Genomic DNA, 53500 nt, shown 5'->3' with positions numbered 1-53500 from the left:
TGTCCTGCAAGAGCTTGCGGACGCGGTCGCGGCTCACGTCCGCCAGATGCTCCGGCGGGACCTCGACCGTGTCCTTGAGTCGTACCCGTTTGTACATGCTATGGTTCTGTTATCGCGAGTGTGTTCGCGCCCCTTAAACCGATTACGCGTACGCCCCGAGCGAGGAGGCGCTCGCGCAGGGGGCGGTCGTTCGTGACGACGTAGCCGTCGAAGCCCGTGTCGGCGTCGGCGCCGTGACCGGCGCCGCCCGCCGCGAGTTCGACGACCGCGTCGTCGGCGTACTGCTCCGCCGTTTCGGCGATCCGACACCGCTCGGCGAGGTCGCGGCCGACCGACGCGGCGGCGGCCTCCTCGCCGGCGCCCGTCGCGAGCTTCTCCAGCTCGGCGACGACCGCCTGGGGGGTGACGAGGTCGGGGTCGTCGACCAGTCGGTCGAGCTCCTCGAACACGCGAACGCCGCACTCGACCGGCATCATGAGCGCGTTCGTGTCGAGGACGACCATCGTCACCGGCCCCGTTACTCCGTGAGGGTTCCGACGCCGATGAGGCGCCAGCGGGCGCCCATCCGGCGGTTGATCGCGATCTTCGCGCCCTCCTCGGCGCAGACGGGACGCTTGAGGTTGACCTCGCACTCGCCCGTCCGGGCGCTCGTCACCGCGCCGACCGTGGTCGCGGTGCCGACGGTGAGCATCAGCGGCTCGCCGGTGGAGATCTCCTCGACCTCGCCCTCGCCGACGACGCGGTCGAGCAGTTCGACCTCCATCTCGAACCCGTTCCGAGTCGGCGGCAGCGTGCCGGGCTCGCCGGCGACCTGCCCCGCGAGCGCGTCGCCCTTCGTCAGGCTGGGGTCCAGCCCCGTGCCGACGCCGAGCAGGCCGCCCGGTCCGACCTCGTCCTGCGGGTGACCGCCCGCCTGCAGCGAGCGCACGGAGGTCTCGATCGAGTGGTACTCCGAGGAGCCGCCCTCCTCGACCTCGCGGCCGGGGCGGAGTTCGATCTCGTCGCCCTCGGTGAGCGTGCCCTGTGCGAGCGACCCGCCGATGACGCCGCCCAGCAGGTCCTTCGCCTTCGTCCCGGGGCGGTTGATGTCGAACGACCGCGCGGTGTACATCCTCGCCGGAAGCGTCTCGTCGCGATCGGGCGTCGGGATCCGGTCCTCCAGCGCCTGAATGACGAGGTCGACGTTGACCTCCTGTTGGGCGCTGACGGGCACGATCGGCGCGTCCTCGGCGACGGTGCCCTCGACGAACTCCCGGATCTGCTCGTAGTTCTCCCGGGCGCGCTCGTCGTCGACGAGGTCGATCTTGTTCTGGGCGATGACGATGTTCTCGATGCCGATGATGTCCAACGCCATCAGGTGCTCCTCCGTCTGCGCCTGCGGGACGTCCTCGGTGGCGCTCACGACGAGCACCGCGCCGTCCATGATCGAGGCTCCGGAGAGCATCGTCGCCATCAGCGTCTCGTGGCCCGGGGCGTCGACGAACGAGACCGTCCGCAGGGTCTCGGTGTCGACGCCGTGCTCCGGGCACGTCTCCTCGACGGTGTAACACTCGGGCTCGGCACAGTCCGGGCACCGACGCAGCGTCGCGTCGGCGTAGCCCAGACGGATGGAGATCCCGCGCTTCATCTCCTCGCTGTGCTGGTCGGTCCAGTCGCCCGACAACGCTTGCACTAGCGTCGTCTTTCCGTGGTCGACGTGACCGACGAGTCCGATGTTCACCTCCGGTTGTGTTTGCTCCGTCACCATGGGCCTCCGAGAGTAATCTCGTTGGAACTTCGCCGCGTGCGACTGATAAAGGTGCTGTTCCGACGATGGCGGCTTCACGTGCGTGTCTCTCTGTTTCAACCGCTCCATGCGGGCGTCGTTTCCGGTGGAACCGCCCCCGGTCGCGGCCGGTCGCCCGCGGGCACGCTCGCGATCTCCGCGTCGCGCTCGGCCGTCGCGCCGCCACGTCGTCCCGTCCGACCGCAACCGTGCCTCCGGCGAACACACCCGAGAGCGTGCGAAACCCGAACGAACGGGCTTATACGCCGTCGTCGTCAACTCCCGACAACTGACTATGACATTCGAAGACCTCCCCACCACCCCCCGCGCGGAGGAACTCCTCGACAAGGCGTTCTCCCGCGCGTCCCGGACCGGCCGCGCCAAGGACGGCTGGGACGCCCAGGAGTCGATGCTGATCACCGCCGCGAACATCCTCTCGGACAACCTCGCCAACGTCTCCACCTCCTGGCCCGACTTCGAGTTCGAGGTCGAGCCGTTCTACTACGAGCTCGCCGACGCGGTCGTGAACGTCGACGAACTTCGGCAGGCGCTCTCGGAGGTCAACTGGGCCTCCCGGCGGATCGACGAGCTCCGCTCGGAGTATCAGGCGAAGATGCGCAAGTCGGGCGTCGAGACCGCCCGCAAGCACCGCAAGCAGGCGTTCGCCCGCATGGCCGACATCGTCGAGGAGATCGAGGACGACCTCCTCACCGTGGGGGAGGCCCGCGACGCGCTCAAGACGCTGCCGGACATCCGCCCCGACGAGCCCGCGATCGTCGTCGCCGGCTACCCCAACGTCGGCAAGTCGTCGTTCGTCAACCACGTCACCCGCGCGTCCAACGAGATCGCCTCCTACCCGTTCACGACGAAGGCCGTCCAGATCGGCCACTTCGAGCGCGACCGCATCCGCTATCAGATCATCGACACCCCCGGCCTGCTCGACCGCCCGGAGGAGGACCGCAACGGCATCGAGCGGCAGGCCGTTTCCGCGCTCACCCACCTCGCGGACGCCGTCCTCTTCGTCGTCGACGCCTCCGGGGACTGCGGCTACCCCCTGGAGTCGCAACTGGAACTGCTCGCGGAGGTCGAGGAGCGGTTCGACGCGCCGGTGCTCGTCGTCTGCAACAAAAGCGACCGGTCGAGGGACGTGGAGGCGGACGCGTACATGAGCGTTACCGAGAACGACAACGTCGACGCCGTCCTCGACATGGCCGTCGAGGCGGTCGGATTCGAGCCGGACCTGCCCTCGCGCGGCGAGAACTGAGCCGCGCGGCGACACCGAAGCCACACGGCCCCCGTCACGCCACACGGCCCCCGTCACTCCGGCTCGCGCTCACGGGTCGCCGTCCCGGTCGCGTCCGCGTCGAGTCGGCTGTCGGCGTCGAGCAGTCGGTCGAGCCGGCGCTCGAACTCCTCGTCGGACACCTCGCCCTCGGCGTAGCGGCGCTTCAGGCGCTCGACGGGGTCGTCCTCGGCGTCGGTGTCTGTCCCGGCGTTCTCGGTGGCGTCGGTCCCGCGTGTCCGGCGCAGGCGATTCCATCGGACAGCGATCCACAGCAGGAACGCCGACAGGACCGCGACCGAGATCCGGCCGGCCGTCGGGCCGGGGATCGAGCCGACGTACCACAGCACGGCGACGATCAGGATCGTGTCCACGCCGAACGCGAGGAACAGCCCCAACATCGTGCCGGTGACGAGGCGCTCGGAGTCGCTCACGGATCGATGTCGGCGAGACGATCACTTGGCGGTTCCGCCCCGGCGGACACGACCGTCCGGGATCCCCGTTTCCGGTCGCGCTACTCCAACTCGTAGGTCACCGTCACCGAGGCCGACACCGTCACCGGCCCGGGATCGAACGACGTGGAGGCGCCGGCGTCGGCGGTCTCGTAGACGACTCGCGAGTCGTACGGCGAGACGGCCGACGAGCCGACCCGCATCGACAGCTCGGTTCCGACCGAGCGGTCGGCGGCACCGGCGGTCGTCTCCGCGGTCGCGCGGGCGTCGCCCACGGCGGCCGCGAGCGCCTCCTCGCGGAGCTCGGCGCGGCGTTCGTCGCTCAGCGTGAAGCGGACGTCCTGCACGGCGGTCGCGCCGTTGTCGACGGCGAGGTCGACGGCGCTGCCGGCGTCGTCGGGGCTCGTCTCGAACGCGAGCGCGTGGTACGCGCGGTAGCCGACGAGCTCGCGCTCGTCGCGGGAGTGGTCGTACTCGGGCGACAGCCGGAAGTCGACCGTGCGCACCTCGTAGCCGGCGTCGGTCAGCGCCTCGCGGAGCCGTTCGATGTCGGCGGCGACCTGCGAGCGGGCCGCGCTGGCGTTGTCGGCGGTCGACTCGACGGCGACGGTGATCTCCGCGAGGTCGGGCGAGGCGCTCACGGTCGCGGTGCCGTCGGCGGTGATGCTGTTCACGTCCGTCGCGTTCGCGCCCGTCGCGGCCGCGTCGGTGGCGCTCGATCCGGTCGTCCCGGCGCAGCCCGCGAGCACGAGCATGGCCGCGACGAGCAGCGCTGGAAGGGTCCTTGTTCGGTTCACGCGTGTACCGACGCCCGCGACGACCGTTAAGCTATCTTACACACAAATGCCCGTTTGTGTCACGCCGGATCCTCGCCGGCGTGGGACTCCTCGACGGGGATGTACCGAACCGACACCTCGACGGTCGCGCCCTCGCCGATCCCGAACGGCGCAGTGGTCTCGTCCGCCAGGCGTGTCGCGAGCGCGTCGCCGATCTGTGGCGGCGGGGCCCCCGGCGGGTGGCCGACCGTCACCGTCACGGCGGTCGGCTGTCGGAAGGGGAACCCGCCGTACGTCACCGCCACGTCGAGGACGCGCGCGTCGCCCTCGAGGAGGGCGTTCGCCTCCTCCTGAGCGGCCGTTTCGAACTGCGCGCTCTCGTAGGAGGCGATCGTCACCCCTCCCAGTACGGCCGTCGAGAGCAGGATGGCGACGCCCAACACCCCGACCCGCCGGATCGTCGTCGCGCGCGCCTCGTCGAGGCGCCAGAACGACTCCGGGCGGTACCCTTTGTACCACAGCGTCGCCAGCGCGGCGAAGTTGATCGCCACGAAGTTGACGACGACCAGCAGCGCCGCGCCCGCGACGGTCCCCGGACGCCCCCACGCGATGCCGATGCCGACGACGGCCGTCGGCGGGACCAGGGCCGCCGCGATCATGACGCCGACGAGCGCGGTCGAGACGCCCGACGACAGCGACAGCGCGCCGGCGACGCCCGACCCCAACGCGATCGGCAGCGAGAGCACGTCGGGTGCGAGTCGTTCCCGGACCTCCGCGATCGAGAACACCTCCTCGACGCCGAAGGGGACGACCCGCCCGTATCGAAGTATCGCCGCGAACACGGCCGCGCTCGCCACCGCGAGGACGGCCCCGAGGGTCTGGAGTTTCACTCCCCGGGCGAACAGTTCGTCGTCGTCGACGACGGTGCCGACGCTGGCGGCCATCGCCGGGCCGATGAGGGGCGCGATCACCATCGAGCCGACGACGACCGCCGCCGAGTCGAGCAGCAGCCCCGCCGTCGCGACGACGGCGCTGATGACCGTCATCGTCACGAACGCGCCCAGTCGCGGCGACATGTCGATCGCCCGCGCCTCCAACTCCTCGCGGGCGATCCGGTCGCCGTTGCCGTCCTCGTCCTCGGCGTACCGCTCCTCCAGCTCCTCGAAGCGCCGGGAGATCACCGTCTCGGCGTCGAGGACCACCGTGTACGCGTCGCGTTCGAGACCTGCTTCGCGGAGTTCCGCGAGGACGGGCTCGACGGCCTCCGTCGGCAGCGGGAACGAGACGACCGCCGTGTACTCGCGGCCGCTCGTCTCGTCGGAGAGCACGTAGTCGATCCCCTCCTCGTCGAGCACCGCGAGGACCGTCTCCCGCTTGCCCGCCGGCACCATCACCTGAAGCAGTCGCACGGGCGAAACTCACAGACCGGACAGTTATACGCACCGGGGTCGGCTCGCCGTCGACCGTCGCCTCGGCGGCGCTACCTGCCCCTTCGCTCCGGCGTGTCGAACACCGCTGATACGCCGTTCACTCCGGTCGAAGCCGCCGCAACACCGGGATCGACTCCAGCTTCTCGGCGGGAAGCGCGTCCCAGTCGACGCCGTCGGGTCGCGCGGGGACGGCGTCGCCGCCACGGTCCCCCTCGCCGTCGTCGGTCTTGCCGGGCCGGATCGTCCGTTCGGGGGTACAGATCAGGTCCAGCGGCACGTCGTGGGCGTCGAGGGCCACCTCGTCGTCGACCACCTGGCGCTCGTGGACGGTCGTCGCCACCGCGGTCCCGGCGTCGACGGCACCCAACTCCGACAACACGGCGAACTCCAGGTCCGCGAACCCCTCGCCCTTTCCGACCCGCCCCCCGGCCTCGGTGACGGCGACGCTTCCCGAGACGATCAGGTCGACGTGTGGAACCTCGTCGGGGCCGACGGGGACGCCGTGCGTCGAGGAGCCGGAGACGGTGGTCGCCTCGTCGATATCGGGCACCTCCTCGGGCGCCAGCCGGAGGAACGGCTCCTCCTCCCGAAGCCGAGGGACGGCCATGTAGACGGTCTTGCCTGCGCGGAGGGCGGCGCGACGAACCGGGAGCTGGGGGGCGTCGGGGTTCGCCTTGAGGACGTCCGCCGACTCCCACTCCGGCGTGTCGGTCAGGCGGTCGCACGCCCCGTCGGCCCCGGCGAAGTTCGGGATGCGGCCGTGCGGCGGAAACGGAAAGCGAGCCTCGCCCGACTCCTCCAAGTCGTCCCAGACGCGCTCGCGGAGGGGCTGTTTGTCCATGTCCGTGGCTCGGAAGCCGGGGACTTGGGCGCGTCGCTCGGCGGTCGCCGGCGGACCCGACCGAGTCGCTGGCCCTCGCTTGTCGGACTCCCGGCCGCTCGACCCGCGCCCCTTAACCCGCCGCTCGTCCAAGCCGACGCCATGACCTTCGAGGGGCGACCGAACCGGGACGCCGAGGTGGTGCTCGTCGGGCGCTCGAACGTCGGCAAGTCGACGCTGATGCGCGAGCTGACCGGCCACGACGTGTCCACGGGCAAGAAGCCGGGCGTCACACGAAAGCCGAACCACTTCGACTGGGCGCCCCAGTCGTTCATGTTCACGGACCTCCCCGGATTCGGGTTCATGTCCGGCGTCGAGGAGGACAAACGCGAGGCGATCAAGACGGACGTGGTTCGCTACGTCGAGGAAAACGCGGACTCCATCGTCGCGGGCGTGCTCGTCGTCGACGGGAAGGCCGTGGTCGACATCATCGACCGCCACAGCGATGAGGACGAGATCCCCCACGACGTGGAGCTGTTCCAGTTCCTGCAGGACGTGGACGTGGCGCCGGTGGTCGCGGTGAACAAGATGGACAAGGTGGACGACCGCGACGAGCGGCTGAACGAGCTGTGCGAGCGGCTGGGGCTGTACCCGCCGTGGCAGCAGTGGTCCGGCGAGGGCGGAACGATCGCGCCGATCACCGCCAAGAAGGGGTCCATCGAGCCGCTGAAGGAGGCCCTGCGCGGTCACTTCCGGGAGGCGAAGCGGGACGACCTGCTGCAGTTCGTGAAGTAGCGCCGCCCTTCCGGTCTCGGTCATCCCGTTCTCGACGTGCGCGCTCACGGAGTACGAGCGTTTATGCCCGAGAACGCCCCACCCTCTCACAGCAATGTCGAGCGCGGACGCCGACGAAACGCGGTCGGAACCCGACGAAAGCGACGGCTTCCCCGTCCCCGAACTCCGCGAGCGCGCCGAGACCTGCGCCGGCCGGCTACGCGAGGCCGGCGAGTTCCTCCTGTGTTCGCACATCGACGCCGACGGCCTCACCAGCGCCGCGGTCGCGACGGCGGCGTTCGAGCGCGCGGGCTTCGACTTCGAGACGGCCTTCTTCAAGCAGCTCGACGCCGACGCCGTCGCCTCGATCGCCGCGACCGACTACGACGTGGTCTGTTTCACCGACTTCGGCAGCGGCCAGCTCGACGTGATCGCTCCCCACGAGGAAGCCGGCGACTTCGTTCCCGTGATCGCGGACCACCACCAGCCGGCGGACGCGGAGACGGAGTTCCACCTCAATCCCCTCCTCGAGGGGCTCGACGGCGCCAGCGAGCTCTCGGGTGCGGGCGCCTCGTATCTTCTCGCACGCGCACTGGGCGACGCGACCGAGACGGACAACCGCGATCTCGCGGCCCTCGCGGTCGTCGGCGCTGTCGGCGACATGCAGGACGGCGACGGCGGGCTCTCGGGCGCCAACGAGGGGCTCGTCGCCGACGCGGTCGCCGCCGGCGCGCTGGAGGAGGTGACCGACCTGGCGCTGTACGGTCGACAGACCCGTCCGCTCCCGAAGCTGCTGGAGTACGCCAGCGAGGCTCGGATCCCGGGTATCTCGAACGATCAGGCCGGCGCGATCGAGTTCCTTTCCGACCTCGACGTGCCGATGAAGGACGGTGACGGCGAGTGGCGCCGGTGGGTCGACCTCGGGGCGGACGAGCGCCGCACGGTCGCCAGCGCGCTCATCCGCCGTGCGGTCTCCTCTGGCGTCCCCAGCGAGCGCGTGGACTCGCTCGTCGGCACCACCTACGTGCTCGCCGACGAGGAGCCCGGAACCGAGCTTCGCGACGTGAGCGAGTTCTCGACGCTGCTCAACGCGACCGCGCGCTACGAACGCGCGGACGTGGGGCTCGCGGTCTGTCTCGGCGACCGCGGGGAGGCGCTCGAGCGCGCCCGAACCCTCCTTCGGAACCACCGTCGGAACCTCTCGGAGGGGCTCGAGTGGGTCACGAACGAGGGCGTCGAGCGCGAGGACAACGTCCAGTGGTTCGACGCGGGCACCAGGATCCGCGAGACCATCGTCGGCATCGTGGCGGGGATGGCCGTCGGCGCCGACGGCGTCTCCGCCCGCAAGCCGATCGTCGCGTTCGCGGACAAGGGCGAGGGGGAGACGAAGGTCTCGGCCAGGGGGAGCGGGCGTCTCGTCGGCGAGGGGCTCGATCTCTCGGCCGTGATGCGGGAGGCGAGCCGCGCGGTCGGCGGCGACGGCGGCGGACACGACGTCGCGGCGGGCGCGACGATCCCCGCGGACGAACGCGAGGCGTTCCTCGCGGCGGTCGACGGGCTCGTCGGCGAGCAGTTGAACGGCGAGTGACTGCGAGTTCGCCCCGAGGGGCGGAGAACGATCCGACGATCAGGCCGACTCGGACGTGGACGACGGACCGAGGTCGCGGAACAGCATCCGGTAGTCGTCCGGCGAGAACGCCGACGCGAGGTCGTCCATCTCCGACTGCAGCGAGTCGATGGTGTCGACCAGCTCCTCGTACTCCGGCGACGAGCGGAGTTCCGCCGGAGTTCGCTCGGCCTCGAGTACCGCCCGTTTCGTGACGAGCGAGGCGGTCCGCTGGAGCGTGTCGTCGTACTGCGCGCGCGTTCCGAGTCGCTCGACGGCGGACTGGATGTCGTCTCGGGTCGCGGGCTTGACGAGGTACAGGTCGAACCCCATCTCGACGATGTCGACGTCCGGTTCGACGGCGGTCACCATCGCCACCCGACAGTCGAGGCCCCGATCGCGGATCGCCGCGAGCACCTCCGATCCGGAGGTGTCCGGAAGCCGCCGGTCGAGGAGCACGGCGTCGATCGTGTCGTCGACGAGGTCGAGCGCCTCGGCGCCCGTGTTCGCGACCGTGACGTCGTAGGTCCCCGAGAGGTATCCGCGGTACAGATCGGCGACCTCGGGTTCGTCCTCGACGATGAGCACGCGCCGCGTCACCGTGACTGCCCTCCGACGAGCCCGATCCCACGGTCAATCATGTTCGTGAACCGGACGTGTTCGTGCTTAAAACTATCGCACACAGATCCTGCCGTAGAAAGCTATTACCGAGGAGGTATGTGGAATTAGACATGTCGAACAGCCCTCGGCCCGGTCGCGTTCGCGCCGTCGGTACACGGCGGAACCGTTTTCATTTGTGGGGACGGCGGATACCAATATGGTAGCCACTGTTCCGACCGGAATCGATGGGCTCGACTCCATCCTCAATGGCGGTCTCGTCGAGAACGCGACGGTGCTCGTGAGCGGAAACCCCGGGACCGGGAAGTCGTTGTTCGGGATCCAGTACCTCTACGACGGCGTCACGACGCACGACGAGCACGGCATCTACATCTCCTTCGAGGAGAACGAGGAGGACATCCGGCAGGCGGCCGAGTCGATCGGCTTCGACCGCTGGGGCGATCTCGTCGACGAGGGAGCGATCAAGGTGTACGACAAACAGCATATGCTTCGGGAGGGCGACTTCTCGTCGGCGCTGGACACGCTGATGGAGGACTTCGCGAACACCTCCTACGACCGGCTGGTGCTCGACTCCCTGACGATGTTCTCGCTGTTCTTCGAGGACGAGAAGGAGAAACGCACGTACCTGCTGAAGTTCTCGGACATCCTGAAGCAGAACGGACTCACCTCGTTGCTCATCAACGAGCAGGGGGCGGTGTTCCCGGAGACGGAGATCGGCCTCGAGAACTTCCTCACCGACGGGAACATCTACTTCATCCAGACGCCGACCGACTCCGGCGTCAACCGCTACGTCTGGGTGGCGAAGATGCGTAAGCAGGACATCGACACCGACATCTTCCCGATGGAGATCGCAGAGGGCGGGATCAAGGTGTACGAGCGCGCGGGCGGCTTCTCGATGATGGGCCGCGACGGTCCCGACGCCGGGTTCTGAACGGGATCCGTTCGGGCCCGGCGAACGCGACGGTCGTTCGACCCCCGATCAGCCGTCGGTCATCGTCCGCCACACGTCGTCGAGCTTGTTCTTCACCTCCGAGCGCTCCTCGAGTTCGACGGTCAGCCCGTCGCGGAACCGCACGTTCACGCCGTCGACACACCGCCGGTACACCTTGATTCGACGGTGTTCGTCGGAGAGCGGGCGGTCGTGTAGCTCCAACAGCTCGGTGTCCTCCAGTTCGTTGATCCGGCGGTAACAGGTGGCGATCGGCACGCCGAGCTGATCGGACAGCTCCTGTGCCGACTTCGGTTCGCCCGCCGCGTCGAGGATCTCGGGGTTATATTTGTTCCCCAGCACCTCGATGATCTCCTCGTCGTCCGCGGACATGACTCTCAGTACTGATTGTGAGTGTGATAAGCGTGCCGTCTTCAATCGAGCTCGATCCCTCGAATTCGGCCGCCCCGATCGAGAGATATCGATCCCGATAGCCCACGATCTGGTTATCTAATCTGATATGCAGCGCCGCAGATTTATTAGGCGATTCCGAGTCGTCGGCGTCACCGCCCGGCCCACGTCGGGTTCGGGACCGAGAGAACCATACAATGTTCGAATTCATCACCGAGGAGGAGGAGCGCGGGCAGGTGGGGATCGGGACGCTCATCGTGTTCATCGCGATGGTGCTGGTGGCGGCGATCGCCGCCGGCGTCCTCATCAATACCGCCGGCTTCCTCCAGAGCAAGTCACAGGAAACGGGTCAACAGAGCAGTAAACAGGTCAGCGACCGCGTGCAGGAGGTCGCCACCGTCGGCAACGTCAGCGGCAGCCAGATCGATATCGTCAACGTGACGGTGACGCAGGCGCCCGGCGCCGGCGAGATCGACATCCAGAACGCCACCGTCACCTGGATCGGTCCCAGCGGGACCTACCAGCTGACGTCGACCACCGAGAACTACTCGCAGACCAACCCGAGCGGAGAGCAGTTCTCCTACCTCTCGGTGAAGGACTCCGACGGCTCCGACAACGTCCTCAACGACGCGGACGACCGGCTCAACCTCGTGTTCGATGTCGACCAGTACGCCAGTAACCTCAACGAGGGCGACGAGGTCACCATCAAGATCAACACGATGGCCGGCGCGACCACCAGTATCCGCTTCACCGTGCCCGAATCGCTCGGGAACAAGCAGGCCGTCGAACTGTAACCATGTTCGAGTTCATCACGGACGATGAAGAGCGCGGGCAGGTGGGGATCGGGACGCTCATCGTGTTCATCGCGATGGTGCTGGTGGCGGCGATCGCCGCCGGCGTCCTCATCAACACCGCCGGCTTCCTCCAGAGCAAGTCACAGGAGACCGGACAACAGAGCAGTAAACAGGTCAGCGACCGCCTGCAGGAGGTCGTCACCACCGGAACGGTCGACCAGACGAACAACACCGTCACCGCGGTGAACGTGACGGTGACGCAGGCGCCCGGCGCCGGCGAGATCGACCTGGAGAACGTGACGATCACCTGGGTCGGTCCGGACGGCACGTTCATCCTCAACCACGAGAACGCGAGCACGTCGGTCGACGACGTGTTCACCACGTCGGTCGTGAAGAACGCGCAGGGTTCGCCGACCGTGCTCAACGACCCGGACGACCGGTTCGCCATCAACTTCGACCTCTCGCGGGACAGCGACAAGCCGAACCTCCTCACCGAGGGCGACGAGGTAACCATTAAGATCAACACGATGGCCGGCGCGACGACGACGATCCGCTTCACGGTGCCCGAGTCGCTCGGGCAGAAGCAGGGGATCGAACTGTAGACCGGTCCGTCCGATCGCGACTACACTTTTTACCGCCCGGCACGGAACACCGATCCATGAGCGACGACGCGCCGCGCGGGAACCCCGGCGTCGACCCGGACGACCTCGACATCTCGAAGAGCGAGTACGTCCGCGAACTGGGCGACGACCGGTACGTCGTCTCGCCCGACCGTCGTCAGCCACAGCGGCCGCCGGCGGAGGACCCCTCGGATGCGCCCGAGTCGGAGCACGCGCCGGACGATCCGGCCGCGACGACGGACACCGCCGCGAACGAGCCCGGGGGTCCCGATGTCGCCTCGACCGCCGAGTCCGTCCGGGAGGGACTCTCGCCCGCGGACGGGCCCGGAGCCGCCGGTACGGGGGCGAACGCGGCGTCGTCGTCGCCGCCGAAGACGTCGTCCTCGCCACCGACGTCGTCCTCGTCGACCGAGCGGACGACCTCCAACGCACGCGGATCCGGCGGCGACGTCGACGGCTCCTCACGGACGCCGCAGTCGCCGGACGTCGGCACCGACGATGGGCTCCCGGAGGACCCGACGAGCGGCGACGGGCGGGACGCCGACGTGGAGGCGGCCGCGTCCGAACGCCCCGCCTCGCACGTACGACGGGGCGCGCCGCGGGGCGAGGCGGCCGCTTCGCCCTCGGACCTCGACGCCGGTGCGGTCGGCGAGTGGCTCGCCGCCTCGCTCGCCGACACCGAGTTCGCCTACGGCTTCGACGCGACGCTGTCGCTCGACGGGCGCACGGCACGCCATCGAATGGCGTCCGACGACGTCGGGGAGACCTTCGAGACGCTCGTGACCTGGTTCGCGGACGCCGCCGGCGGCGACACCGAGGCGGAGGACGCGCTCGGGATCCTCCTGGCGGGAATGGACACCGCCCCGCGACTCCCGGCGAACGCCGTCCGATCGGCGCTCGCGGGACTCGGCGTCTCCCGTGACGACACCGTCGAGGACGTGCTCGCCGCACTCGACGAGGCGGGCGGGCTCCGGCTGAAGTGAACCGCCCGTCCGGCGACGCGTCGCGGCTCTGATCGGGTTTTCATACCTGATATCCGCGGGGATGCGTTTATCATCGCCGCCGAGGCCATTTCGGCTATATGCCGACCAGCGTGCTGATCGCGGACGACTCGGAATTCATGCGGAACCTCCTCCGGGAGATCCTCGAGGGCGAGTTCGAGATCGTCGGAGAGGCGGAGAACGGCGTGGAGGCGGTGGATCTCTACGGCGAACACGCCCCCGACATCGTGATGATGGACATCGTCATGCCGATCCGTAACGGGATCGAGGCGACCACCGAGATCACCGAGGAACACCCCGACGCGAGCGTCATCATGTGCACGAGCGTCGGGCAGGAGGAGAAGATGAAGGCCGCGATCAAGGCGGGCGCCGAGGGGTACATCACGAAACCGTTCCAGAAGCCGAACGTGCTCGAAGCCATCAACGACGTCGTCCCCGCGTAGGGATGTACGTCGACATCCAGTCGCTGGGGGAGTTCTCCGATCTGGCGAGCCAGGGTGCCGACCGAGCCGCCGACGCGCTCGGACAGCTCGCCGACGCGAACGTGTACGTCGACGTGACCGACGTGACGCTGATGGCCGCGGGCGACCTGCGGGAGTCGTTCGCCGGCCGGGAGTTCGTGGGCGTTGAGATCGGGCTGCAGGGCGGGATCACCGGGCAGACCGTGATGGCCTTCGAGCTGGACGCCGCCGAGAGCCTCGTCGATCGGCTGATGCCCGGCGGCGGCGACGGCGAGTTCGTTAGGAGCGGCGTCACCGAGGCGGGCAACATCATGACCTCGGGGTTCATCGACGGCTGGGCCGACCACCTCGGCGTCGCCATCGACATGACGCCGCCCGCGTACGTCCGTGCGACGGGAACCGACATCCTCCCGGACGGCGCGTTCGACGACGACAGACAGGGCGTGTTCATGTTCGAGTCGCAGGTCTCCTCGATGGACGAGGAGCTCGAGTTCGCGATCTACATGCTGCCCGAGTACGCCGGCCTCACCGACATGCTCGGCCACGAGGGGCCCGTCGGCGAGGCGGGCGACGCGGTCCCGGTGAACAAACTCCCGACGTTCAACCGGATGACCGAACAGGGGGCCGCCTCCGCCGCCGACAACATCACCATGATGACGGGCACGGAGACCGACGTGGACGTGTCGCGGCTCCGCTTCGTCCCGGTGCAGGACGTGCCCGCCGAACTCGGAAACGAGACCGTGGCCGGGACGGTGTTCGAGCTCCATGGCGACCCGAGCGGCTATCTCGCCATCCTGTTCGACGAGGACTCCGCCGAGGAGGTCGCGGGCGGAATGATCCCCACCGAGACCGAGCCGGGGATCGGCGACATGGAGAAGGGGGCGCTCCGGGAACTGGGGAACATCATGACCTCGGGGTTCATCGACGGCTGGGCGAACGTGCTCGGCACGAGCATCGAGCACACCCCGCCACAGTTCGTCCACGACATGGGCTCGGCGGTGATGAGTCCGCTCGTGAGCCGGCTCGGGCAGACCCAGGACCACGCGTTCATCATCGACTCGACGGTCCGAACCCCGGACGGCAACGTGCGATGCGACATCTACGCGCTCCCCGACCAGCGCGAGTTGGCGGCGGCGTTGGACCGCATCGAACCGGCGGCGACCGACGGCGGGCTCCCCCGGTGAGGCGACCGTGAGCCCGATCGACTCCTCGAGCGCGGGTGCGCCGTCGGCGTCGCCGGCGTCCGATCAGTCCGCGTCGCGACTGAAGGTCGGGCTCTCGGAGGCAGCGGTCGCAGATGACGGCGCGGTGCTCGTCACAAGCGGACTCGGCTCGTGTCTGGGCGTCGCGCTCCGGGACCCGAGCTCGGGCGTCGGCGGACTGTTACACGCGATGCTTCCCGTCGCGGACGGACGTCCCGGCGTCCCCGAGAAGTTCGTCGTCGACGGCGTCGACGCGACGATCGACGCGATGGCGGAGGCCGGGGCCGCTCCCGGAGAGGTCCGCGCGAAGATCGCCGGCGCGGCCGAGATGATCGAGTTCAACGCCGGCGGCGACGACGGCTCGGTCGGCGACCGCAACGTCGCCGCCGCGGAGGCGATCCTCCGCGAGCGGGGCGTCCCCGTCGACGGGGCCGACACCGGCGGCAACCGCGGCCGATCGCTTCGGTTCGACACCGGCACGGGCGCGCTCCACGTCTCCTACGCCGGCGGCGAGACGATCGTGTTGTAGGGGAGATCCGCGGCGACGGTCGTCCGACACGCTCTCCGGCGGTCGTCGGCACGCTCTCACGTTCTCCGACCGACGGATACTCGATATCGGGCGTGAGATCCGACGTACGTCCGTTATCGGGGGCGATAATCCGCGGGATGGGTTTAAGTTTCGTTCGGAGGTGTTCAGGCGTAATGGGTCTCCTCACCGCGCTATCGGGAGCAGGGGTCGGCGGGATCCCAGGGGCCGACGCGACACTCCTCGTCTCGTTGGGACTCCTGGGGGCCAGCCTGCTCGATCGCTTCCGCGACGGCGACGACGGGCCCGGGGACGTCGACGACGACGGCGACGATCTGCTCGGCGGCGACGACGGCGCCTTCGGCGGCGGAGGCGGCGACGGCGGCGGCGACGACGACCTCGGCGACCTCGGCGGCATGGACGACTGGGACGACGACGACCCCTTCGGCGGGGAAGAGGGCGGCGGCGGCGACGACGGCGTCGCCGAGCTCGAGAAGCGCGTCGACGACCTCGAGAACGAGGTCGCGAGCCTCTCCTCGACCGTCAACACGGTCCGCTCGGAGAACGAGGAGATCTCCGGGAAGGTCGAGGACATGGGGGAGGACGTTCGCAGCCTGCTCGACATCTACGAGATGGTGACGCGGGGGATCAACCCCTTCGTCGACGACGTGCAGGGTGGGGGCGGCGGCGACTTCGGCGGCGAGGGCGGCTTCGGGCTGTTCGACGACGCCGACGGCGAGGAGGAGAGCGAGGAGGACCTCGACGAGGACCTCGCGAGCGCCGACGCCGAGGGGTTCTTCGACGAGGACCTCGCGGACGACGGGATGGACGACCTCGACGAGGCGGACGAGGGCGACGACCTCGACGACGGCCTCGACGAGATGGAGGACGACGAGTTCGACGACGACCTCGACGGAATGGACGAGGGGGACAGCTTCGACGACGACCTCGACGGCTTCGGGGACGACAACGCGGATGACACCGATTCAGATACCATGGCGACCGACAACGGCGGCGGAAAGAGTTTCAGCGAACTGAAAGATGAGTACGAGTCGGGCGACGCCGACTGGGACGAGGACGGCGCCGAGGCCGCCGAACCCGACGGGGCCGACGGGGGCGCGGACCCGCTCGACGCGCTCGACGCCGAGCCGGAGTCCAACGGCCACGACGAGGCCGGCGATCTCGGGATGGGTGGCGGGGCCGAGCCGGAACCCGAGCCCGATCCCGACCCGACGCCCCAGTCGACGGCGGGGCCGACGGATCCGAGTCGCCGCGGCGCCGGCGTCGACGACGACGGCGGCTTCGAGTTCGTCGAGGAGGACGATCTCTCGGACGAGCCGGACAAGCCGTACCTCACCAGTCTGCCGGGCGATTACGTCGGCGACCTGATGGTGATGGAGTGGCTGGAGTTCCTCGTCGAGGAGTCGTCCACGACCGACGCGGTGCGCGCGGTCAACTACTACGAGCGCGTCGACTGGATCGACGAGGAGGTCGCCGACCAGCTCAAGGGGTTCCTCTCGGGCTTCGGCGACATCGACCGCAACCTCATGGACCGCCCCGGGACCGACCACCTCGATCTGGACCACCACACGCGCTCGCTCAAGTACATCATGCAGCTGACCGACGCCACGGCCGAGTCGGTCGTCATCGACCGGTGGCCGCAGCTCTCGGGGGGCATGAATGGGCTTCAGCGTTAGCGCCTCCGCCGGCGTCGTCTTCCTCGGCGTGTTCCTCGCGGCCGGCATCGTGTACCCCGCCGCGGCCAACGGTTTCGAACAGGTGAGCGACGCGCGCCACGACGCCGCCGACCGCGCGCTCGCGCAGGCGAACACGGACGTCACCGTGACGAACGCGACGTACAACACGTCCACCGAGACGCTCGTCGTCAACGCCACCAACGACGGCACCACGAGCCTCGACGTCGGCGACGCGACGCTGCTCGTCGACAACGAGATCCCGGCGCCCGCGAACACCACCGTCGCCGTCGAGGGCGACGTCGACACCGGCGTGTGGCTGCCGGGCGAGACCGCGCGCTTCGAGGTCGACCTCGCGAGCGCGCCGAACCGCACGCAGGTCGTCGTCGACCACGGGGTCCGCGACGCGAGCGACGTGGTCGAGGTGAACTGAGATGGCGGGCGGGAGCGCCGCCGAACTCATCCTGTTCATCGCGGCCATCGTCGTCGCGGCGTCGGTCGCCGGCACCCTGACGAGCGAGGTCGACCGCGTCAGCGACGCCATCTCGGCGAAGTCGCTGGACGTGGCCGGCGAGATCCGCGCCGACGCGGAGATCGTCTCCGACGCCGGCGCGCAGGTGTACAACCGCTCGGGCAACGAGAACGTCACCGTCCACGTCCGTAACACGGGTGCATCGGATCTCCCGGCGGAGCCCGGGACGGTCGACGTCCTCCTCGACGGCGAGTACCAGACGGAAGTGAACATCTCGGTCGTCGGCGGGGGCGACACCTGGCACCGCGGCGACGTGGTCCGCGTGGAGTTCTCCGCGGCGGACCTGCCCGCCGGCGACCACCGGCTGAAGCTGGTCGTCAGCGGCGACGAGGAAGTGTTCCGCTTCAGAACCTGATCCGCACCACACCACTCACCCACTAATGTCACGAGCACAACAGAATTCGCTGCTATCGATCGGCCTGCCGGAGCGCGACCAACTGAACAAGGAACTCGGCGGGGGGATCCCCCGCGGTTCGATCGTCCTCATGGAGGGCGACTACGGCGCCGGGAAGTCCGCGCTGTCCCAACGGTTCGCCTACGGTCTCGTCGACGAGGGCGCGACCGTGACGCTGTTGTCGACGGAGTTGACCGTCTCGGGGTTCATCGACCAGATGTACTCGCTGCGGTACGACGTGACGAAACCGCTGCTGAACGAGGAGCTGCTGTTTCTCGCCGCCGACTTCGACTCGGGCGGGAACTTCTCCGACACCGACGCCGACCGGAAGGAACTGCTCAAGCTCCTGATGGAGGCGGAGACGATGTGGAACTCCGACGTGATCATCCTCGACACGTTCGACTCCATCCTCCGCAACGACCCGACGTTCGAGGCGCTCGTCCGCAACAACGACGAGCGACAGGCGGCACTCGAGATCATCTCCTTCTTCCGCGACATGATCTCCTCGGGCAAGGTGATCGTCCTCACCGTCGACCCCTCGGCGGTCGGCGACGACGCCATCGGGCCGTTCCGGTCCATCGCCGACGTGTTCCTCGAACTCCAGATGGTCGAGGTCGGATCCGACGTGCGCCGAAACATCGCGGTGAAGCGCTTCGCCGGGATGGGCAGTCAGGTCGGCGACTCGATCGGGTTCTCGGTCCGCTCGGGGACCGGGATCGTCATCGAGTCGCGCAGCGTCGCCTGACCGGCCGCTGCCCGGGCGCCGCCGTCGGACCGGTCGTCGTTCACGTGGCTGTCGGCCGATCGGCCGTCGCCGCCCGCGGACGTGTTCTCAGGCTATCGCGTACGGCACACATTGTTATCGGAGGTGATAGCTCGCGGGGAGGCTTTAAGACTCGTTCGCGGGTGGATCGTCGTAATGAGCATCACCCTCGTCGGGAGCCGGGGGCGCGGTGCCGTCACGTCCGACGACGATCGCCGCTCGTCGCCGGAACGGAGGTGTCCACGATGACAGACCAAGGACAGGCGAACCCCTCGAGCGAACTGAAACAGCTGGCGATGAAGCGGCCGCACCTGCGGGAGCACCTGCAGAAGTTCAAGCAGATCACCGGCGAGTTCCCGATGTTCGTCGACGAGATCGAGGGGGAGCACGAGGCCCGTCGCCCGAACGTGCTGTACCCGGTCGGCGGTCCCATCTTCTGTCACGTGTACGGCGACTTCGGGCAGGACACGAAGTACTACACCGTCGAGCCGACGCTGTCGGGCGCCGAGGAGGAAGTGCTGGACACCGTCAAGTCGAAGCTGCTACGCCAGAGCGGCCACAAGCCCGCGCCGGAGGGCGAGTCGGGATACGACGACCTGATCGAGGAACTGCTGGAGGACGTCACCGCCGTCACCGAGGAGCAGGGTCGGCGCAACGTCCTCTCGTCGATCAAGAACTTCGGCCGCGTCGAGGTGTCCAAGCAGACCTACGACAACATCCGCTACCGGCTCAACCGGGACATCGTCGGCTTCGGGCCGCTGGAGCCGGTCATGCGCGACCCGGAGAACGAGGACATCCACGTCATCGGCCCCAAGGAGTGTCACGTCGATCACGGGGTCTTCGGCATGATGGAGACGACCGTCGACTTCGGGACGCCGACGGAGTTCGACAACTGGCTGCGCAACATGGGCGAGCGGATGGGTGACCCCGTCTCCGACTCCAACCCCATCATCGACTCGACGCTGCCGGACGGGTCGCGTATCAACATCATCTACTCCGACGACGTGTCGATCAAGGGGTCCTCGCTCACTATCCGCCAGGGCGAGGAGACGCCCCTCTCGATCAACCAGATCACGAAGTGGGGAACGCTCAGTCCCGAACTCGCGGCGTACCTCTGGCTGTGCCTGGAGAACGAGCAGACCGTCTTCGTCGTCGGGGAGACGGCGTCGGGGAAGACGACGACGCTCAACGCCATCCTCAGCTACATCCCCCGCGACTCGAAGATCTATACCGCGGAGGACACCGCCGAGGTCGTGCCGCCGCACAGCACCTGGCAGCAACTGCTCACCCGCGAGGGCGACGGCGGCGACTCCAACGACGTCGACATGTTCGACCTCGTCGCCGCGGCGCTTCGCTCGCGTCCCGACTACATCATCGTGGGGGAGGTCCGTGGTGCGGAGGGTCGCATGGCGTTCCAGGCGGCCCAGACGGGCCACCCGGTGATGCTGACGTTCCACGCCTCCGACATCGTCTCGATGATCCAGCGGTTCACCTCCGAGCCGATCAACGTCCCGGAGACGTTCATGGACGTGGCGGACGTGGCGCTGTTCCAGAACCGCGTCAAGCAGGGCGACGACGTGCTCCGCCGGGTCACCTCGGTACAGGAGATCGAGGGGTACTCCAAGGAGATGGACGGCGTCGTCACCCGGCAGGTGTTCGACTGGGACCCCGTGGAGGACGAGATCGTCTTCCGCGGGCGAAACAACTCCTACGTGCTCGAAGAGCAGATCGCGACGCTGCTGGGGTACGCCGACACCCGCGACATCTACGACGACCTGAGCTTCCGTGCGGAGCTCATCGAGCGGATGATCCAGGAGGGCATCCTCGGCTACCACGAGGTGAACGAGGCGATCACCTCCTTCCAGCGCGACGGCGTCGACGGGCTTCCCTTCGACATGCACCGCACGACCTGAGCGCCGCGTATGAGCACGAACAGCGCGTCCGCGTCCGACTTCTTCCCCGACTCCGCAGCGGAGCTTGCGGCGGATCTCGCGTCGTCGTACGACGCGCTGGACATGTCCAAGCGGAAGTACGTCGGCTACATCCTCGCCCCCTCGGGGGCGTTCTTCCTGCTCACGATCGTCGGCGCGTTCCTGCTGCCGCTCCCGCTGACGGTCCGCCTGCCGATCCCGGCGCTCGGGATCCTGGTGTTCGTCGCGGCGGTGTTCTACCCGAAGCTGTACCTCAACGGGCGACAGGTGGCGATCGAGAACCAGCTCCACCTGGTGATGACGCACATGACGGTGCTGTCGACGACGAACATCGACCGGATGGAGGTGTTCCGGACGCTCGCGACCGAGGAGGAGTACGGCGCCGCGGCCGACGAGCTCGGGCGGGTCGTCCACCTCGTCGACACGTGGAACCAGTCGCTCGACGACGCGCTGCGCCGCCGGGCGAAGGAGGTCCCTTCGGACGTGTTCTCGGACTTCTTCGACCGACTCGGCTACACGATCGGCGCCGGCCAGACGCTCGACGAGTTCCTGCTGTCCGAGCAGGACGCGGTCATCCAGAACTACATCACGGTGTACGAGGGCGCGCTGGCGAACCTGGAGGTCATGAAGGACCTCTACATGTCGATGATCCTCTCGATGACGTTCGCGCTGGTGTTCGCCATCGTGCTCCCGATCCTCACCGGCGACAACCCGACGCTCACCGTCTCCGCGGTCATCGTCCTGTTCATGCTGGTGCAGCTGGGCTTCTACGTCGTCATCCGAGCGATGGCCCCGCACGATCCCGTCTGGTTCCACTCCGAGGAGGGGGCGCCCTCGGACTTCCGGCTGTGGGCCAGTTTCGCGGTCGGCGTGTTCGGGACGGTCGCGCTCGTCGTCTTCGTCGGCGCGGGGCTGTTCAACGTCGGCCCGGGGCTACGCGGACTCCTCTTCTTCCTCGAGGACATCCCGCTCGCGCTGTACATCTGCGTCCCGATCACGCCGATGGCGATCACCGGGGTGATGCTCCGGTTCGAGGAGCGGAACATCGAGGAGCGTGACGGGGAGTTCCCCTCGTTCATCCGCGCGCTCGGCGCCGCAGAGTCGGCCAAGCAGTCGACGACCGGCGACGTGCTCGCGACGCTCCACCAGAAGGACTTCGGCGCGCTCTCGCCCGCGATCGTTCGCCTGTACCGACGACTCAACATCCGGATCAGCTCCGAGCAGGCGTGGTACACCTTCGCGACCGACACGCGCTCGTACCTCATCCAGAAGTTCTCCGACATGTACCTCGAGGGTCGGTCGATGGGGGGTCGGCCGAAGCTGCTGGGGGAGCTCATCTCACAGAACATGAACACGGTCATGCAACTGCGCGAGCAGCGCCGGCAGGCGACGGTGACGATGATCGGACTGCTGTACGGGATCACCTCCGCCTCCGCGTTCGCGTTCTTCATCGGCCTGCAGGTCGTGAACATCCTCGCCGACCTGTCCCAACAGTTCGACATCACCAACGCCGGCGGGGTCGGCAAGATCATCTACGCCGGCGTGTACGACATCGCGCTCATCGAGTTCCTGCTCCTGCTCGTCATCCTGTTCAACGCCGTGCTCTCGTCGGTGATGATCCGTACCATCGACGGCGGCAACAAGGCGAACGCCTACCTCCACTTCGTGCTCATGACGTGGCTCGGCTCGGGCGTGGCCGTCTTCACGAAGCACCTCGTCAGCGCGATCCTCACGATCTGAGGCTCCGAGGCCGACCGGAATTCGGATACGGACCGTGGGGGGAGCCCCGCTCGTCGCTGCGGATCTCCTCGGTGATACTCCGCGCGGAACGGTTATACCGTCGTGACATCGACGTACTGTCAGCGGCGGTCACGGGGCTACGGGAGTCGACCGCCGTCGGGTCGCGGCGAAGCCATGGGTAGGGACCTGGCGTTCGACGCGTGGACCCGACCGGACGCCTCGCCTTGGAGGCGCTCCGGACGTTCCGTATTCGAGATCTCGGCGAGCGCGTGCTCTCCCAAGCCGCCGGCATCACCTCTAACTCGGGCCACCGGTGCGTCGACGGCGCGGCCGCTGGCCGTCGAGCGCGTCGAAAAAACGAGATCGACCGTCGGGACGGACGGCCGTTCAGTCGTCGGCCTGGCCCCCGTCGGTGGCGACCGCGCCGCCCGTGTCCCTGCGGGCGTCCTGGATGTTGTCGTACCCTATCTTCACCAGGGACAGCCCCAGGTACAGCAGGGTGAACGCGAGGACGATCTGGACGACCGCCGAGAGCATCGCGAAGGCTCCGGCGTCGGCCATCCACGCGTCGTTGAGGAACTTCGCGTAGATGTTGTCGTGCAGCGCGAGCCACAGCAGGGCCAGCGAGGTGATCGTCACCATGACCACCATCGGGCCGCCCGTGGAGATGAGTTGCTTCGAGTCGCTCCAGTTGGCCAGCCACACCGTCGCGGTGAGCAGTGCCAGCGCCGCGAGCAGCTGGTTCGCGCTGCCGAACAGCTGCCACAGCGTCAGCCACGAGCCGCTCGTGATGAGGACGTACGCCGGTAGCGCCTGCACGACTGCGTTGCCGTAGCGGTCGGCCGCGAACGACTCGACCGACGACTCGGGCGTTCCGACGATCTCCTCCATCATGTACCGACCCAGGCGGACGGCGGTGTCGGTCGACGTGAGCAGGAAGCTCACGAGCACCAGCGCCATGAACGGGCCGCCGAAGGAGGTCGGGATGCCGAAGCTCGTCAGGACGATCGCGCCGCCGCTCGCGAACGTCGGCAGCGCGAGACCGATGCCGCCGCCGACCTCGGGCGCGACGAGCGCGACGGTGATCAGCGCGACGGTGGCGAGCAGGCCCTCGCCGAGCATCCCGCCGTAGCCGATGGCGCGCGCGTCGGTCTCCTTGTCGAGCTGCTTCGAGGTGGTCCCCGACGACACCAGCGAGTGGAACCCGGAGATGGTCCCACACGCGATGGTGATGAACAGCAGCGGGAACAGCGGCGCACCGGAGCGACCGATGAACCCGTAGAACGGTTCGAGCTGCGTCACGAGCGGCTGGCTCGGCGTGATCGCGCCGATGCCGAGCGCGCCGCCGATCGTGCCGACGATGATCGCCAGCAGGGCCCCGCCGACCCCAGAGTACAGGAGGAACGACGAGAGGTAGTCACGCGGCTGCAGCAGCACCCACACCGGGAGCGCGCTCGCGAGCGCCCCGTACACGAGGATGACCGGCACCCACGCGGCGGTGTTGGCGCCCAGGGACCCCGCGCCGGGGAGCCACGAGCCGCCGCTGCCGAGCAGCACGAACGTCTCGGCGGGTGCGCGCGCCGCCGGCTCGAACAGCGCGACCGGGAACAGCGTCCCCACGTACACGCCCACGAACATCGCGGCGACGAACGCGATCGTTCCCGGGATGAACGAGAGGTTCAGCTGATACAGGTACACGCCGAACAGCACCGCGAGCCCGATGTAGATCAGGCTCGCGGTCGCCGCCTCGGGGTACGCGTTGAACACGATCGCCACGACCAGCGCGAACACCGCGACGACCAGAACGATCGTGAGGAACGCGAACCACAGCAGCATGTTCTTGCCGCGCTCGCCCACGTACTCGCCGATGATGTATCCGATCGACTTCCCCTCGTGTCGGAGGCTCGCCGACAGCGAGACGAAGTCGTGCGTCGCTCCCATCAGTGGGTTCCCGATCGCGATCCAGAGGATCGCGGGCACCCAGCCCCACACGACACCCGCGGTGATGGGGCCCACGATGGGCGCGCCGCCAGCGATACTCGAATAGTGATGCCCCAGGAGTACCGGCTTCTTCGCCGGTACGTACTCCTGTCCGTCCTCGTACTTGTGTGCCGGCGTCTCGCGGTCCTCGTCCAGCTCGACGAACTGTGCGAGGTACCGCGAGTATCCGAGGTATCCCGCACTGAACAGTACGAGTACCCCGATCACCAGCCACATTGCTGCCACCATGCTTGTTACCTCGTCACAGTCGTGTGCAGAATTGATATAAAAACATTAACCTTCGACGGCGGCTCGCCGGCCCCGAAACCGGCGGTTCCTCGACTGGAACGGCCGTTCTTTATTATTTTCTTACTAATCCATTCTGGATTCTTCGAAATATTTGCCGTTGAGTACTTTGTGGTTCCGGCCCCGCGCCTCGCGCGCACTCGCCCCGGCACACACTCGTTGGGACGCGCGTTCCGCCCGACCCGCGAACCTCTCGTTCGGTGAGAGGGTCACGTCCGGCCGTCCTCGGGGGTCGCAGGCGCGGCGGTGTCGATGTCGAGTTCGGCGGCGACCTCGGTGAGGAAGTCCCCCTTCACCTCCTCGATGCGGGTCTCGATCTCGGCGACGACGGGCTGGTCGAACTCCTCCCGGAGCGTCCGGAGGTGAGCGCGCTCGGTCTCGACGCGGTCGCGGAGGTAGCGCGCGCCCCGGCCGTTCTCGTCGTCGTCGGGTGAGGGTGTGAGTCGGTTCACCGCGAGTCCGCGGACGGCGAGCCCGCGGTCTGCGAGCCCCTCGGCCGCGCGGCGCGTCTCCCGAACCGAGAGCTCGTCGGGGTTGACGACGAGGAAGAACGCGGCGTGCTCGCGCAGCGTCTCGCCTGCGTACTCGAAGAACTCCTTGCGTTCGCGCAGTCGCGCGAGGATCGGGTCGCCGTCCATCACCCGACGGGGCTCGTTGTTGCCGATCGCGGCCTTCTCGAACAGGTCGATCGACCGCTCGCGCTTTCGCGTGAGGCGGTCGATCCACCCCTCGAGGAAGTCCGGCAGCCCGAGCAGCCGGAGGGTGCCGCCGGTCGGGGAGGTGTCGAAGACGACGCGGTCGAAGTCCCCGCTGGAGCGCATCACGTCGACGAACCGGTCGAACAGCGCGGCCTCGTAGGCGCCGGGCGTCTGGTGGGCCATCTCGATCTGGCGGTCGATCTCGTTGACCATCGCGGCGCTCACCTGGTCGCCCAGCGCGCGCTTCGTCTCCATGAGGTGGTGTTCGACCTCCTCGTCGGGGTCGATCTCCATCGCCCACAGCCCCGTCCGGCCGTCGACCGCCTCGGGTTCGTCGCCGAACCGCTGGTCGAACACGTCGGACGTCGAGTGTGCGGGGTCCGTCGACACGATGAGCGTGTCGAGGCCCGCGTCGGCGCACTTGACGGCGTATGCCGCCGACATCGTCGTCTTGCCGACGCCGCCCTTCCCGCCGAAGAACACGAACTTCTCCATGTGTGCGTGCTCGGCCATCAGAAGTGGTACTGCTGTCCCTTGCGTTCGAGCATCGATCCGCGGTCCCACATCCGTCGCTCCCACGCCTCGAACTCCGAATCGAGATACGGGAGCAGCTCGGCGGTGTAGTAGGAGACTGGCGAGGGGATGCCGAAGGCGTCGGGGAAGCACGCCAACATGAACGAGTCCTCGATGTCCTCGGCCTCCTTCTCGATCTTCTCGTAGGCCGGGTGGGTGAAGAGCCCGTGATATAGGCCGGCGGCCCACTCGCGTAGCGCGTCGAGGTACCGCTCGATCCGGTCCGAGAGGGCCGATCCGCCGTCGTCCGTGGCGTTGCTCATCAGGCATGTGTGTGGCGCTCCCGTGGTTAAGCGTATCGCGATGATGCGTTCGCCGTTCGCTCCCGACACGATCAACGGGCACAAGTACCACACGCGCGGATCCTCCGTCGATGACGCCCGGACGCGGACTCGGCGGTGGACCCGGCTCGGCCGACGACGACGCGATCCCCGTGACCGTTCTCTCGGGGAGCCTCGGCGCCGGCAAGACGACGCTCGTGAACCACCTGCTGTCGAACGCCGGCGACAGGGACGTCGCCGTGCTCGTCAACGACGTGGGCGCGGTGAACGTGGACTACGACCTCCTCTCCTCCGAGGACCTCCCGGCGGTGGGCGTCGCCGAGCTGTCGAACGGCTGTATCTGCTGTGAGCTGCGAGACGACCTCGAACGCGCCGTTGTCCAGCTCGCCGACGGCAAGGAGTTCGACCACCTCGTCGTCGAGCCCTCGGGGATCAGCGAGCCCGGCCCGGTCGCCAGGCAGTTCACCAACGGCCCGGCGGCCGCGCGCTACCGGATGGACGCGGTCGTCACGGTGCTCGACACCCCGCAGTTCCTCGACGCGTTCGCGGGGCAGGGAACGCCCGAGCGACGCGGCGGCGCCCACGAGGCCGACGGCGCCGCCGCCGGCGACGACGGGGTTCGCCCGCTCTCGGATCTCCTCGTCGAACAGATCGAGGGCGCCGACGTGGTCCTCCTGAACAAGGCGGACCTGTGTGCGGAGGCGGAGATCGCGGAGGCCGAGGAGTTGGTCCGCGCGCTTCGTCCCGGCGTCGAGATCGTCCCCACCGAGCACTCGGCGGCGCCGCTGGATCGGGTTCTCGACGTGGACCTGTACGAGCACCGGGACGAGAGGCACGACCATGGGCACGGACACGGCGACGCGGACGGCGACGACCACGGGGATGGCGACGAGCATGGGCAGGGAGTCGGTCATGAACACGGCGGCGACCACACCCACGCCCACCCGGACGAGGTGTACGGGGTCACCTCGTTCGTGTATCGGGAGCGTCGACCGTTCCACCCGGAACGGCTCGCCGAGTTCCTCTCGGACCTGCCCGAGTCGGTCGTCCGCTCGAAGGGAACGCTCCACGTCGCCGGCAGCGATCAGCGACTGAACTACAGTCAGGCCGGCCCGTCGGTTCGGGTGGAGGCGGTCGGCCCGTGGGTGGCCGCGATGGACGAGGCCGATCGGGAGCTGTATCGGGCGAACCGCCGAGGCGACGCCGACTGGGACGACGAGTGGGGCGACAGGCACACCGAGGTGGTCGTCATCGGCGTCGACCTCGACGAGTCGGCGGTTCGCGCGGGGCTGGACACCTGTCTGGTCACGGACGACGAGATCGGGGACGATGGCGTGGAGATCGACGCGAACGCGGACGCGTGGGTTCCGGTCGCGTCCGACGGAGACGGGGACGGCGGCGACGCGGTCGTCTCGCTGTCGTAGCCGTCAGCAGGCGCAGCCGGTCGATCCGGGCGAGCGTTCGAACTCCATCTCGTCGCCGCACTCCGGACACGACGGGGGATCGTCGCCCGCCACGTCGAGATCGAGCAGACGCTCGTCGCAGTCGTGACACCAGTACGCGCCCTTCGACTCGGCGGTTCCCTCGCCGCGGTTCGGCGACTCCGTCGATGCCTTCAACGTCTCCGTGAGTGTGCCTAACAGTCCCATACAGGTCAGTTGTCGACTCGTGTCTAAACTGCGACGCGGCTTCCCGGGCATGACACACGACCGTCCCGCGCCGCTCGCTCCCGCGCCGATCGACCGCCTCAGGCGTCCTCGGCGACGGCGTCGAGCAGCCGTCGGAGTTCCCCGCGGCGCTTCCAGCCGGCGACGCGGTCGACGAGAGGGATCGGCAGCCCCAGCGAGACGCGCGAGACTGCTCGAACCCGACTTCCCTCGTTCGCCGGCTCGAGGGTCACCGCCGTCTCCATCGCGTCGAACGGCCCCTGCTGACCGACCTGCTCGTAGCGCCAGCCGTCGGGCGTCTCGGTCACCCGGAGGTCGAACTCCAGGCCGCCGCCGGCGACGGTGACGACGGTCGCGTCGCCGTCGGGTCGGGTCCCGCGGGCGACGAAGCTCCCCTCGTACTCGACGAGCGCCGCCGGCGTGAGGAGTCGCCGAAGCGCGTCCGGCGTCGCCGCGACGAACCGCTCGACCTCGACTTCGCGCATGCCGCGGCGTGGGCGCCCCCCGCACAAAAGCCCGCGGGGAACCGCCTCCGCTTCCGTCCGCGGCTCCGCTTCCGTCGCCATGCCCGGGAGGGCCGCGCCGCTCGCGGTTACCAGTCGATCAGCGGGAGGCTCAACAACACGAGCAGCAGCCCGAACGCGATCGCGGCGTACCACAGCCTGCGGAACCGCCACGACGTCGGGAGTTCCTCGCGGAGGGCCGGCCGAGCGGATCGGACGAGCCGGTGGTACGCGACGAGCGCTACCGGAACGAACGCCGCGGCTGAGCCGGCCAGCGCGGTCGTCACGTCGACGCCGAACAGCGCCATCAGGTAGATCGGCCCGGCCGAGAGGAGGATCATGAACCCCATCCCCGCGATGACGAGGAACGGGACGGGATCGACGGGGTCGCCCTCGCGGTTCCGGGGGCGCATACGGTGGGATACGACCGCGAGAGCCAAGTAGGTGGTCCCCGCACGCCGGGGTATGGCAAACGACGGCGACCCGCGCGTGCTGCTTGCGATGAACATCGTCCTGTCGAGCCTGTTCTCGACGGTCGTCGTCTGGGGGCTGTCGTACCTCGATCTGGCCGCGTTGACGCTCGAGAACGTCGCCGGCCTCGCGCTCGTCATCTTCGCGGCGACGTACCTGATCGTGTTGCGGTAGTCGGTGAGCCGGGGCGAGACGGTCGCGCTCGAATCCTCTCGAACCCCGTTGCATGAGGCCCTCAGGCCGCAAACAGGAACACGGCGGTCATCGCAGCCCCCGCGGCGGGCGGGATCGTGAGGTTGTCGTCGATCACGTAGCCGCGGATCACCGGCTTCAGGCCGTCGGCGACTGTCGCACCGAGCGCCCCCGCGACCGCGGCGGCGACGCCGACGACGGTCCCCGCGTGGAGGACGGTTATCGGCACCGCGAGCGCGAAGCACACGAGGAACATGACCGCGAGCACGCCGACCTCCTTCGCGGTCGTCGCGTCGTTGCTCCCGAGGTACCCCGAGACGGGGTCGCCGATCGACAGCATCAGGATCGCCGACACCGCGAGCGGCGGCTCGAACGCGACGATCTCGGGGCCGTACGGGGGTGCGAACGCCAACGCCGCCAGCGTTGCTCCGACCATGAACAGCGCGTAGCCGGCGACGTTGTCGGCCTCGTACTCGCGGGTCAACTCGTCGTACACGCGGTCCAGCGGCCACCACTCCACGTCGACGACGAGCCGGAGGAACTCGAGGACGAACACGCCGGCGGTCGCGAGCAGGAGCAGCCCCTGGAGCTGTCGCCACGTGACCAGCCCGAGGAGGTAGATCGCCGGGAACCCGGTCCCGGAGACGTGAACCGCCCGCCGCTTCAGCTCCCCCATCGGCGTCTCAGGCCGTCTCCACGTCCGTCTCGATCTCGTCGTGTGACTCCGCCAGCGCGTGGAACGCGCGGTCCTCCTCGGGATCGAGGAGGCGCGCGATCTCGTCGGCGACCTCGCCCACGGGCACGCGGACCTGCCGCGCGGAGTCGCGCTCGCGGACGGTGACGGTGTCGGGGTCGTCGCCCTCGACGCCGTCGCGGTCGACGGTGACACAGAACGGCGTGCCGACCTCGTCCTGCCGGCGGTAGCGCCGGCCGATCGAGCCGGAGTCGTCGTACTCGACGGAGAGGCCCGCCGCGCGCAGGTCGCCGGTGACCTCGTCAGCGAGGTCGAGCAGGCGGTCGTCGTTGGAGACGAGCGGGAAGACGGCGGCGTCGGTCGCCGCCATCTCCGGGTCCAAGGCGAGGTAGGTCCGCTCCTCGCCGTCGACCTCGTCGACGCGGTAGGCGTGCTCGATCACCGTGTAGACGATGCGGTCGACGCCGAACGACGGCTCGACGACGTGCGGCGTGATGTGCTCGCCGTTCTCGGTCACCTCCTCGACCGAGAAGTTCGCCACGTCCGTGGCGACCGTGTGCGTCTCGCCGTCGACCTCGACCTCGACCTCGTCGGCGTCGAAGGCGTCCGGGTCGCGCTCGGCGATCGTCTGCAACGCCTCGGCGACCGCGCCGGCGTCGCCGCCGAACTCGGGGCCGAGCGTCGCCATGTCGGGATCGACCGTCGCCCGCTCCACCGTCCTCGGCTCGTCGTACTGCTTGAACACCGTGAACGACTCGCCGGAGTGCTCGGCGTGCTTGGTCAGGTCGTAGTCCGAGCGGTAGGCGAAGCCGGTGATCTCGATCCAGTCGCCGCCGACTTCGCTCTCTGCGTCCCAGCAGTCGGCCGCGTAGTGGGCGAGTTCGCCGGGGAGGTGCTGGCGGAAGCGGAACCGGTCCATGTCGACGCCGACTCGCTCGTACCAGCCCTGCGCGACGCCGAGGTAGTAGCCGACCCACTCGGAGCCGATGACGCCCTCGTCGACGGCCTCGCCGACGGTCGTGGTGTACGCCTCGGCGTCCTCGTCCTCCTGCTCGGTGGCCGGGTACAGCGTGACCTCCACGTCCTCGACCTCGTGCAGGGGCGGCTCGTCCTCCTCGGGGTCGATGAACGTCTCCAGTTCGGCCTGCGTGAACTCCCGCACGCGGATGATACCCTTCCGGGGGCTGATCTCGTTGCGGTAGGCGGGGCCGATCTGGGTGACGCCGAACGGGAGGCGGTTCCGGGCGTACTCCTTCAGCCGCGGGAACTCCACGAAGATGCCCTGCGCCGTCTCCGGGCGCATGTAGCCGGGCTGGCCCGAGCCGGGGCCGATGCTCGTCTCGAACATGAGGTTGAAGTCCTCGACCGGCTCGTCCGAGAGCTCGGCGTCACACGAGGGGCACCGCAGGTCGTGTTCGCGGATGAGTTCCTCGACCTCCGGGACCGGCAGCGACTCGGCCTCCTCGATGTCGGTGTTGTCCTCGATGAGGTGGTCGGCACGGTGGGACTCGCCGCACTCGGGGCACTCGACGAGCATGTCGTCGAAGCCGTCGAGATGGCCGGACGCCTCGAAGACGGCCTCGGGCATGATCGTCGGCGCCTCGATCTCCATGTTGCCCTGGCGGACGGTGAACCGGTCGCGCCAGGCGGACTCGAGGTTGTCCTTCACCGCCGCGCCGTTGGGGCCGTACGTGTAGAAGCCCGCGACGCCGCCGTAGGCGCCGTTCGCGCCGAAGAAGAAGCCTCGACGCTTCGCCAGTTCGATCACGTCCTCCTGTGCGACCATCCTACAGCGCCTCCAGCAGGTGCACGTCCCGAACGATGCCGACGAGTTCGCCGCCGGCCTGCAGCGGGATCTGTTCGATGTCCTCCGTGATCATCTCCTGGGCGGCCTCGGTCACGCTCCGCCGGCGCGAGACGGTGACGACCTCCTCGGTCATGAACCCGGAGACCGGCTCGGCGGGGATCTCGACGTTCCGTGTGGGCACGTACGCCGCGCCGATGGCCTTGATCCCCTCCCACTTCCAGTCGTCGTCCTGGTCGGCGATGGAGTCGCCGGTGTCGTCCTCGCCCTCGACGACGCGGGCGACGTCGAGCACGTCGACCTCGGTGAGCATGCCCGCCATGTCGCCGTCGTCGCCCAGCGCAACCGCGTAGGGGACGTTCGCGAAGAACAGCTGTCGTTCGGCGACCGTCAGCGGCGTGCCGGTGTACACCGTGTTCACGTCGGTACCGGCGACGTCGCCGCAGGCGGCGTCGGTCTCCACCTTTCCACGGGCGATCGCGGCGACGATGTCCGTAACGGTGATGACACCAGTCAGTACGTCGCCGTTCTGCTCCTCGACGACGGGCACTCGGCGACTGCCCCCGATCATCACCTGCGCGGCGTCACGGAGGTTCGTGTCGGGTGTGACCGTCGGGACGTCCCGCATCAACAGCGCGAGCTGGTCCTCGTCGGGCTGTTCGATGAGGTCGTCCCGGGAGACGAGGCCGCGGTACACCTCCTCGTCGCCCTCGCCTTTCACGACCGGGACCGACGAGAAGCGGTACTCTTGGAGGTACGTGAGGACGTCGTCGCGACTGCCGGGGAGCGACACCGTGACGAGGTCTGCCCGCGGCGTCATCGCGTCTGCTACGTTCATACCCCGCAGTGCGCTCCGGCGCCTCTTGTATCATGCGAAGGTGTGGTGCCGCCCCACTCCCTGTTTCGTTCCGGCCGAGTCGTCGTCCCGGTCGGCGTGGGACTCCCGTCGAGGTCGTGTTCGACGGATCGGAAGCGGCCCCGTGATCCGGCGTCGATCCGACGAGCGACCCTGTGAATCGATGGCAATCCGACGAGTTTATCAGTGCGCATGTGAGACATAATCATATGGCAACGAGGCACACGGGATGCGAGCCCGGTGAGGTGATGGCGTCGGTCGACGAGAGCTCCGCGGAGTTCGTCATCGCGGACCTCGGGTGCGACGGCGCGTGGCTCTCCGTCGGCGAGGCGGACGCCCCGGTGCTCGAGAACTGGTGTTGAGGGCGGGGGACTCGCCTCCCCCACGCTCGCATTCTCGCCGCCGTTCTTCGCCGCTTTTCCGCGACTTCCGTCGTCGTCACGCGCCGATCGGTTCCGCCGACGGCGCCGTCAGATCTCGTCGTCCGGGTCGTGATCGGCGGCCATCCGCTCTGCCTCCGCGGCGTACCGTTCGCGCCGCTCGTCGTCGTCGACGCGCTCGGCGTCGTCCTCGTCGCGATCGATCGCGGCGGTGATCGACTTCCGCTGAAGCAACTCGATCGACGCCTGTCGGGTGTACGAGCGTCTACCGTCGACGCTCGCGTAGGTGAGTGTCACCGTCTGTCGGGTGTCGTACTCGCGGGAGACGAGCCAGAGACGCATGGATCCCGGTTCGACCGCGGACGAGAAAGACTGTGGGGGTCGCGACCGTCGATCCGGGGCCGACGACTGCTGAAGCAAACGGCGCGTCGCGATACCGGGACCGCGTCGAAGTGGCGTCGAAGTGGTGTCGAAGTGGCGTCGCTCAGTTCCCGAACTCGAAGCCGCCGTAGTCGTCGACCTCGGAGCCATCGCTTCCGGCTTCGTGGGCGCCATCGTCCGTGGACTGGTCCTTCCCCGACCGCCCGATCGTGATCCCGCCGTCGGTGCGGAACTCCGGATCCTCGGTCTCGGGCGAAGCCGTCCGACCGGCGCGGTCGACCGGCTTCCCGCCGTCGACGCGGACGCCGTCGCTCTCGGCGTTCTCGCCGCGGAGTTCGGCGACGCGCTGGGACAGCTCCGCGATCGCATCGCTCTGGTCGTCGGTCGCGGCGACGATCCGGTCGGCGGCGTGTTGGCTCTCCTTCGACCGCTCGCGGACCTCCTCGATGGTCGCGGTGAGCTCCTCGACGGTGGCCGCCTGGTCGTCGGTCGCGCGCGACACCTCCGCGATGCCGTCGGCCGCCTGGTCGATCGACGACGCGATGTCCTCGAACGCCTCCAACACGTCGTCGATCTGGTCGGCCGCGTGGTCGATCTGCTGGTGGCTCTGTTCGGCAGCGACGACCGTCGAGTCGGTCTGGCTCTGGAGCTCCTCGATGTTGCCGGTGATCTCTTCGGTGTGCTGTCGGGTCTCGTCGGCGAGCGTCTTCACCTCCTCGGCGACGACGGCGAAGCCGTCGCCCTCCTTGCCCGCGCGGGCGGCCTCGATGTTCGCGTTGAGCGCGAGCAGGTTCGTCTGCTCGGCCACGTCGGAGATGACCTCGACGACGGCCTCGATGTCGTCCATCCGGTCGCCGAGGTCCGTGACGGAGTCCACGAGCTCCTCGCCGATCTCCGTCACCTCCTCGGTCGCTTCGCGAGCGTCCTCGCTGGCGTCGAGCCCCTCGGTCGCGGCGTCTCGTGCCTGTTCGGCGGCCGTGTCGACCTCCTCGGCGGTCGCGGCGACCTCCTCCATCGACGCGGAGAACGTCTGCATCTCCGAGACGCCCTCGGAGAGCAGTTCGTTCTGCTCGCCGACGTTCTCGGCGATCTCCTCGGCGGCGTCGACCGCCTCCTCGACGGACTCTCCCAGTCGGACGGTGCCCTCGTCGACGCCGGCGGCGGTGTCCTGGAAGGCGTCAGCCATCCGGTTCAGGTCGTCGACGACCGACAGGAGCCGGTCGTCGAGGCAGTCGTTCTCGTCGACGAACGACGCTCGCGCGTCGAGGTCACCCTCCATCAACTTCTCCATCGACGTCCCGAGCTCGTCGACGAGCCCCTCGACCGCCCGCTGCCGGCGGACCTGGTCGGTCCGGTCGCGAACCGTCTCGACGACGGCGACGAGCTCGTCGTCCTCGTACAGCGGCATCGCCGTGAAGTAGATGTGGCGGTCATCGCCGTACTGGTCGGTCATCACGCTCTCGTCGCAGTAGAGCCACGTCGAGCGGTCCTCCAGCCCGACGTCGAACTCCTCGTGGACCGACTTCGGGTACTCGAGCACCTTGTCGGCGAGCGTCTGTGCCCTACGCCCGTCGGGGTAGAACATCTCGCTGGCGTGTTCGTGGCCGATCGCCTCCTCGGCGGTCGCGCCGGTCAGCTCCTCGATCGCGGAGTTCCAGGCGACGATCTCCCCGTCGGCGTCCAACATGAAGACGGGCGACCCGACGCCGTCGAGCAGCAGGTCGTCGTCGACGTTCAGTTCGTCGTCCTCTTCCTCCTCCTCGGGCGAGGGGATCGGGTCGCCGCCGGGCTGAACGGTGACGCCGCCGTCGGCCACCGGCTCCTCCCGGTTCGTCCCCGCGATCCACTCCCGGAAGCGGGCGAGTAGTGACATACCCTAGGGCTCTCCGAATCCCGTTTAACCGTTGCCGTCCGGGAATCAGATACGATACTCTCGGTCTTCGTCGAGAGCTCGACCGCGCTCCGCCGGGTGACCAATCGGCGAATCGTCCCGAGACGGACGCGTCAGCCTCAAACGCGCGGAGCCCCAGTTACCCACGATGGACGCGAGCGCCGTTCGCGAGCGTGCGGCGAACATCCCCCGTGAGCCGGGGATCTACCAGTTCCTCGACGGCGACACCGTTCTCTACGTCGGGAAGGCGGTCGACCTTCGCGACCGGGTGCCGTCGTACGCGGACCCGCGGTCCGCTCGGGTCCGACGGATGGTCGACCGGGCGGACGCGATCGATTTCGCGGTCACCGACACGGAGACGCAGGCGCTGCTGCTGGAGGCGAACCTGATCAAGCGACTCAACCCGCGCTTCAACGTCCGTCTCAAGGACGACAAGTCGTACCCGTTGGTCCAACTCACCGACCACCCGATTCCGCGGATCGAGGCGACGCGCGACCCAGACGAGGCGGCGACCGTCTTCGGCCCGTTCACGGACAAGGGTCGCGTCGACACGGTGATCAAGGCGATCCGCGAGACGTACGGGTTGCGCGGCTGCTCGGACCACAAGTACCGGGGCCGCGATCGACCCTGTCTCGACTACGAGATGGGACTGTGTTCCGCCCCGTGCACCGGGGAGATAGACGAGGCGTCCTACCGCGAGGACGTCGAGTCCGCGGTCCGCTTCTTCGAAGGGGAGACCGGCGCGCTCGCCGACCCACTGCGCCGGGAGATGGAGGCGGCCGCACAGTCGCGGGAGTTCGAACGTGCGGCGAACCTCCGTGATCGCCTCGACGTCGTCGAGGCGTTCCACGGCGAGGGCGAGGAGGCCGTCGCCGACCGCTCCGACGAGCGCGCGGTCGACGTGCTCGGCGCGGCCGTCGAGGGCGACTCGGCGGTCGTCGCCCGCCTGCACAGCGAGCGCGGTCAACTCGTCGATCGGTCCCGCCACTCGCTGGACGCCCCGGACGCGGAGGACCGGATCGCGGAGGTGTTGTCGGCGTTCCTCGTGCAGTACTACGCCGAGCGGGAGCTCCCGGACGCGATCCTGCTCTCGGAACGTCCGGCCGACGAGGACGTGCTCGCGTGGCTGGAGGCCGAGGGCGTCGCCGTCCGCGTCCCCGGTGCGGGCCGAGAGGCGAAGCTCGTCGACCTCGCGCTGAAGAACGCCCGCAGCGGTCCGACCCGACGGGACGAGCTGTCCGCGCTCGCGAACGCCCTCGGGATCGACCGGCCCGAGCGAATCGAGGGGTTCGACGTGAGTCACGCGCAGGGGAAACACGTCGTCGGCTCGGACGTATGCTTCGTCGGCGGGAACGCCCGGACTGCGGACTACCGGCGGAAGAAGCTCACCGACCGCAACGACGACTACGCCAACATGCGCGAGTTGGTGCGGTGGCGCGCCGAACGCGCGATCGAGGGTGACGACGACCGCCCCGATCCGGATCTGTTGCTCGTCGACGGCGGCGACGGACAACTGGGTGCCGCCCGCGACGCCCTCGCCGAGGTCGGCTGGTCGGTTCCGGTGGTGGCGCTCGCCAAGGAGGAGGAACTGGTCATCACTCCCGACGGAGTACTCCGCTGGGACGACGACGCTCCGCACCTCCACCTTCTCCAACGCGTGCGCGACGAGGCCCACCGGTTCGCGGTCCAGTACCATCAGACGCTGCGGGACGACGTCTCGACCGTCCTCGACGAGGTATCCGGGATCGGTCCCGAGACGCGGCGACGACTGCTCCGCCGGTTCGGTTCCGTCGAGAACGTCCGCGCGGCCAGCGAATCCGATCTCCTCGACGTACCTGGCGTCGGCGAGAAGACGGCGCGGGCGCTGAAGGCTCGGCTGTGACCTCGTGTCCGTATCGCCGTTCGCTTCGTGGCTGACAGGTGATCCCGCGTCGTCACGTCGAGGGTGGATCACGCACCCGCCCCGTTCCCCGACGCCTGCCGCTACGTCACGCGACGTGATGGTCCCGGTTTCGTACAAGAAGGTTCGGCCGGACGAGCTCCGTTGTCGCCGGGTCCCGGAGTCGACGCTACTGCGTCCGGAACGCGCGGTCGCCTGCGTCGCCGAGGCCGGGGACGATGAACCCCTCGTCGTTGAGCTCGTCGTCGATGGCGACGGTGAGGAGATCGGCCTCGGGAACCGCCTCGGCGACGCGGGTGAGCCCGTCGGGGGCGGAGACCGCAGAGAGGACGAACAGGTCCTCCGGCTCGGGGTTGTCCCCGAGCACGTGATCGAGGACGGTACACATCGTCGACCCGGTCGCGAGCATCGGGTCGGCGACGATGACGGTGTCCTCCTCGGTGATGTCGGGAAGCTTCGTGTAGTCGATCTCGATGGGGAAGGTGCCGTCCTCGGCCATTCCGGCCTCCTCGTTGCGACCGGCGGAGATGACGCCCTGTTTGGCTCGCGGGAACGCCTTCAACAGCCCCTCGACGAACGGCGTCGCGGCGCGGAGCACGTTGATGATAACGACGTTGTCGAGCCCCTTCACGCGCTCGCCGGTCGTCTCGGCCATCGGCGTCTCGATCGAGACGAACTCCGTCTCCATCGCGCCGTCGATGATCTCGTAGCCGCAGATACGGCCCAGCTTCACCAGACCCTTCCGGAACGCGACCTGTTCCGTCTCCACGTCGCGCAGCCGCGAGAGGGTGTCCTTCGCCAGCGCGTGCGTGATGAGGTGTGCGTCCCCTCGGTCCTCGATGGCCATCGTTGTCGAAGGTAGCTGTGCGGGCGCTCATAATCCCGTTGGCTCGCGCGTCTCGTGTCCGAGTGTCGCGTGGATCCCGGGCTCGCGGGGCCGTGATTTCGTCGATCGTCGATCCGCCCTACGTCGTTCGCCGCCGAGATCGTCGGTTTCGAAACGTTTACCGGCGACTCGGTCGGCTGTGTACGTGATATGACGAAAGTCAGCGTGATCGGCGCGGCGGGAACCGTGGGCGCCGCAGCGGGCTACAACATCGCGCTCCGGGACATCGCGGACGAACTCGTGTTCGTCGACATTCCGGACATGGAGGAGACGACGATCGGCCAGGCGGCCGACACCAACCACGGAGTCGCGTACGACTCCAACACGCGGATCCGGCAGGGCGGCTACGAGGCCACCGAGGGGTCCGACGTCGTCGTCATCACCGCGGGCATCCCGCGAAAGGAGGGCCAGACTCGGATCGATCTGGCGGGCGACAACGCGCCCATCATGGAAGACATCGGCGAGTCGCTGCGCGAGTACAACGACGACTTCGTCTCGATCACCACGTCGAACCCCGTGGACCTGCTCAACCGTCACCTGTACGAGAGCGGCGAGCGCGCCCGGGAGAAGGTGATCGGCTTCGGCGGCCGCCTCGACTCCGCGCGCTTCCGGTACGTCCTCTCCGAGCGCTTCGACGCGCCGGTGACGAACGTCGAGGCGACGATCCTCGGCGAGCACGGCGACGCACAGGTGCCCGTGTTCTCGAAGGTCCGCGTCGACGGGACCGACCCCGAGTTCACCGCCGACGAGAAGGAGGAGATCCTCGGCGACCTGCAGGAGTCGGCGATGGACGTCATCTCGCGCAAGGGCGCGACTGAGTGGGGTCCGGCGACCGGCGTCGCCCACATGGTCGAGGCCGTCGTCCGCGACACCGGCGAGGTGCTCCCCGGCTCGATCGCGCTGGACGGCGAGTTCGGCCACGAGGACACCGCCTTCGGCGTCCCCGTGAAGCTCGGTTCCGACGGCGTCGAGGAGGTCGTCGAGTGGGACCTGGACGACTACGAGGTCGACCTCATGGACGAGGCGGCCGAGAAGCTCGCCGACCAGTACGGGAAGATCGCGTAACCGGAACCTCCCCCACTCGGACACGGAGTCGCCCGAGCGACCGGCCTCGATCCGAGGAACCGACCCCGTTTTTGACGCGACGGCCCCACCGGAGCGTATGGGCTCGACAGTCATCGTCACCGGCGGCCTCGGCCGCTCGGGTCGTCGGATCGTGGACCGGCTCGCCGACGACCACGAGGTCGTCTGCGTCGACCTCGACCACCCCGGCTACGAGGTGACTCCCCGCGCGAACGTCGACTTCCGCACCGCCGACCTCACCGACGCGGGCGAGACGTTCGACCTCGTCGGCGAGGTCGACCCCGACGCGGTCGTCCACTGGGGCTCGCACCCGTCGCCGACGCGCCACGCGGGGAGTCGCGTCTTTCAGGACAACGTCGCCGGCGCGTACAACGTTCTCGTCGCCGCCGGCCGCGCGGACGCGGCCGTCGTGCAGGCGTCCAGCGAGAGCGCCTACGGCCTCGCGTTCGCCGAGGAGACGCCGCTCCCGGAGGAACTCCCGATCACGGAGGATCACCCGATGCGCCCCGAGGACCCGTACGGAACCGGGAAGGTCGTCGCCGAGGAGATCGCGGACATGGTCCGCCGCCGCCACGGCGTCCCCGTCACCTCGATCCGGCCGTCGTGGATCCAGTACCCCGGCGAGTACGCCTGCCGCGATCTCGACGCCCTCGCCGACGGCGCGGGGAACTGCTGGTCCTACGTTGACGTGCGGGACGTGGCCTCGCTCGTCGCCCGCGCGGTCGCCGACCCGCCCGCCGGCCACGAGGCGGTTCACGCGGCCGCCGCCGACAACTACCTCGGCCGGCCGACCGCCGAGGCGGTCGAGGAGCAATTCGGCGGCCTCCCCGACGAGTGTCGCCTCGCTGGAGAGGAGTCCGCGCTGTCGACGGCGAAGGCGGCCGAGCTGTTCGACTGGACCCCCGAGCACGAGTGGCGAACCGCCCGCGAGGCGGACGCGTCGGCGCCCGACATGTGGAGTTGACGAACGCGAACGTTCGAATCCGATGTCGGAACCAGCGCCCCCATGACCTGACGAGGGCCGTGGCGGGTTCGCGGGTGCGCGGCATCCCCGTCACGAAGCGATCCTGCCGCCTGTTCGCCATCCCGGAGCCGCCTCCACGGCGACACATCGAAGCAACGACTAAATCGCTGGCTCGCACAGCCGAAGGTATGGCCGACTCCTGTGACGCGTGCGGATCGGCGGTGGAGGACGCGCTCGCCCGGACGGTCCGGCTCTCGGTCGATCGCTCGACGGTCGACGAGCAGCGACTGTGCCCGGGCTGCTTCGCCGACTGGATCGATCGCTACGAGGAACGGATGCGGTCGGAACCGGACGTGACGATCGACGAGGACAACGACATCATCGTCGACTGAGGCGGGTCGTCACCCCCCGATCGAACAGGTCGTCCCGAGCGCGAGTCCCTCCTCCTCGATGTGCGCCGACAGGCACCCGTAGTTGCAGTACGGCGTCTCCGTCCCCGAGCCGTCCTCGCGGACGTACACCGGATCGTGGGCGGTCACGTCACAGCCGCAGTACGCGCAGTCGGAAGCGTCGCTCATCGTCGCTGACGACGGGCGGCGGACGTAAAACGAGTCCCCGGGCGTGCGTCCGTGGCGAGCGTGCGGCTCGGCTTACTCCTCGTCCTCGTCGTCCGCACCGGCGCTCAGTCCGTCGTCGTCGGGACGGTCGAGCGCGCGCTCGGCGTCGTGATGCTCCGAGTAGCCGTCGAACCACCGGGCGATGCGCTCGATCCGGTCGACGATGTGGGCCGGTTCGCCCGAGCGCGACAGTTCGTGGCCCTCACGCGGGTACCGCACCAGCCGCGTGTCGACGCCGGCCTTGCGCAGGATACGGTGGTACAGCTCCGCCGTGTTATCGGGCGTCCGATAGTCCTGGTCCGAGTGGACCAGCAGCGTCGGCGTGTCCACCTCGTTCGCGTACGCGACCGGCGAGTGCTCCCAGAGGAACTCCGGCTCCTCCCACGGCGTCGTGTCGTAGTCCCCCTCGACCAGCTTGTACGCGCCGTCGGTCGACCCGTAGAACCCGGTGAAGTCGTACACGCCGCGCTGGGAGACGGCCGCGCGGAAGTAGTCGGTCTGTCCGACAGTCCACGACGTCATGTAGCCGCCGAAGGAGCCGCCGGTGAGGAAAGCGTTCGTCTCGTCGACGTACTCCCTGCTCGCGACCTCCTCGACGCCGGCCATCACGTCGGTGAGGGTCACGTCGCCCCAGTCGCGCTCGATGGCCTGCATGAACTCCTCGCCGAAGCCGGTGGAGCCGCGCGGGTTCGACCAGAAGACGACGTAGCCGCGGGCCGCGAGCGTCTGGAACTCGTGCCACATCGTCCCGCTGGTCGTCCACATCGCGTGCGGCCCCCCGTGAACCTCCACGGCGAGCGGGTACGTCTCGTCCTCGTTGAACTCCGGCGGCGTCAGGACCCACCCTTCGACGGGCCCCTGTTCGGACTCGAACGCGAGCGGCTCCGGTTCGGAGACCGCGACCGAGTCGAGGTACTCGCCGTTCAGGCGGGTCAGTCTGCGCTCCTCGGAGCCGTCGAGCACGAACAGGTCGCCGGGATGGTCCCACTCGCTTTTCGTGATCGCCGTCACGCCGTCGGCGATGTGTGCGCCGTTGACGGCGCCGCCGCGGTACTCCCGTTCGGGATCGGCGTTCACGTCGCCGGGGGCCGACCAGAGGCTCGTCGCGCCCTCGTCGGGCGTCGTGAAGAACACGCGCTCCTCGTCGGGGCCCCACTGCGGGGCCGCCTCGTAGCCCAGCCCGCGGTCGAGATCGGCGGTGAGGTCGAACGTCTCGTCGGCCGCACGGTCGTACACGTGGAGTTCCGTCGGCTGGATGCTCGCCTGCTCGGCCTCGGTGTAGGTGTAGGCGATCCGGTGGTCCTCCGTGGCCGCGAGCGACGCACCCCACCCCGTCGTCCGGTGGATGTCCTCGGTCTCGCCCGACTCGGTGTCGTAGGCGACGATGTCGATCTGGTAGTTGTCGTCCGGGTCCTCGCCGGCCTTCTGTGCCGTGAAGTACAGCGTCTCGTCGTCACCCCACGTCGGCCCCGCGTGATCGTGGTCGCCGTCGGTGACGCGCGTGAGATCGCCCGACTCCACGTCGAGCACGTACACCTGCGGCCGCTTCCCGTCGAAGTAGTTGGTGCCGGTTCGGTAGACGGTCCGGTCGATGACCCGCGGGTCCGGCTCCTCCGGCTCGTACTCCTCGGGAACCGCCATGTCCCGTTCCTCCTCGCGGTCCTCCTCGGTGACCGACTGGAGGAACGCGATCCGGCTGCCGTCGGGGCTCCACGCGATCGAACTGACGCCGCCGACCACGTCCGTCACCCGTTCGGCCTCGCCGCCGGGGCCGTCGAGCGGGAGCAGCCACAGCTGCTGGGTGTCGTCGTCCTTCCCACGCGTCGAGGTGAACGCGAGTCGGTTTCCGGACGGCGAGAACCGGGGCTCCGCGTCGGCCCCCTCCTCCAGCGTCAGCCGTCGGGCGTCGTCGTCGCCGTCGGCCGACGCGAGGTACACCGTCGACTCGTAGGACTCGTCGTCGTCCGGTACGCTCCGCACGAACGCGACGTGCTCGCCGTCCGGCGCGACCCGCGGATCGCTCGGCTTGGCGATGTCGTGGAAGTCGCTCGCCTGAATGTGGTCCATACCGCGGGGTCGGAGCCGCGTGCAAAGTACGTTCGGAACCCGGAACGGGATGGCGACTTCCGAGGCCGGGTCGCGGCGGGTCCGGTCCGGCTACTCGATGCCGACACGGCCGCTCGTCGCCGACCGCAGGCGATCGCGTAGCTCCGGCGCATCGGCGACGGGGACGCGCGCCTCGAACGTCACCTCGGCGTCGTAGTCGGCGTCGAACTCGACGCCGGTCGACTCGAGGACGCTCCTGACGGTACCGGAGTCGTCGTACGCGACCCTGAGCGAAACGTGCTCGTGTGGTCGCTCCTCGACGACGCCCGCGGCGTCGAGCCCGTCCTTCACCCCGCGGGAGTAGGCCCGTGCGAGCCCGCCGACGCCGAGGTTCGTCCCGCCGTAGTAGCGCGTGACGACGGCGACGACGTTACGGATCTCCTGCTGTTGGAGGACGTTCAGCGCCGGCTTGCCGGCCGAGCCGGTCGGCTCGCCGTCGTCGCTGGAGTACTCCCGGAGCATCACCTCGCCCGGCGACTTCGAGGCGCCGCCGCCCGCGGGGACGCGGTAGGCGGGGACGTTGTGCGTCGCGTCGTCGTACTCCGCCTCGACCTCGTCGACGAACGCCTCCGCCTCGTCGACGGTGTCGGCGGGAGCGAGGTGGCCGATGAACCGCGATCCCTGCACCGTGAACTCCGCGGACGCGCGCTCGGCGACGGTGCGGTACGGTTCGGGGCTCGTCATGGCGGTGTGTCCCGACGGCGCGTGAAAGGGTTACTCGTCTCTCGTCGCGGTGGTCGCCGACTCCCCGGCGTCGTCAACCGCGTTCGACGGCGATCCGTCGTCAGCCGCGTTGGACGGGAGCCCGGGGTCGGCGACGAACAGCGCGAGGAACGCGGCCGCGCCGAGCGCCTGTGCGGCGAACGAGACCAGCGCGATCGGGTCGCTCGCGAGGTGCGCGGCGACCTCGCCGACCGGGTCGCTCACGTCGTGGCGCGGGAGGAGACCGCCGTGGTCGGTGAGGTGCCACCAGACGTACCCGGCGGAGTAGGTGAGCAACACGCCGGCGCTCAACGAGTAGAGCCGCCGGTTGTGTGATCCGCGGACGATGACCGTCGCGAGCGCGACGAGCAACAGCGCCGAGGGGACGAACAGGTAGGGGCGAGGGTCCCGGACCGACAGTAGCGGGAGGTAGACGAACAGCCGCGGGAGTCCCTCGATCAGGTGGATCGCCGCCGAGACGAGCGCCGCCTGCACGCCGAGCACGCGCAGGAGGCTCGCGGTTCGGTCGTCCATGCACCCAACTCGGCGAGTCGCGGTGAAATCGCCGTCGGTTCGTCAGAACTCGACGCTGCGGACGTACTCCAACTCACGGATCGACACGAGCAGATCCCCCGGCAGTTCCCCGTCGGTGATGAGGTACAGCTTCGGCTCGTCGGCGAACTCGGGATCGTCGGAGAGGACCTGCCGCAGCGAGAGCCCGGCGTCGGCGAGCAGTCCCGTGATATCGGCGACGATGCCGGCGGCGTCGGGGTCGCCGACCTCGACGGTGAGCACCGTGAGCCCGAGCACCGGCGCCAGGTCCATCAGACTCGGCACCGAGGTGATGTTGGCGAAGATCCGGCGCAGCTCCTCGTCCTCGCGGACCGCGGTCGTCGTCGCGTCGACGACCCGGCGGTCGACGCCAGCCTCGCGGGCGATCCCGGTGTCGGGGATCTCGATACCGCCGGAGACGACGCGGCCCTCCTCGTTGACGGAGAACCCGCGCGCGAGCAGGAGCCTGACCACCGCCTGCTGTCCCGGCGACCCCTCGAACTTCCCCAGGATCTCGTCGAACATTCGTGGTCATCGTCGCCCACCTGCGGGCATAACTGTTCGGTGTTGAGCGATCGGAGGTCGTGCTCGCCGTTCGCTTTCGCGGTCTCACTTCGTTCGACCGCGCCCGCCTCGCGTGTCGTTTCACTCCCCGCTCGTCATCGTGGCCTCCCTTCGCTCGGCCACGCCCACAACGCCCTTGTCGGCCCCCACCCACGCTCCGCACATGCGCGCACTCGACTGCGACTTCTGCGGGGGGACGGCGGGAGGCGCCTACGAGGTCCTCCCCGAGGGCCTCGATCCCGCCCCGGACGAACAGGTACGGCTCGTCCTCTGTGACTCCTGTCGGCGGACGCTCGACGGCGTGGTGGCCCCCCTCCTCGACCGCCTCGATGCCGGCGGCGCGGGGAACACGGACTCCTCGTTCGCCGCGGACGCTGCCGGACAGGGTTCGCCGGCCGACGACGAGAACGACAAGGGCGGCGAGGACGACGAGGGGACCGCCGAGACCGGAGAGGACTCGGGGTTCGGGATCGACACGGCGGGACACGATTCCCCGTCCCCCGCGGAGTTGGACCTCTCGGCGGCCGACGACGACCACGGGGAGACCGACGGCGCTCACACCGTGGTGGAGGACGACGCCGCGGACGCGACAGACGACGCCGCGGACCGGACCGACGGCCCCGGGGACGACCGGGGCGGCGCGGCGGCGACGAGGGAGGACGACCCGGACGCGACAGGGACTGACGCCGATGAGGAACCGGCGGAGTTTCGGACGGTGATGCGATTCCTCAACAACCGCGAGTTCCCCGTCGACCGCGCGGAGGTGGCGGAGTTCGCGGCCGGCGCCTACGACCTCGAGGACGAGGAGGTACGGGAGATCTTCGACTACGCGATCGAGCGCGGGGTCCTCGTCGAGGACGACGGACAGTTGTCGAAGGGATAGCGGGTCCCTCGGGTACGATCCCGCTCCGACTCAGAGGTCGCCCTTGGTGCTCGGCGTGTCGCTTCGGCGTTCGTCGAGGCGGGTCGCGTCGTCCAGCGCCCGCGCGAGCGCCTTGAACAGCGCCTCCACCTCGTGGTGGGCGTTGACGCCGGTCTCGACCTCGGCGTGCAGCGTCAGGCCGGCGTTCATCGCCAGCGAGTACGCGAAGTGCCGGGCCATGTCGCTGGTCAGCTCGCCCACCGCCGCCTGCGAGAACCCGCCCGAGAAGTCGAAGTACGGCCGGCCGCTCACGTCGACGACGACGCCGGCGACCGCCTCGTCGAGCGGTACGCGTCGGTCCGCGTAGCGCCGGATGCCCCGCTTGTCACCCAGCGCCTCCGCGAACGCCTCGCCGAGGGCGATCCCCACGTCCTCGACGGTGTGGTGGTCGTCGATGTGCGTGTCGCCGTCGCAGCGGACGGTCAGATCGAACAGCCCGTGCTTCGCGAAGGAGGTCAGCATGTGGTCGAGGAAGCCGACGCCGGTGTCGGCCTCGCTGTCGCCGTCGCCGTCGATCGCGAGCGTGAGGTCGATGTCCGTCTCGGCCGTCTCTCGACTGACGGCCGCCGTGCGGTCGCTCATGGCCGTGGCCTCGGCGCCGCCGGCCAAGACGGTTCCGGCTTCGTCGGTCGTCGCGCCTCGCGTGCTGTCCCACATCCGTCTGGCCCCTTCGCCCGACAGCCGTCTGACGGCCGTTCGACGGGGATTCAAGTCGATCTGTGTGTGATAAAGACACACATGAACGAGGAACTCCCGGCGGCGATCGCGTTCGCCGGCGGTTCCGTCTCGCTCTCGTCGGCGACGGACGCGGGACTCGTGGTCGGGCTGGTGCTGATGGCGGTCGCGACGGTGCTGGCGGTCACGTGGATATCGAGACGACTGGGGAACTGAGCCGTCGTCTCAGGCCGACTGGGACTCGGCGAGGGTGAACCGCCCCTCGTACAGCGCGGTGCCGACGACGACGGCCGCGGCGCCGGCCTCGCGTACCGCACGAACGTCATCGAGCGTCGTCACGCCACCGGAAGCGACGACCGGGATGTCCACGGCGTCGACGACGCGCTCGACCTGCTCGCGGTTGATCCCCTCCAACTGTCCCTCCACGTCCACGTCGGTGAACAGGATCGCGCCCGCGCCGAGGTCCTCGTAGCGGCCGGCGGCTTCGGCCGGGTCGAGACCGGTTCCCTCCGTCCACCCGGAAACGACGACCTCCCCGTCCCTCGCGTCGAGACTCACCATCACGCTCCCGGGATGCTCCTCGGAGATCTCGGCGACGATGTCGGGGTTCTCTACGGCGGCGGTGCCGAGGATGACGCGGTCGACGCCGCGGTCGAGGAGGTCGATCGCACCATCTGCTGTGCGGATCCCGCCGCCGAGCTGGACGGGCACGTCCACCGCGTCGAGGACGGCGTCGACGGCGTCGGCGTTGACGCGCTCGCCCTCGAAGGCGCCGTCGAGGTCGACGAGGTGGAGCGTCCGGGCGCCCTCGTCGACCCAGCGTCGTGCGGCCTCGACGGGGTCGCCGTAGCGGGTGGCCGTGCCGCGCTCGCCCTGCACCAGTTGGACGACCTCGCCCTCCTGCATGTCGACGGCGGGGATCACCTCGAACTCCGGGAAGTGGCTCATGCGAGGGCCTGCGTCGGGGCGGCTGGTAAGTCGTTCGTCATCGGCGACTCTGGACGTCGGGTTCCGGGGTCGGCGCCGTCCACGGTCCGTCCGCCGCCGTCCACCCGCCGCCGTGTTTATGCGCCGACCGCCCGCACCACCCACGTATGACGGTCTACGAGTCCGACCTTCCGGGGGTCGGGAAGAAACACGAGATCGAACTCCACGGGGACGAGCGGCTCGTCGTCGTCACTCACAACACCGGAAAGCGGGAGGTGTACCGCCGAAAGAACGCCGACAGCGACGCCGAGAAGCTGTTCGAGCTCTCCGACGGGCTCGCGCGAACCGTCGGCACCGTGCTCGAGGGGGCGTACTTCCAGCCGGTCGCGACCGAGAACATCGAGACCGTCCTCGGCGGCAACGCGCTCATCGAGTGGTACGAGGTCCCGGAGGGCTCCGAACTGGCCGGCGAGACGATCAAGGAGGCGGACGTCCGACGGCGGGCCGGCGTGTCGATCATCGCGGTCGAACACGGCGACGAGGTGACGCCCAACCCCGATCCCGGGGCGGGCGTTCGCGCCGGCGACACCGTCGTCGTCATCGGCTCGCGCGAGGAGGTGGACACGTTCAACGAGCTGTTCATCGACATGGGTGACGCGGACGGCGGCGTCGACGTCGACGCCGACCGCGGTGACGGGATCTGATGGCGGCGGAAGCGGCCGCGGCCGACGGCGGGCTCCACGGTCTGCTCGCGCTGGGCGTCCTGCTTTCCGCCGCCATGCTCGTCGCGGCCGCGGGCCGACGCGTCGGGATCCCGACGGTGCCGCTGTACGTCCTCGGCGGGGTGCTCGTCGGCCCGCACGTCGCCGGCGCCGCCGGGCTCCCGTCGATAGCGCCCGCGGAGGTGCTCACGCTCGCGGAGGTCGGCGTCGTCCTCCTCCTGTTCTTCCTCGGACTGGAGTTCAGCATCGACCGGCTCATCGCCGCCCGAAGGAAGCTCTCGGCGGCCGCCGCCGTCGACCTGTTCGTGAACTTCCCCGTCGGCGTCGCCCTCGGCCTGCTGTTCGGGCTCGGACCGCTCGGGGCGTTCCTCGTCGGCGGCATCGTCTACATCTCATCGTCGGCGGTGATCACCAAGTCGCTGGTCGACCTCGGGTGGATCGCGGACCCGGAGGCGGAGCCGGTGCTCGGGACCCTCGTCGCCGAGGACCTCGTCATCGCCGTCTACCTCGCGCTGGCGGTCGCGCTCGTCGCCGGCGGTTCACCGGTCGACGCGCTCCCCCGGATCGCGGTCGCGTTGGGCTTCCTGATCGCGCTGGCGGTCGCCGCCCAGTACCTCGCTCCGCGGCTCGCCCCCGCTCTGGGCACGAACGACGAGGACCTCGTCGTCCGGACGCTCGCGGTCGCGCTCGTGATCTCCGGGCTGGCGCTGTCGGTCGGCGCCAGCGAGGCGGTGGCGGGCTTCTTCGTCGGCGTCGGCGTCGGCGCCACCCCGCTGCACGACCGCGTCGCCGACCGGATCGCGCCGCTGCGGGACGCGTTCGCGGTCGTGTTCTTCGCGTGGGTCGGCCTCAACACCGACCCCGTCGCCGTCGCGGGCGTGGCCGCGTTCGTGCTCGTGGCGGCGGCGGTGTCGGGTCCCGCGAAGGTGATCAGCGGCGGGGTCGCCGGGCGGCTGTACGAGCTCTCGCCGCGTCGCTCGCTTCGGACCGGGCTCGCGCTGGTGCCGCGCGGGGAGTTCTCGCTCATCATCGCCGCGCTGGCGGCGACCTCGCCGGACCCGACGATCGCCCGGGTGATCCCAGCGTTCGCCGTCGGCTACGTGCTCGTCATGTCGTTCGCGGGCACGCTCGCGATGAGCGAGGCCGACCGGATCGAGCGGCTCCTCGGCGTCGTGGACGACTGATCCGACGGCGTCGCGGCCGAACCCCCGACCGCCGTCGGGAACCGCGCGGGCTCGACATGCTCCGGTTTTCGTCGCTGAACACGGGTGCGAAACCGTCAAGTCGACTCCGTCTCTGTCATCCGGTATGAGCGAGACGGTCGTCGCCGACTTCGTCGGTCGGTTCTTCGCGCCCGGGATCGAGGGCGATCCGCCGACGGGACGGATCCTGCTGAGCCAGCGACGGCTCGTGCTCGCGGCCGACGACTACAAGGAGACGATCCCCCTGTCGTCGGTGTTCGACGTGAAGGTGGGGCAGGTGCCGCCGGAGATGGCCGGCTACTTCAACGACACGGTCACCGTCGCCTACCGGACGGACGACCGCCGCGGCGTCGCCGCCATCGAGGGGAACGACACCAACATCGACCGCTTCGCGACGGTGCTGTTCAAGGTGCTGCTCAACGGGACGAAGGCGCTCGTTCGCCACCCGGCGAAGGTCGGCGGGCGCGTCGTCGAGACCGACGTCCACAAGGCCCGCCTCGACGTGACCCAGGGCGCGCTCTCGTTCGAGGGCTGTCCCGAACCGTTCACGGTCGACCTGCGCGCCGTGGTCTCCGTCGAGCGCGCCCAACGCGACCTCGGCGACGGCACACGCCCCGTCATCTCGTTCCGGCACATCGACGACGGCACCGCCGTCACCTCGCAGGTCGGCATGAGCTCCGGGCGGCTCACGAACATCCTCGGGCGGTACATCCGCCTGCGCTACGCCGACGTGAAGGAGGAACTGGAGGACGTCGAACTGGGCGAGGAGGAGACGGAGGTGCTCGTCGCCGCCTACTCGGCGGGGCCGAGCGTCTCGCTGTCGAAGGTGGTCGACATCGAGCCCCAGCGGCTCACCATGCTCCTCAACGGCCTCATCGACGAGGGACTGCTCGTCGACACCGACGAGGGGACGAAACTCACCGCCAAGGGACGGGTCATCGTCGGTCAGCGGATCGAGAACGTGAACACCTGACCGGCGACGCGAGCGACGCACGCCGGGAGGTATCCCCCGCCCGCGCCGCTCACTGCTCGTTCATCGCCTCGCTGGCGATGTTGCGACCGCGGGGCTCCAGCGCGACCTCGCGGCGGGTCCGCACCTCCTCCAGCACCTCCGCCTCGATGAGCCGCTCGAAGATCTCCTCGACCCGGTCGACCTCCATCCCGAGGAAGTTCGGCACCTCGAACGAGGAGACGCCCGAGTACAGCGCCATCAGCACCTCGCGCTCGGACTCGGACAGCTCGACGGCGCCGCGGTTACGGTCGTGACCCTCGCCGAGGTACGACTTGATGACCGCGACCATCCACGGCCTGCCCGAGAGGTACGTCTGGACGCTCGTCCCCTCGTCGTCGGTGTGCTCGGCCTCGATGACCGGCGCCTTCTCGCCCATCACGGTGCGCTCGGTCTCCTCGAGCGTCCCGATGTCGTCGAGCTCGAGCCGAACGAACGCGCCGCTCTGTTGGGCGACGGAGATCCCCTCCGCCTCGACCTTGACGCGGGCCTGTTCCCACTCGGTGTCCTGCACGACGCCGCCCCTGATCGCGGGGTGACGTGCCTTGATCACCTTGCGGTCGAGGAACGCACGGTACACGTCCGTCCGGAACTCCTCGTGGTCCTCGGCGGCGATGAGGAACACGTCGTCGCCGATGCGGAGGCTGAGGTAGCTCGAGACGCGCTGGATCTCCTGGTTCGCGTCGTACCGGCCGCCGATGTCGTCGACCGACGACAGCGCGAACGTCCGCTTGCCGCCGTTTCCGACCAGGACGACCCGCTTGTTCGAGAGGATGATCCGCCCGTTGGTCCACCCGACGTCGTTGAGCTTCCGCCCGTCCTTCATCGCCTGCGCGAACCTGCCACGGGTGTCCGCGACCTTGTACTCCTCGTCCTCGGCCGCCTGTCCACCACCGCCGTTCCGCTGCCTGCTGTCGCTCACTGTCTAACACCTCCGAGCTTCGACAGCGACGCGAACGCCCGCTTTCGTATCTGCTTGTCCACGTCGCTGTCGGTGATCGCGTCGAGCGTCTCCTTCGCGCGGTCGCCGCCGACGTCGCCGAGGGCGTACGCGGCCTTCGCCCGCGCGTCGACCGACGCGTCGTCGTCGTTCACCAGATCGATGAGCGTCGACTCCACCGCGAGCCCCTCCAGGTTGGTGATGCTCGTCGCCGCGAACTGCGCGGTCATCTTGTCGTCGTCGTCGAGCGAGTCGACCAGCGCGTCGAGCACGTGGTCCGGCGGCTCCGTGCTCGTCACTCGTCCGAGGAACCAGACGGCGTTGCGCCGCTGACGGACCTGTGTCGCGTCCTCCAGGATCTCCACGAGGGGGCCGGTCACCGTCTCGTCGTCGGCGTCCTGCAGCTCGGAGACGACCGCGTCGCGCACGGCGTGGCTCTGCTTGGTCGGCGCGTTCGCGAGCAGTTCGATGATCGAGAACACCGCCGCCCTGCGCACCGTGTCGTGTTCGTCCTCGAGTGCCCCCGCCAGCTTCGGCACCGGCTTCGCGGAACTGGCGTTGCCGAGCGCCGAGGCCGCGAGCCGCCGGAGGCTCGGGTTGTCGTCGTCCAGCAGGTCCAACAGCGCCGAGAGCGCCTCCCCGCTGGCGATGGTGCCGAGCGCGTCCGCGGCGGCCGACTTCACCGCGGGGTGATCGTCGTCCAGTCGCCCCTTCAGCTGTCCGACCGCACGCTGGTCGCCGATGCGTCCGAGGGCGAGACACGCGCGCTCGCGCACCCTCGCGTCCGGGTCGTCGAGGCGCTTCGCCAGCGGCCCGACTGCGTCCTCGTCGCCCATCCGTCCGAGCGCGTTCGCCGCGGCCATCCGGTACTCGGGGATGTTCGCGCCGCCGAGCACCTTCACGAACGCCCGGACCGCGGCCCAGTCGGCGGCGTTCGGATCCACGCCGGTCTCCTTGGCGATGAGCCGCTCGAGCCCGTTGCCGCCCAACTCGTCGAGGCCGTCGACCGCCGCCGCGCGGACCGCGTCCGCCTCGTCGTTCCGGGCGAGGTGGATGAGCACGTCGACCGTCCGGTCGTCGTCGGGATCGCCCACGTCGCCGAGCATCTCGGCGGCCCGCCGGCGCACCGCGGCGCTGTCGCTGTTTCTGGCGGTGTCGGCGAGCTGCTCCATGTCCCCGTCGCGGGCGAGCGTGTACAGCGACATTATCCCGTGTACTGGTAGATCCGACTGCGTTTCGCGACCGGTTCGAACGACTCTCGCATGTCCGGCGGGACCGTCTCGGTCTTCCCGAGCACGAGGTAGCCGCCGGGCCGGATCGACTCGCGCAGGGTCTCGAACAGCCGGCCCTTGTACTCGCTGTCGATGTAGATGAGGAGGTTGCGACAGAACACGAGGTCCATGTCCGCCTTCGGCCCGTCGCGGATGAGGTCGTACGGCTCGAAGGTGACCCGCGACCGGACCGACTCGCGAACCCGGAAGACGTCCTCCTGCTGTTCGACGTACGCCTCGGGGTCCGACAGCGGCGACAGCTCGTCCCCGATGTCCGTCGTCCGCGTCGTCTCGTACATGCCCGCGCGGGCGGCGTCGAGCGCCTCCTCGCTGATGTCGACGGCGGTGATCCGGAGGTGGCGCTCGTTCACCTCGTCGTCGTCGGCGGCGAGCATCGACAGCGAGTACGGCTCGCGGCCGTCCGCACAGGGCGCGCTCCAGACGTCGACGCCGCCGCGCCCGTTCTCCTCGGAGAGCTCCCGCAACACCGGACGAAGGTCCGCCCACATGTCGGGGTCGCGGAAGAACCCGGTGACGTTGATCGTGAGCGCGTCCAGCAGCGCCTCGCGCTCCTCGTCGTCGTCCTCGAGGATCGCGCGGTACTCCGCGTGATCCTCGGCGTCGCGTCGCTGCATCCGTGCGGCGATCCGCCGGCCCAGGTACGCCTCGTTGTAGTAGCCGGGCTCGAACGGGACGCGGTCCTCCACGAAGTCGATGACGCCCTGCAGGTCGCCGGCGCCGCCGCGCGTGCGACTCATCGCCGCCCCCCGAGCGTCTCCACGTCGAGGATGCTCACCACGTCACCGTCGCCGAGGACGGCCGTCCCCGACAGCCCGGGGATCCCCGAGAGGATCCCCTCCAGCGGCTTCACGACGACCTCCTCCTGGTGGAGCACGTCGTCGCAGTGGAGCGCGACCGGGCGCTTCTCGTCGTGGATCCGGAGGAGCATGCCGCCCCCGTCGCCGCCCGGGCCCCCGACGTCGTGGTCCCGGCCGGCGTCGTGGTCGTGCCCGCCGTCGGCGAGGGCGTCGTCGGGCCCGGCCGCGCCGGCAGCGCCGGCCGCGCCGGCGGTCCCGAGCACCTCGCTGAGCCTGAGGACGGGGTAGATCTCGCCGTCGTGGCGGACGATCTCGTCGCCGTGGGCCACGTCGATGCCGTCGGCGCGGCTCACCTCCGCGATGTTCTTGATCGGGACGCCGTACTCGACGCCGTCGACCTCGACGAACATCACGCGGACGATGGCGACCGTGACGGGCAGCTT

General features: G+C 69.1%; 60 protein-coding genes (2 of these 60 cut by a window edge). 28 read left to right on the top strand and 32 right to left on the bottom strand.

The genetic code is table 11. The annotated features are described in order from the left end of the window. The 3 genes in view from GRX01_RS16320 to GRX01_RS16310 are tightly spaced (at most 14 nt apart) and all read right to left on the bottom strand, a layout consistent with a single transcriptional unit that may run on beyond the window. Nucleotides 1–97 carry the start of a DNA-directed RNA polymerase gene (locus GRX01_RS16320; protein WP_159670096.1) on the bottom strand. It extends 482 nt beyond the left edge of the window, so 97 of the gene's 579 nt are visible here — the first part of the coding sequence; the start codon lies at nt 95–97; its stop codon lies off the left edge, out of view. Between the two features lies 1 nt (nt 98). Beyond that, complete coding sequence (locus GRX01_RS16315; RefSeq protein WP_159670311.1) at nt 99–503, bottom strand: PIN domain-containing protein; 405 nt, start codon at nt 501–503, stop codon at nt 99–101. A 14-nt stretch (nt 504–517) separates the two neighbouring features. After that, a complete protein-coding gene (locus GRX01_RS16310) occupies nt 518–1747 on the bottom strand; it encodes a translation initiation factor IF-2 subunit gamma (protein WP_159670093.1) in 1230 nt (409 codons plus the stop codon). Between the two features lie 313 nt (nt 1748–2060). Between GRX01_RS16310 and GRX01_RS16305 the strand changes: the two genes are divergently transcribed. Continuing rightward, nucleotides 2061–3029, top strand: a complete 969-nt coding sequence (locus GRX01_RS16305; RefSeq protein WP_159670089.1) for an NOG1 family protein — start codon at nt 2061–2063, stop codon at nt 3027–3029. A gap of 53 nt (nt 3030–3082) precedes the next feature. Here the strand turns inward: GRX01_RS16305 and GRX01_RS16300 are convergent, their stop codons facing one another. The 4 genes from GRX01_RS16300 to GRX01_RS16285 all read right to left on the bottom strand — a co-directional run bounded on the left by GRX01_RS16300 (nt 3083) and on the right by GRX01_RS16285 (nt 6546). Beyond that, nucleotides 3083–3481: an SHOCT domain-containing protein gene (locus tag GRX01_RS16300; protein ID WP_321168170.1), complete on the bottom strand. Its 399-nt coding sequence runs from the start codon at nt 3479–3481 to the stop codon at nt 3083–3085. An 80-nt stretch (nt 3482–3561) separates the two neighbouring features. Next, complete coding sequence (locus GRX01_RS16295) at nt 3562–4296, bottom strand: SIMPL domain-containing protein (RefSeq protein ID WP_321168169.1); 735 nt, start codon at nt 4294–4296, stop codon at nt 3562–3564. A gap of 59 nt (nt 4297–4355) precedes the next feature. Further along, nucleotides 4356–5684: a TIGR00341 family protein gene (locus GRX01_RS16290; protein WP_321168168.1), complete on the bottom strand. Its 1329-nt coding sequence runs from the start codon at nt 5682–5684 to the stop codon at nt 4356–4358. Nucleotides 5685–5802: 118 nt separating this feature from the next. After that, nucleotides 5803–6546 carry a 5-formyltetrahydrofolate cyclo-ligase gene (locus GRX01_RS16285; protein WP_159670086.1) on the bottom strand — a complete coding sequence of 248 codons (744 nt, stop codon included), beginning with the start codon at nt 6544–6546 and terminating at the stop codon, nt 5803–5805. A 141-nt stretch (nt 6547–6687) separates the two neighbouring features. Here GRX01_RS16285 and engB point away from each other — a divergent pair, with 141 nt between their 5' ends. Both engB and GRX01_RS16275 read left to right on the top strand, forming a co-directional pair. Next, nucleotides 6688–7320 (top strand): GTP-binding protein EngB, encoded by a 633-nt coding sequence (gene engB, locus GRX01_RS16280; RefSeq protein WP_159670083.1) that lies wholly within the window; start codon nt 6688–6690, stop codon nt 7318–7320. A 94-nt stretch (nt 7321–7414) separates the two neighbouring features. After that, on the top strand, nt 7415–8887 hold the full coding sequence (locus GRX01_RS16275) for a DHHA1 domain-containing protein (protein WP_159670080.1): 1473 nt from the start codon (nt 7415–7417) through the stop codon (nt 8885–8887). Between the two features lie 39 nt (nt 8888–8926). Here GRX01_RS16275 and GRX01_RS16270 read toward each other — a convergent pair whose 3' ends face one another. Next, nucleotides 8927–9505 (bottom strand): HalX domain-containing protein, encoded by a 579-nt coding sequence (locus GRX01_RS16270; protein ID WP_321168167.1) that lies wholly within the window; start codon nt 9503–9505, stop codon nt 8927–8929. A gap of 217 nt (nt 9506–9722) precedes the next feature. Here GRX01_RS16270 and GRX01_RS16265 point away from each other — a divergent pair, with 217 nt between their 5' ends. Beyond that, nucleotides 9723–10454, top strand: a complete 732-nt coding sequence (locus tag GRX01_RS16265; protein WP_159670077.1) for an RAD55 family ATPase — start codon at nt 9723–9725, stop codon at nt 10452–10454. Nucleotides 10455–10502: 48 nt separating this feature from the next. Here the strand turns inward: GRX01_RS16265 and GRX01_RS16260 are convergent, their stop codons facing one another. Then, the gene (locus GRX01_RS16260; RefSeq protein ID WP_159670075.1) at nt 10503–10844 is read right to left on the bottom strand and encodes a helix-turn-helix domain-containing protein; all 342 of its coding nucleotides are present in this window, start codon (nt 10842–10844) and stop codon (nt 10503–10505) included. Nucleotides 10845–11059: 215 nt separating this feature from the next. Here GRX01_RS16260 and GRX01_RS16255 point away from each other — a divergent pair, with 215 nt between their 5' ends. The 12 genes from GRX01_RS16255 (at nt 11060) to flaJ (ending at nt 22520) form a co-directional block, all read left to right on the top strand. Continuing rightward, nucleotides 11060–11656, top strand: a complete 597-nt coding sequence (locus tag GRX01_RS16255) for an archaellin/type IV pilin N-terminal domain-containing protein (RefSeq protein WP_159670073.1) — start codon at nt 11060–11062, stop codon at nt 11654–11656. Nucleotides 11657–11658: 2 nt separating this feature from the next. Further along, complete coding sequence (locus tag GRX01_RS16250; RefSeq protein ID WP_159670071.1) at nt 11659–12258, top strand: archaellin/type IV pilin N-terminal domain-containing protein; 600 nt, start codon at nt 11659–11661, stop codon at nt 12256–12258. 56 nt (nt 12259–12314) lie between these two features. Beyond that, nucleotides 12315–13259, top strand: a complete 945-nt coding sequence (locus tag GRX01_RS16245) for a DUF7500 family protein (protein ID WP_159670069.1) — start codon at nt 12315–12317, stop codon at nt 13257–13259. Nucleotides 13260–13357: 98 nt separating this feature from the next. After that, complete coding sequence (gene cheY, locus GRX01_RS16240) at nt 13358–13720, top strand: chemotaxis protein CheY (RefSeq protein WP_159670067.1); 363 nt, start codon at nt 13358–13360, stop codon at nt 13718–13720. A 2-nt stretch (nt 13721–13722) separates the two neighbouring features. Next, on the top strand, nt 13723–14922 hold the full coding sequence (locus GRX01_RS16235) for a chemotaxis protein CheC (protein WP_159670065.1): 1200 nt from the start codon (nt 13723–13725) through the stop codon (nt 14920–14922). A 7-nt stretch (nt 14923–14929) separates the two neighbouring features. Then, nucleotides 14930–15469: a chemotaxis protein CheD gene (locus tag GRX01_RS16230; protein WP_321168166.1), complete on the top strand. Its 540-nt coding sequence runs from the start codon at nt 14930–14932 to the stop codon at nt 15467–15469. 173 nt (nt 15470–15642) lie between these two features. Beyond that, nucleotides 15643–17163: a FlaD/FlaE family flagellar protein gene (locus GRX01_RS16225; protein WP_159670063.1), complete on the top strand. Its 1521-nt coding sequence runs from the start codon at nt 15643–15645 to the stop codon at nt 17161–17163. Then, entirely contained in the window at nt 17147–17593 is a 447-nt protein-coding gene (locus GRX01_RS16220) for a hypothetical protein (protein WP_159670061.1), read from the top strand. The genes GRX01_RS16225 and GRX01_RS16220 overlap by 17 nt, the downstream gene beginning before the upstream one ends. A 1-nt stretch (nt 17594) precedes the next feature. Further along, a complete protein-coding gene (locus GRX01_RS16215) occupies nt 17595–18047 on the top strand; it encodes a flagellar protein G (protein WP_159670059.1) in 453 nt (150 codons plus the stop codon). 25 nt (nt 18048–18072) lie between these two features. Next, nucleotides 18073–18831 carry an ATPase domain-containing protein gene (locus tag GRX01_RS16210; RefSeq protein WP_159670057.1) on the top strand — a complete coding sequence of 253 codons (759 nt, stop codon included), beginning with the start codon at nt 18073–18075 and terminating at the stop codon, nt 18829–18831. A 263-nt stretch (nt 18832–19094) separates the two neighbouring features. Continuing rightward, nucleotides 19095–20762 carry a type II/IV secretion system ATPase subunit gene (locus GRX01_RS16205; protein WP_159670054.1) on the top strand — a complete coding sequence of 556 codons (1668 nt, stop codon included), beginning with the start codon at nt 19095–19097 and terminating at the stop codon, nt 20760–20762. A 9-nt stretch (nt 20763–20771) separates the two neighbouring features. Next, entirely contained in the window at nt 20772–22520 is a 1749-nt protein-coding gene (flaJ, locus tag GRX01_RS16200; protein WP_159670051.1) for an archaellar assembly protein FlaJ, read from the top strand. 387 nt (nt 22521–22907) lie between these two features. Here the strand turns inward: flaJ and GRX01_RS16195 are convergent, their stop codons facing one another. The 3 genes from GRX01_RS16195 to GRX01_RS16185 form a co-directional block, all read right to left on the bottom strand. Next, a complete protein-coding gene (locus GRX01_RS16195) occupies nt 22908–24749 on the bottom strand; it encodes a carbon starvation CstA family protein (RefSeq protein WP_159670048.1) in 1842 nt (613 codons plus the stop codon). A gap of 266 nt (nt 24750–25015) precedes the next feature. Further along, nucleotides 25016–25999 carry an ArsA family ATPase gene (locus GRX01_RS16190; protein WP_159670295.1) on the bottom strand — a complete coding sequence of 328 codons (984 nt, stop codon included), beginning with the start codon at nt 25997–25999 and terminating at the stop codon, nt 25016–25018. 17 nt (nt 26000–26016) lie between these two features. Beyond that, nucleotides 26017–26340, bottom strand: coding sequence for a hypothetical protein (locus tag GRX01_RS16185; protein WP_159670045.1), 324 nt, complete (start codon nt 26338–26340; stop codon nt 26017–26019). Between the two features lie 110 nt (nt 26341–26450). On the opposite strand from GRX01_RS16185, the gene GRX01_RS16180 reads away from it, so the two are divergent. After that, nucleotides 26451–27782, top strand: coding sequence for a CobW family GTP-binding protein (locus GRX01_RS16180; RefSeq protein ID WP_159670042.1), 1332 nt, complete (start codon nt 26451–26453; stop codon nt 27780–27782). A 3-nt stretch (nt 27783–27785) separates the two neighbouring features. Here the strand turns inward: GRX01_RS16180 and GRX01_RS16175 are convergent, their stop codons facing one another. The 3 genes from GRX01_RS16175 to GRX01_RS16165 all read right to left on the bottom strand — a co-directional run bounded on the left by GRX01_RS16175 (nt 27786) and on the right by GRX01_RS16165 (nt 28941). Further along, complete coding sequence (locus GRX01_RS16175) at nt 27786–28007, bottom strand: hypothetical protein (protein WP_159670039.1); 222 nt, start codon at nt 28005–28007, stop codon at nt 27786–27788. Between the two features lie 98 nt (nt 28008–28105). After that, the gene (locus GRX01_RS16170; protein WP_159670036.1) at nt 28106–28510 is read right to left on the bottom strand and encodes an SRPBCC family protein; all 405 of its coding nucleotides are present in this window, start codon (nt 28508–28510) and stop codon (nt 28106–28108) included. A gap of 107 nt (nt 28511–28617) precedes the next feature. Beyond that, a complete protein-coding gene (locus GRX01_RS16165) occupies nt 28618–28941 on the bottom strand; it encodes a hypothetical protein (RefSeq protein WP_159670033.1) in 324 nt (107 codons plus the stop codon). Nucleotides 28942–28993: 52 nt separating this feature from the next. Between GRX01_RS16165 and GRX01_RS16160 the strand changes: the two genes are divergently transcribed. Next, entirely contained in the window at nt 28994–29173 is a 180-nt protein-coding gene (locus GRX01_RS16160) for a hypothetical protein (protein ID WP_159670030.1), read from the top strand. Between the two features lie 61 nt (nt 29174–29234). Here the strand turns inward: GRX01_RS16160 and GRX01_RS16155 are convergent, their stop codons facing one another. The 3 genes from GRX01_RS16155 to GRX01_RS16145 are packed head-to-tail and all read right to left on the bottom strand — an operon-like array spanning nt 29235 to nt 32527. Then, nucleotides 29235–29867: a dolichol kinase gene (locus GRX01_RS16155; protein ID WP_159670027.1), complete on the bottom strand. Its 633-nt coding sequence runs from the start codon at nt 29865–29867 to the stop codon at nt 29235–29237. Nucleotides 29868–29874: 7 nt separating this feature from the next. After that, complete coding sequence (gene glyS, locus GRX01_RS16150; protein WP_159670024.1) at nt 29875–31671, bottom strand: glycine--tRNA ligase; 1797 nt, start codon at nt 31669–31671, stop codon at nt 29875–29877. A gap of 1 nt (nt 31672) precedes the next feature. Further along, on the bottom strand, nt 31673–32527 hold the full coding sequence (locus tag GRX01_RS16145) for a CBS domain-containing protein (RefSeq protein WP_159670021.1): 855 nt from the start codon (nt 32525–32527) through the stop codon (nt 31673–31675). 227 nt (nt 32528–32754) lie between these two features. Between GRX01_RS16145 and GRX01_RS18945 the strand changes: the two genes are divergently transcribed. After that, nucleotides 32755–32907, top strand: a complete 153-nt coding sequence (locus tag GRX01_RS18945; protein ID WP_201289625.1) for a DUF7556 family protein — start codon at nt 32755–32757, stop codon at nt 32905–32907. A 108-nt stretch (nt 32908–33015) separates the two neighbouring features. On the opposite strand, the gene GRX01_RS16140 is transcribed toward GRX01_RS18945, so the two are convergent. Continuing rightward, nucleotides 33016–33267 carry a hypothetical protein gene (locus GRX01_RS16140; protein ID WP_159670003.1) on the bottom strand — a complete coding sequence of 84 codons (252 nt, stop codon included), beginning with the start codon at nt 33265–33267 and terminating at the stop codon, nt 33016–33018. Between the two features lie 142 nt (nt 33268–33409). Then, the gene (locus tag GRX01_RS16135; protein ID WP_159670000.1) at nt 33410–35179 is read right to left on the bottom strand and encodes a methyl-accepting chemotaxis protein; all 1770 of its coding nucleotides are present in this window, start codon (nt 35177–35179) and stop codon (nt 33410–33412) included. Between the two features lie 166 nt (nt 35180–35345). Here GRX01_RS16135 and GRX01_RS16130 point away from each other — a divergent pair, with 166 nt between their 5' ends. After that, complete coding sequence (locus tag GRX01_RS16130) at nt 35346–37079, top strand: excinuclease ABC subunit C (RefSeq protein ID WP_159669997.1); 1734 nt, start codon at nt 35346–35348, stop codon at nt 37077–37079. Nucleotides 37080–37266: 187 nt separating this feature from the next. Here the strand turns inward: GRX01_RS16130 and upp are convergent, their stop codons facing one another. Next, a complete protein-coding gene (upp, locus tag GRX01_RS16125) occupies nt 37267–37944 on the bottom strand; it encodes a uracil phosphoribosyltransferase (protein WP_159669994.1) in 678 nt (225 codons plus the stop codon). A gap of 189 nt (nt 37945–38133) precedes the next feature. Between upp and mdh the strand changes: the two genes are divergently transcribed. The 3 genes from mdh to GRX01_RS16110 all read left to right on the top strand — a co-directional run bounded on the left by mdh (nt 38134) and on the right by GRX01_RS16110 (nt 40422). Continuing rightward, complete coding sequence (gene mdh / locus GRX01_RS16120; RefSeq protein ID WP_159669991.1) at nt 38134–39048, top strand: malate dehydrogenase; 915 nt, start codon at nt 38134–38136, stop codon at nt 39046–39048. Nucleotides 39049–39145: 97 nt separating this feature from the next. Then, nucleotides 39146–40030, top strand: a complete 885-nt coding sequence (locus tag GRX01_RS16115; protein ID WP_159669988.1) for an NAD-dependent epimerase/dehydratase family protein — start codon at nt 39146–39148, stop codon at nt 40028–40030. Between the two features lie 188 nt (nt 40031–40218). Continuing rightward, nucleotides 40219–40422: a DUF7569 family protein gene (locus GRX01_RS16110; RefSeq protein WP_159669985.1), complete on the top strand. Its 204-nt coding sequence runs from the start codon at nt 40219–40221 to the stop codon at nt 40420–40422. A gap of 9 nt (nt 40423–40431) precedes the next feature. Here GRX01_RS16110 and GRX01_RS18940 read toward each other — a convergent pair whose 3' ends face one another. The 5 genes from GRX01_RS18940 to GRX01_RS16090 all read right to left on the bottom strand — a co-directional run bounded on the left by GRX01_RS18940 (nt 40432) and on the right by GRX01_RS16090 (nt 44532). Next, on the bottom strand, nt 40432–40608 hold the full coding sequence (locus GRX01_RS18940) for a hypothetical protein (RefSeq protein WP_201289624.1): 177 nt from the start codon (nt 40606–40608) through the stop codon (nt 40432–40434). 72 nt (nt 40609–40680) lie between these two features. After that, entirely contained in the window at nt 40681–42714 is a 2034-nt protein-coding gene (locus tag GRX01_RS16105; RefSeq protein WP_159669982.1) for a S9 family peptidase, read from the bottom strand. Between the two features lie 90 nt (nt 42715–42804). After that, on the bottom strand, nt 42805–43437 hold the full coding sequence (locus GRX01_RS16100) for an IMPACT family protein (RefSeq protein WP_159669979.1): 633 nt from the start codon (nt 43435–43437) through the stop codon (nt 42805–42807). Between the two features lie 30 nt (nt 43438–43467). Continuing rightward, nucleotides 43468–43989 carry a hypothetical protein gene (locus tag GRX01_RS16095; protein ID WP_159669976.1) on the bottom strand — a complete coding sequence of 174 codons (522 nt, stop codon included), beginning with the start codon at nt 43987–43989 and terminating at the stop codon, nt 43468–43470. Nucleotides 43990–44031: 42 nt separating this feature from the next. After that, nucleotides 44032–44532: an amino acid-binding protein gene (locus GRX01_RS16090; RefSeq protein WP_159669973.1), complete on the bottom strand. Its 501-nt coding sequence runs from the start codon at nt 44530–44532 to the stop codon at nt 44032–44034. Between the two features lie 202 nt (nt 44533–44734). Here GRX01_RS16090 and GRX01_RS16085 point away from each other — a divergent pair, with 202 nt between their 5' ends. After that, nucleotides 44735–45454, top strand: coding sequence for a hypothetical protein (locus GRX01_RS16085; protein ID WP_159669970.1), 720 nt, complete (start codon nt 44735–44737; stop codon nt 45452–45454). 30 nt (nt 45455–45484) lie between these two features. On the opposite strand, the gene hisB is transcribed toward GRX01_RS16085, so the two are convergent. Continuing rightward, nucleotides 45485–46075, bottom strand: a complete 591-nt coding sequence (gene hisB, locus GRX01_RS16080) for an imidazoleglycerol-phosphate dehydratase HisB (protein ID WP_159669967.1) — start codon at nt 46073–46075, stop codon at nt 45485–45487. Between the two features lie 156 nt (nt 46076–46231). Here hisB and GRX01_RS16075 point away from each other — a divergent pair, with 156 nt between their 5' ends. Continuing rightward, nucleotides 46232–46384 carry a hypothetical protein gene (locus GRX01_RS16075; RefSeq protein WP_159669964.1) on the top strand — a complete coding sequence of 51 codons (153 nt, stop codon included), beginning with the start codon at nt 46232–46234 and terminating at the stop codon, nt 46382–46384. Nucleotides 46385–46393: 9 nt separating this feature from the next. Here the strand turns inward: GRX01_RS16075 and hisA are convergent, their stop codons facing one another. Further along, nucleotides 46394–47116, bottom strand: coding sequence for a 1-(5-phosphoribosyl)-5-[(5-phosphoribosylamino)methylideneamino]imidazole-4-carboxamide isomerase (hisA, locus tag GRX01_RS16070; protein ID WP_159669961.1), 723 nt, complete (start codon nt 47114–47116; stop codon nt 46394–46396). Between the two features lie 146 nt (nt 47117–47262). Between hisA and GRX01_RS16065 the strand changes: the two genes are divergently transcribed. From GRX01_RS16065 to GRX01_RS16055, 3 genes are all read left to right on the top strand, one after another. Beyond that, nucleotides 47263–47799: a cation:proton antiporter regulatory subunit gene (locus GRX01_RS16065; protein ID WP_159669958.1), complete on the top strand. Its 537-nt coding sequence runs from the start codon at nt 47263–47265 to the stop codon at nt 47797–47799. After that, nucleotides 47799–49001, top strand: a complete 1203-nt coding sequence (locus GRX01_RS16060; RefSeq protein ID WP_233741072.1) for a cation:proton antiporter — start codon at nt 47799–47801, stop codon at nt 48999–49001. Before GRX01_RS16065 ends, GRX01_RS16060 begins: the two co-directional genes overlap by 1 nt. Nucleotides 49002–49125: 124 nt before the next feature. After that, nucleotides 49126–49992 carry a CheF family chemotaxis protein gene (locus GRX01_RS16055; protein WP_159669955.1) on the top strand — a complete coding sequence of 289 codons (867 nt, stop codon included), beginning with the start codon at nt 49126–49128 and terminating at the stop codon, nt 49990–49992. Nucleotides 49993–50041: 49 nt separating this feature from the next. Here GRX01_RS16055 and GRX01_RS16050 read toward each other — a convergent pair whose 3' ends face one another. The 4 genes in view from GRX01_RS16050 to GRX01_RS16035 are tightly spaced (each overlapping or abutting the next) and all read right to left on the bottom strand, a layout consistent with a single transcriptional unit that may run on beyond the window. After that, nucleotides 50042–50950, bottom strand: a complete 909-nt coding sequence (locus tag GRX01_RS16050; protein WP_321168165.1) for a CheF family chemotaxis protein — start codon at nt 50948–50950, stop codon at nt 50042–50044. Further along, nucleotides 50947–52173: a HEAT repeat domain-containing protein gene (locus GRX01_RS16045; protein WP_159669952.1), complete on the bottom strand. Its 1227-nt coding sequence runs from the start codon at nt 52171–52173 to the stop codon at nt 50947–50949. Before GRX01_RS16045 ends, GRX01_RS16050 begins: the two co-directional genes overlap by 4 nt. Next, nucleotides 52173–52997, bottom strand: coding sequence for a CheR family methyltransferase (locus tag GRX01_RS16040; protein WP_159669949.1), 825 nt, complete (start codon nt 52995–52997; stop codon nt 52173–52175). The genes GRX01_RS16045 and GRX01_RS16040 overlap by 1 nt, the downstream gene beginning before the upstream one ends. Next, nucleotides 52994–53500 carry the final stretch of a chemotaxis protein CheA gene (locus GRX01_RS16035; RefSeq protein ID WP_159669945.1) on the bottom strand. The gene runs 1755 nt beyond the window's last position, so only the last 507 of its 2262 coding nucleotides appear in the window; its start codon lies off the right edge, out of view; its stop codon occupies nt 52994–52996. The genes GRX01_RS16040 and GRX01_RS16035 overlap by 4 nt, the downstream gene beginning before the upstream one ends.

Source organism: Halobaculum saliterrae (assembly GCF_009831625.1).
In the GTDB taxonomy this organism is placed as follows: domain Archaea; phylum Halobacteriota; class Halobacteria; order Halobacteriales; family Haloferacaceae; genus Halobaculum; species Halobaculum saliterrae.
This window is presented reverse-complemented; position numbering and strand designations above follow the sequence as displayed.

Excerpts from the sequence above, each read along its gene's own strand:
- GRX01_RS16055 (WP_159669955.1), top strand. The coding sequence starts at position 49,126 with ATGAGCGAGACGGTCGTCGCCGACTTCGTCGGTCGGTTCTTCGCGCCC.
- hisA (WP_159669961.1), bottom strand. The coding sequence starts at position 47,116 with ATGAGCCACTTCCCGGAGTTCGAGGTGATCCCCGCCGTCGACATGCAG.
- GRX01_RS16195 (WP_159670048.1), bottom strand. The coding sequence starts at position 24,749 with ATGGTGGCAGCAATGTGGCTGGTGATCGGGGTACTCGTACTGTTCAGT.
- GRX01_RS16155 (WP_159670027.1), bottom strand. The coding sequence starts at position 29,867 with ATGGGGGAGCTGAAGCGGCGGGCGGTTCACGTCTCCGGGACCGGGTTC.
- GRX01_RS16160 (WP_159670030.1), top strand. The coding sequence starts at position 28,994 with ATGGCAAACGACGGCGACCCGCGCGTGCTGCTTGCGATGAACATCGTC.
- GRX01_RS16045 (WP_159669952.1), bottom strand. The coding sequence starts at position 52,173 with ATGTCGCTGTACACGCTCGCCCGCGACGGGGACATGGAGCAGCTCGCC.
- GRX01_RS16135 (WP_159670000.1), bottom strand. The coding sequence starts at position 35,179 with ATGTCACTACTCGCCCGCTTCCGGGAGTGGATCGCGGGGACGAACCGG.
- GRX01_RS16165 (WP_159670033.1), bottom strand. The coding sequence starts at position 28,941 with ATGCGCCCCCGGAACCGCGAGGGCGACCCCGTCGATCCCGTCCCGTTC.
- GRX01_RS16190 (WP_159670295.1), bottom strand. The coding sequence starts at position 25,999 with ATGGAGAAGTTCGTGTTCTTCGGCGGGAAGGGCGGCGTCGGCAAGACG.
- GRX01_RS16090 (WP_159669973.1), bottom strand. The coding sequence starts at position 44,532 with ATGTTCGACGAGATCCTGGGGAAGTTCGAGGGGTCGCCGGGACAGCAG.
- GRX01_RS16100 (WP_159669979.1), bottom strand. The coding sequence starts at position 43,437 with ATGACGAGCCCCGAACCGTACCGCACCGTCGCCGAGCGCGCGTCCGCG.
- glyS (WP_159670024.1), bottom strand. The coding sequence starts at position 31,671 with ATGGTCGCACAGGAGGACGTGATCGAACTGGCGAAGCGTCGAGGCTTC.
- GRX01_RS16285 (WP_159670086.1), bottom strand. The coding sequence starts at position 6,546 with ATGGACAAACAGCCCCTCCGCGAGCGCGTCTGGGACGACTTGGAGGAG.
- GRX01_RS16060 (WP_233741072.1), top strand. The coding sequence starts at position 47,799 with ATGGCGGCGGAAGCGGCCGCGGCCGACGGCGGGCTCCACGGTCTGCTC.
- GRX01_RS16260 (WP_159670075.1), bottom strand. The coding sequence starts at position 10,844 with ATGTCCGCGGACGACGAGGAGATCATCGAGGTGCTGGGGAACAAATAT.
- GRX01_RS16130 (WP_159669997.1), top strand. The coding sequence starts at position 35,346 with ATGGACGCGAGCGCCGTTCGCGAGCGTGCGGCGAACATCCCCCGTGAG.
- hisB (WP_159669967.1), bottom strand. The coding sequence starts at position 46,075 with ATGAGCGACCGCACGGCGGCCGTCAGTCGAGAGACGGCCGAGACGGAC.
- GRX01_RS16225 (WP_159670063.1), top strand. The coding sequence starts at position 15,643 with ATGGGTCTCCTCACCGCGCTATCGGGAGCAGGGGTCGGCGGGATCCCA.
- GRX01_RS16275 (WP_159670080.1), top strand. The coding sequence starts at position 7,415 with ATGTCGAGCGCGGACGCCGACGAAACGCGGTCGGAACCCGACGAAAGC.
- GRX01_RS16040 (WP_159669949.1), bottom strand. The coding sequence starts at position 52,997 with ATGAGTCGCACGCGCGGCGGCGCCGGCGACCTGCAGGGCGTCATCGAC.
- GRX01_RS16180 (WP_159670042.1), top strand. The coding sequence starts at position 26,451 with ATGACGCCCGGACGCGGACTCGGCGGTGGACCCGGCTCGGCCGACGAC.
- GRX01_RS16215 (WP_159670059.1), top strand. The coding sequence starts at position 17,595 with ATGGCGGGCGGGAGCGCCGCCGAACTCATCCTGTTCATCGCGGCCATC.
- GRX01_RS16310 (WP_159670093.1), bottom strand. The coding sequence starts at position 1,747 with ATGGTGACGGAGCAAACACAACCGGAGGTGAACATCGGACTCGTCGGT.
- GRX01_RS16145 (WP_159670021.1), bottom strand. The coding sequence starts at position 32,527 with ATGAACGTAGCAGACGCGATGACGCCGCGGGCAGACCTCGTCACGGTG.
- GRX01_RS16095 (WP_159669976.1), bottom strand. The coding sequence starts at position 43,989 with ATGGACGACCGAACCGCGAGCCTCCTGCGCGTGCTCGGCGTGCAGGCG.
- GRX01_RS16305 (WP_159670089.1), top strand. The coding sequence starts at position 2,061 with ATGACATTCGAAGACCTCCCCACCACCCCCCGCGCGGAGGAACTCCTC.
- GRX01_RS16140 (WP_159670003.1), bottom strand. The coding sequence starts at position 33,267 with ATGCGTCTCTGGCTCGTCTCCCGCGAGTACGACACCCGACAGACGGTG.
- mdh (WP_159669991.1), top strand. The coding sequence starts at position 38,134 with ATGACGAAAGTCAGCGTGATCGGCGCGGCGGGAACCGTGGGCGCCGCA.
- GRX01_RS16175 (WP_159670039.1), bottom strand. The coding sequence starts at position 28,007 with ATGGGACTGTTAGGCACACTCACGGAGACGTTGAAGGCATCGACGGAG.
- upp (WP_159669994.1), bottom strand. The coding sequence starts at position 37,944 with ATGGCCATCGAGGACCGAGGGGACGCACACCTCATCACGCACGCGCTG.
- GRX01_RS16245 (WP_159670069.1), top strand. The coding sequence starts at position 12,315 with ATGAGCGACGACGCGCCGCGCGGGAACCCCGGCGTCGACCCGGACGAC.
- GRX01_RS16250 (WP_159670071.1), top strand. The coding sequence starts at position 11,659 with ATGTTCGAGTTCATCACGGACGATGAAGAGCGCGGGCAGGTGGGGATC.
- GRX01_RS16265 (WP_159670077.1), top strand. The coding sequence starts at position 9,723 with ATGGTAGCCACTGTTCCGACCGGAATCGATGGGCTCGACTCCATCCTC.
- GRX01_RS16105 (WP_159669982.1), bottom strand. The coding sequence starts at position 42,714 with ATGGACCACATTCAGGCGAGCGACTTCCACGACATCGCCAAGCCGAGC.
- GRX01_RS18940 (WP_201289624.1), bottom strand. The coding sequence starts at position 40,608 with ATGAGCGACGCTTCCGACTGCGCGTACTGCGGCTGTGACGTGACCGCC.
- GRX01_RS16110 (WP_159669985.1), top strand. The coding sequence starts at position 40,219 with ATGGCCGACTCCTGTGACGCGTGCGGATCGGCGGTGGAGGACGCGCTC.
- GRX01_RS16255 (WP_159670073.1), top strand. The coding sequence starts at position 11,060 with ATGTTCGAATTCATCACCGAGGAGGAGGAGCGCGGGCAGGTGGGGATC.
- GRX01_RS16315 (WP_159670311.1), bottom strand. The coding sequence starts at position 503 with ATGGTCGTCCTCGACACGAACGCGCTCATGATGCCGGTCGAGTGCGGC.
- GRX01_RS16210 (WP_159670057.1), top strand. The coding sequence starts at position 18,073 with ATGTCACGAGCACAACAGAATTCGCTGCTATCGATCGGCCTGCCGGAG.
- GRX01_RS16185 (WP_159670045.1), bottom strand. The coding sequence starts at position 26,340 with ATGAGCAACGCCACGGACGACGGCGGATCGGCCCTCTCGGACCGGATC.
- GRX01_RS16170 (WP_159670036.1), bottom strand. The coding sequence starts at position 28,510 with ATGCGCGAAGTCGAGGTCGAGCGGTTCGTCGCGGCGACGCCGGACGCG.
- GRX01_RS16075 (WP_159669964.1), top strand. The coding sequence starts at position 46,232 with ATGAACGAGGAACTCCCGGCGGCGATCGCGTTCGCCGGCGGTTCCGTC.
- GRX01_RS18945 (WP_201289625.1), top strand. The coding sequence starts at position 32,755 with ATGGCAACGAGGCACACGGGATGCGAGCCCGGTGAGGTGATGGCGTCG.
- GRX01_RS16205 (WP_159670054.1), top strand. The coding sequence starts at position 19,095 with ATGACAGACCAAGGACAGGCGAACCCCTCGAGCGAACTGAAACAGCTG.
- GRX01_RS16065 (WP_159669958.1), top strand. The coding sequence starts at position 47,263 with ATGACGGTCTACGAGTCCGACCTTCCGGGGGTCGGGAAGAAACACGAG.
- engB (WP_159670083.1), top strand. The coding sequence starts at position 6,688 with ATGACCTTCGAGGGGCGACCGAACCGGGACGCCGAGGTGGTGCTCGTC.
- GRX01_RS16115 (WP_159669988.1), top strand. The coding sequence starts at position 39,146 with ATGGGCTCGACAGTCATCGTCACCGGCGGCCTCGGCCGCTCGGGTCGT.
- GRX01_RS16220 (WP_159670061.1), top strand. The coding sequence starts at position 17,147 with ATGGGCTTCAGCGTTAGCGCCTCCGCCGGCGTCGTCTTCCTCGGCGTG.
- cheY (WP_159670067.1), top strand. The coding sequence starts at position 13,358 with ATGCCGACCAGCGTGCTGATCGCGGACGACTCGGAATTCATGCGGAAC.
- GRX01_RS16085 (WP_159669970.1), top strand. The coding sequence starts at position 44,735 with ATGCGCGCACTCGACTGCGACTTCTGCGGGGGGACGGCGGGAGGCGCC.
- GRX01_RS16235 (WP_159670065.1), top strand. The coding sequence starts at position 13,723 with ATGTACGTCGACATCCAGTCGCTGGGGGAGTTCTCCGATCTGGCGAGC.
- flaJ (WP_159670051.1), top strand. The coding sequence starts at position 20,772 with ATGAGCACGAACAGCGCGTCCGCGTCCGACTTCTTCCCCGACTCCGCA.